This is a genomic window from Mastigocoleus sp. MO_188.B34 (assembly GCF_030065675.1).
Taxonomy (GTDB): Bacteria; Cyanobacteriota; Cyanobacteriia; order Cyanobacteriales; family Nostocaceae; genus Mastigocoleus.
In genome coordinates, this window is record NZ_JASJDK010000005.1 from 1 (window position 1) to 57,671 (window position 57,671).

Consider the following 57,671-nt stretch of genomic DNA (forward strand, 5'->3'; position numbering starts at 1 on the left):
CAGGTACTGAAGAACCATATTTACTATAATCTTTATTTTGAGATCTTCGAGTAAAATTAAACTACGTTCTGTATTTTCATTTTACTAATATATTGCCTCCAGTAATTTAACATATTCTGCCTATAAGATATTTCTGTTATATTTTGTTTGAGCTTATTTTGTTTTATTCGTTCAAACTTAAGTTTTAAAATAGCTTTACATTGTTTTGATGATATAACTGGTTTGAATCGTTGATAGCTCCCTAGAAAATCTACCAATTCTTGGCGTTGAACTTGATTGATATTGATTCTTTTAACATGACAACAGTTCTCAGGATTTTCTAAAGAGAAAAATAATAAATGATAATACCCAAAGTTAGATAATAGCTGAAGTATTTTTAAAAAATTATAGTTTTTTAAATCCAAAAAATGAGGAATATAGCCAAATAAATCTAATTTCGGAGCTTCAATTGCAGTCACCCATAATAGCATTGGATATAAATCTTTTTGAATAATAAATTCAACAGACTGAGATTGTTTAGTAAATCTATTAATATCTTTTTTGGGCAACATTGCCATAATAGCTGGAATTTCACATTCTTTAGTACTTAGAATATGTGGGAAAGAAATTTTTTCTATGGGTTGATTTGCAGGCCATTTTTCTCGTAATAAAGATTTTTCTGAGTGAAGCTTATCGTTTTCACCTGATAAACTGATTTGTCTATTATTTAGTAAAGTATTTACTTGATATTTAAAATCAAATTTAGAATAAGAGTGTAAATTCTCTATTTGGTGAATTACATCATCAATATTTTTTGGTCTTAAGTTAGTATCTTTATTAAGACATTTGACGATTAGTTCCTTTAATTGCTGAGGGATATCAAATTGGGGATTCACTCCTTGGAAAATATCTAGATTTTGGGAGTTATTAAATTCATAGCGACTCATGAAGTTATAATTTTTGATATCGAAAGGATACTTCCCAATAAGCACCTCATACATAGTTATCCCTAAACTATAAATATCAGAACGTACATCTAATGACTTCCTTTCTTCTATATCTTCTGGAGAGCAATAAGGTAAATTATGAATCAAAGATTCAGTCAATTCTAACTGAGAACGTTCTACTAAAAAATTTGCAATCCCAAAATCTAGGATTTTAACAACTTCACTTTTTTTTAGATCGTCAGTAATAAAAATATTTTCTGGCTTGATATTACGATGGATAATTGGATAAATTTTTCCTTGTAGAGTCACACCTTTATGAGCAGCTTGCAAACCCAAGCAAATTTGGTGAAATATATTCAGAAACTTGGGTAAATTCAAAGAACGAGAACAGATTAAAGACTTGAGGCTTTTACCCGGAAGATACTCCATTACATAAAAAGGATGTTTATCTTCCGTTTCGGTTAATCCATAACCTAAAATACGCACAATATGATTATTTCTGAGCCCTAGTTGGGTTGCGATAAAAATCTCTTGTACAAAACTTTGATATATTTGTCGGTTTGGTAAATTTAAAAATAAAATTTTGACTGCTACTGGAGTTCCACCTTTTGCTGTATCTTCTGCTAGATAAACCCTACTAACTTTTCCTTTACCAATTAAATCTCTAATTAAATAGCGATTATTTAATAGTTTTCCGATATTCCGATCTAATTCTGTTTTGTACTGAAGCTGATTATCATAGTTTTGGTGTAGCATATATCTTGATCTAAATTAGAAGTAGATGCTATTTATTGAAAATTCTTATTTAGAAATAGTATTTCCTCGTAATTAGTCATAAAATTTGAATAAAAGTCATAAAATTTGAATAAAAAATGGTGTTATTTTGACTAATGATTGTTTATTTAAAGCATAAAAACCACATTTAAATTACCTTTAAACATGGTTTAACATATTCTTTCAGGTGTTTGGATGAGAAATAACACTGAATCAACAACTAGAGTCAAATAATCCCTATATTCCAGTCGGTGGATACACTTAAATTTATTGAGATGATCAATATGAATCAATAGATCTATTAAAATTAACGACTCAATTCTGGGATAAAACGGCGTAGGAATTGCATTAAAGGTGAATCAACCTTAAACTTAAAAGCAAGTATTTGGGTACGCTGAAGAGGGTTGAAATTATTGTCACTCACAAGAATTAAAGACTGTTGTCCGTCTGGTAATTTTGGTCCCAAAGTTAAACCTTCAATATTATCGAGCGTCACATCAAGTTTTCTCAAATCAAGTAACATTTTTTTCTTAATTGGTTTGAGATTTTGGCGATTACTATTTAGTAAACTATCTACCTGGTGAATATTTTCTGCACTTTCTGTAGAAACTTCAAATAAAGCAATATAGAATCCTAAACCTGTAAAGGTTCTTTCTATACTTAAAAATTTGCCTTTATTATCCAGTGCTAATAAATCCGTTAAACCACTAGAATACCGACTAGAAATCTTGAAAAATGGGTTTACTGCTTCAGTCGGATAAATAAATTCTTTGTCTACTTCTTGCGTTGATAAATTGTAACTTAAAATTCGACATGGACTACTAACCTTAGGCTTTGCTTCTGAACCATCTTGAATTAAAGCGTTTTCAGTTGCAGTAAATAAATATTTGTGATCGGGTGTAATTGTAAGACTTTCAAAAGCTAAATTATTGCGAATACCTGTTTGAGATTTTTGCGCGGGTAAAAATTTATCAGGAATAGATAATTGATTTATTTCTTTCCCAGAATTTAAAGCAAACTTTTTGATAAAAGGATCTATGATTTTCTTTGCATTACCTTCTGAAGAGATAAAAAGAGTATTCTCATTTGCTAAAGCAATTGCTTCAGGGTCAACACTCCCTGGTGCAAAGGATTTGCTATTTTTGTCTAATAATTTAGTGACTGAAACTGGTTTAACACCATTATTTTCTAGCTTACCTTTACTCAAATCGATTTTCAAAGTATAAAAGCGAGCAGGTGATTTTTGGCTGCGATCATCAGAAACACTATAGTACAAACGTTTTGCATGGTCATAAGTGATTCCAGACAAACCACCCAATTGAGTATTTTGAAAAGAATAATCCGTGGGTAAAATGGCTTGTCCAATAAATTTTAAATCTCTAACTTCAAAAGTAGGATTTGAAAGGTTATTAAGTAGTAGACTAATAGTTAAAATTACAATAAAAAGAAACATTAGACCCGGTAAAGACAAAAATTTACGGATTATTAGCATATTTCGCTTATCAGATATCAGTGATTGCTTTTAATTTATACCGTATCTTTCCTTAAGCCTAGATTCTATTAGTAGCTTGAAGCACAAATTTAGTTTTAAAATAATAAGGTATAAGCTAATAAATATTCTAGTGATCTAATAGTGAATCAACTTTTCTAAGTATTCAATCACTAAGATCTGAGTAATGTCAAAATTGAAATATTACATTTCAACTATTAATAAATACTCCCAATTCAAACAATATATGGCAAATTATTTGATTTCACGCAAATGTTACTAGCAAAATAATCTGCTAAATCTAATGTTAAGGTTTAACTAGAGAATATTATTCCTGTTCTTTCTGAGTCGAAACAACACTCCAGGGATATTCTTTTTCTACAAATTCAACCAGCCAATTTTTGACACTGTGAGTAGCACGACAGTCATCTTCGTTATAAATCTGGATGATTTCTAATAAATTTCTATCGCCCGTTTTCAACCACTGGTCATACCAGTAAATACATTTAGCTCCACTAGCTTCACTATTACGCCATTTAAACCCTAACCATTTTGCAATAGCTTTTAAAGCGTAACTTTCTACTGGTAGGGTGACACTTTGAGTTAGTTGCTCGTAGATATCTACAAACCGACTTAATATAGGTTTTACTATAGTTTGGGGAGTGCGATAAAGCTTTCCAAGACTTTTGACAGTATCAAATTCATAAACACAAAAATGATATATTGGCGCTTCTGGATACTCCCACATCAAATCCAAAAACTGTCGCCAAATTAATTTCTCATCTTTGGGTCTTTCAGCTAAAAAAGAGTGAAATGTTTCGGTGTTATTTTCTTTATTAACTACTAAAACGCCTAAAAGATAATTTAAATTTAAATCTGGTTGGGCTTCAATGTCAAAATAAATTTCAACAGGAGCGCTACGAACAATATCTTCTGCAAAAATTTGTGATTTACGGGATAGTGATGAAGATTTAGGAATAATTTTCTTCGGAGAATTAGCTTTGTAAGAGTTATAAGGATTTATCTCAGTTTTATTATTGGGAATTTTTAGCCTTGGGATTTGAGGATTTGTTACATGAATTTTTGCTCGTAAAGTGAGTTGCGGCAATACAAAGGGGCGATTTTCAATAAATGATTGGGCTTGTAAAACGATTTTGGCAGCGATCGCCCGATCAAAACCTGGTAAATCTTCTAACACTTCAGGATTTGTAGCAGCCAGAGTTTCGGGACTGGTTATACCCAAATCTTGAAGTTGAGTGTAGCGAATTGGGGTTACTCCTGGTAGCAATGAAAGGTGTTTCTGAGATTTTGCATCCGCGTAACAATTCCCATACCAGTGACACAAACTACATTTCTGCCGAGAAATGAAAAGTTCTGGAGGATTTTGTAATTCCATTGTCTGGATGCATTCAACCAGCTTTTCATGCATCAAGGGTATCCACTTAGTTAATTCAACTTGATATGCAGCATCTTTACCACGTAACAATAATAAAGCTGTTGGTGGCGTAAGACCCTGTATTTGTGACAGGACATAGGCGTGGAATGCAGCCAGAATTTGATATTCTTGCTTGGGTCGTTTTCCTAATTCAATACTAGCCGGCATATAAACCCAATCGCCGAAATGAGAATTTCCGGGTTGTTTGACAAGTAAGTCTGGACAACTCAAGAGCAAATGCTTGTTATCATAGTTAACTTGCAATACTCCTTGATGAATACTTGCTACTCCCTGCCGCATTAATTCAACTGTTGCAGCTTTCCCAGCTTGAGTATCCCTACGGGGATAATCGGGTTGCTGAAAAATCCACTTTGCCAAAACCTTTTTTTTACGAAAATTTTTGTCCTGTTGCAATTTATGCAACAAGTCACTGACATTAGCCCTTTGATTGCGATCTTGATGTATATCTAGAAAAGGTCGGCGCTTGCAGCGTTGATATTGCAGCAGTAATTCGGCATTTATTAACATTCCTTTAAGTTAACAAAATTTTGTACGAGTTTGATTAACACAAATTACAGAACTTAATGTTGGAAAAAGTACACCTGTCAATACTTCTTATAACTTCAACAAGACATTAAATAGTAACCCGCAAGTAGCAGATATTCCAAAATAGCAAGTTATGAAAAATATGTATTATCCAAGACCGAACCAGCAGTTGTACAGCCATCGGCAACAATTTCCAGCATTAAACAATAAAACCTACTTTAATTATGGCGGTCAAGGTCCAATGCCTCAAATGGCAATTCAGGGAATTATCCAAGCTCAAACTAATATTCAGCATCTTGGTCCCTTTGGAACCAGAGTTAATGAGTGGATACAACAAGAAGTTGCAGCAACTGCAGCGACTATTGCATCTGAGTTAAATGTAGCCAAAGAAACGATTACCTTAACAGAAAATGTGACATCGGGCTGTAATATTGCCATGTGGGGGATTAATTGGCGCTCCGGGGATCGTTTACTGCTGTCAGACTGCGAACATCCTGGTATTATTGCCATAGCACAGGAAATATCCCGTAGATTTGATGTTCAGGTAAGTATTTGTCCATTGATGTCAACTCTTAATGAAGGAGACCCTGTAGAAGTAATTACCCAACACCTTCATCCTCGTACTCGCTTAGTTGTACTTAGCCATGTGCTGTGGAACACGGGACAAGTTTTACCCCTTGATAAAATTACTGATGTTTGTAGAAGTAATTCCCAAGAAACGCAAATTCTAGTAGATGCAGCTCAGTCTGTGGGAATGTTACCTCTAAACCTGGCTGAATTGGAAGTAGATTTTTACGCTTTTACTGGTCATAAGTGGTTATGCGGACCTGGGGGGGTAGGTGGTTTATACGTTAAACCAGAAATACGGGACAATTTAAGACCTACTTTTATTGGTTGGCGGGGTGTAATTACTGATAATCAATGTCAGCCAATAAGGTTGCAGCCAGATGGACGTCGTTATGAAATAGCAACATCCAATTATCCACTTTACGCTGGTTTAAAAGAGGCAATTCAAGTTCATCAAGAATGGGGAACATCTAAAGAAAGATACGAACAAATTTGTCGTAACAGCGAATATCTTTGGTATAAATTAACAGAGCTTGATAATGTGACATGTTTGCGAACTTCGCCACCTGAAAGCGGTTTAGTATCTTTTACTCTTGATACAAATCAACCACAAGCAAGTCAAAAATTGGTAAATTACCTGGAATCTCAAGGTTTCCTGACTAGAACCATTCTTGCTCCTGACTGCGTACGAGCTTGCGTGCACTACTTTACATTAGAATCAGAAATTGATTTATTAATTACGCAAATTCAAAAATTTCAAAGTATTTTGGGTTAATTGGAGGATTGGTGGTCTGGGAAGCACCCTCCCCCAATCCCAATCTCCAATCCCCAATCCCCAGCCCCCAATACCCAATATGAAAAGACCAATTTTATATATCGCAATGACCAATCATGGTTTTGGTCATGCAACGCGAACCGCAGCGATCGCCGCACAAATTCAAAAATTATGTCCCCAAGTATTATTGATTATGGTGACCACAGCACCGAGGTGGTTGCTTGAGTCTTATATCGGAGGAGATTTTATACATCGTCCCCGAGCCTACGATCTCGGTGTGGTACAAACCGACAGCTTGAAAATGGATAAAGCAACAACTCTGAGCAAGTTAAAGGCTATAAAGCAAGACCAAAATTCGATTATTGCTTCGGAAGTAAACTTTATCCGTCAAAATCAGGTGCAACTAATTTTGGCTGACATTCCTTTTTTAGCTGCTGAAATTGCTCGTGTAGCGGGAATACCTTGCTGGATGAATAGTAATTTTGGTTGGGATTTTATCTATCGGGAGTGGGGTGGAGAGTTCATTGAAATTGCGGATTGGATTGCAGGTTGTTATGCAAAATGCGATCACCTGTTCCGTTTCCCTTTCAATGAGCCTATGTCCGCATTCCCTAGCATCACAGATGTTGGTTTACCTGGAGGTTCGCCACATTTCAAAATCGATGAACTACGATCTAAGTGGGGAATCTGTTCGAGCGTTGATAAGACTATTTTAATGACCTTTGGAGGATTAGGCTTAGAAAAAATACCTTACCATAACCTCAAACGATATCCTGACTGGCAATTTATTACCTTTGACCGAGACGCACCCGATTTACCAAATCTATTAATAGTTAACGACCGCAAGTATCGTCCGGTAGATTTTATGCCTTTATGCTCTCGTGTCATTTCTAAACCCGGCTTTAGTACTTTTGCTGAAGCAACGAAGCTGGATATACCCATTATCTCTGTCACTCGTGAAGGATTTGCGGAGGCTAAATTTTTACATGCAGGCATAGAAAATCATAACTATCATAAATTGATAACGCCACAAACATTCTTTGAAGGTAATTGGGATTTTCTTTCCGAACCACTGAAACCACCAAAAAATCCCAGAACTATTGCTATTGACGGCAATGAAAAAATAGCTCAAGCTGTGGTAAATTACATTAGTTAACTATTTTCCAGGCACAAGTCAATTATTGTTAAATTCACAATAAAAATTTATGTTTAGTCCAAGTTTACATAGGATTAAACTTATGTTTAGTTAACTAAATGGATTATTTTCAAAGAAATTGATGAATGACTAAAATCGAATGAATAAACAGAAATCTTAATATAGTTTTAGTTTATTTTTCTTAAAGTTTTGATGTTTGATGTATTAATGATGTCAAAATCAAGAAAACAAAAAGTTCAAGTTATCCTTGACATCCTTATTTTGGAAGTGGCATTGTTGCGATGATTGCTCAGAATTAAACTCTATTAAAGAGATAATCAACAGTGGAGCAGCAAAGTGTAGACCCTCAGAAAACTACGATCCCCCCAGCGGCTATGGAAGCTATTCTTCAGCCACAAAGTCATAATGGGGTGGTTCCAATACCTGAAGAATCTAAAGAATCTCAAGTTCCAGAACCTGAAGAATCTCCCATACAAGACCCTGTTACAGTTCGATTAGCGGCTCGGGATGTACGAACAGTTTTGGATAAGCAGAAGGAAGAACGTCAAATATTGCTTACCCAAATGAATATTCTGTTTGTTACTAACACCGCTGTACTTACGGTATTGGCAATTTCTAGACTTTTAACTATTTTTACTATTTTTAACGCAATTGAGGTGTTGTTAGTTTTATTAAACTTTATTCTTTTGATTAATGCCCTATTACCGCGTAGATTCGTAATTACGCCTGTTCCAAATGATGATTTTCTTGAGCGTTATCTGCCACTATCAAATCAAGATTATGATTTACAGATGCTCGTTAACTTGGTAACGGCATATAATGCAAACAAGCAGACAATTGATGATATTTCTCAAACTTTGACTTATGCTGCTTATGTTACTTTAGGAGTTATTTTTGTCGCCGTACTACACTTGGGAACTGTTTACTTTATACCTGAGTTAAAAAGCCCATGAGTTCTGAGGAAGAAGATATGAAAACTTCTGAAAAACGCTTACCTTTACCTAAGCCAGACCCGGCAAATATTAAGGTACTAACGTCAAATCTACCAAAAAATCCAATTTTACCTTGGAATCAGTTTGATTCCCCTTGGCTTGATGGTGAGGAAAGCGAAGCAGATACATTAGAAGAGACAAAACTTGAAGAAGAAGCAGATGCATTAGAAGAAGCAGACAAAAAAGAAGATGACCCTGATGAATCAGTAATTACCGAAAATGTGCAGAGCAACTCATCATCAGGTAAACAGTCTAACCAGGACCTCAACGAAGAACAACCGCAAATCCAACCAGATACTGATAGTATATACCCGAATCCATCAGTAAATACCGATGAAGACAATAGCAAAAGAACTTAAAGTAATATAAAGTATAAGCATTAATGAGTAATAAATGCTTAAGTATAATACAGGCTCACCAACTTCAAGAAATGAGTTGCTAGGTGAATAAACTTTTACTTGCTCTCCTAAATGCAATCTAAAAGTTCAATAAAAGTTTACCTAATATACTATTTCATTTGATGAAGCTTCACGGGGAACTGAATATCTTTTGACAAGGAAGAACGAAGAATCCATTAGATTTGGCGAACTCAGTTTCCTAGGTAATGTCTTTTTTACAGTTTTAGTTTGCTCAAGCCTGTTTATACTTGTCTATTAAAATCTGTTTATGTCAGCGCTTTGCCCATTTTGAACCGGAAAACAAGATAATACTGTGATGTCATCTGCTAGCATATCATAAGTAAATTACATATTACAAAAAGCTCTTAAAAACCCTGTCGAAACAAGTCAAATATAAAATCATTTGAATTGTTTGAATTGTTTAAAAAGTTTAAACTGTTCAATTAGTTGGAATTTTGGATTTTAGTTTTTGTTCGCTGACTCTTAAATTCTGATTCCCAAGTGCCAACTTCTGTTTCTTATAAAGATGACTCACTACCAAAAGCTGCTTAGAATCAACACAAATGGAAAATCGTTGCGTAATATCACCTCGGAAATTGCAGCCATAGTTGCGGATTCAAAAGTAGATATCGGTCTTTGCACTTTATTTTTACGCCATACTTCAGCAAGTTTGATCGTTCAAGAGAATGCAGACCCAGACGTGCTGAAAGATTTAGCTGATTTCATGGCAAAAATCGTACCAGAATCTGCTTCCTATTTTCACGATACTGAAGGTCCAGATGATATGCCAGCCCACATTCGTACTGTTTTGACTCATACTTCAGAACACATTCCCATTAACCGAGGTCAACTGGTTTTAGGTACTTGGCAAGGTATTTACATCTGGGAGCACAGACAACAAAATCATTATCGAGAATTAGTCGTCCATATTTCAGATTAGTTTTTTTAGATTTATATAGTCACAAAATTTAACACTTCCTTGGCTAGAATTATTTAATTCTGAGTCATTAAAGAAGGGAGTGTTAAATATGTAGTTGTAAATTACCATTAACCTATTCAGGAAAGTTAAATTCTTGATTTAGTTATAATTCCCTTAAAATTTAGAGCCTCTTGAGTTAAAAATTCTTGAGTTTAATGTTGTAAAGCTGATTTTTGTCTCTGAAAAATTATAAAAATTTACAAATTATGAAAATCGTAGAGCTGATCGACTGGTTTGAAGCTTGGGCAAATCCTTCTTGGCAAGAGAGTTGGGATAATAGCGGTTGGCAAATTGAACCGGGAGTTTTACAAGAGGATGCAAAAGTTTTAATTTGTTTGACTCCCACCTTGGCGGTCATGAAAGAAGTTATTTCTCTTCGCAAACAAGGAATTGGCGTAAATTTAATTTTTGCCCATCACCCGTTAATTTTTAATCCGCTAAAATCTTTACGCAGTGATGATGGCTGTATCGGTGAAATGGCGCAACTAGCATTTGTCCATAAAGTAGGTATTTATACAGCACATACAAACTTCGACCAAGTACAAGATGGTACTGCCGATGTTTTAGCTCAAATTTTGGAACTTCAAGAAGTTACACCCATCGTTCCTACACAACTGGGTTTGGGGTATGGTCGTGTAGGAAATTTAATTTCTCCGACTACACTGCAGCAACTTTTAGGGGTTATTCAAAATCGGCTGTGTCCGCCAAATTTAATTTTTTCTCCACATGCTGACTTTCAGCAAAAAATTTCCAAAGTAGCAGTTTTAGGTGGTTCGGGGGCTAGCTTTATTGAAGCTGTTGCTAAAAGTGGTGCTCAAGCCTACCTTACTTCTGACTGTAAGTTTCATCAGTTTCAAGAAAGTCGCGATCGCGGTTTAATTCTCATTGATGCTGGACATTATGCGACTGAACGTCCCAGTTGCGATCGCTTAGCCCAAAAATTTGACTCATTAAATCTTAGCTGGGTCAAATTAAGCCAAAAAGATGAAGATTTTCGCCAATTCTTCCAAATCACTACTCCAGTCTAATTTACTCTAAAGCAATTAATATATATTTTAGATTTTCGGCTTACAAAAAATGTATTTCTAAGTATTATAATTGCAGTTTAAGTATTATATCAGACTGGCTTCCTGCTGTTTTATTGAATCTTTATTAGGAGTATTATTTATATCAAACTTAATGCTGAAAAATAACGCCATAAATTTGACAAGCTATTTTCCAAGATAAAAATCTAAATTTATTTCCTAGTAAATAGTGATTTATATCACTTCTTTTGTTGACCTATGTCAGTTTAAATAGGGCGAAAATCATTCACATTAAGTTAAGAGAAACCAACTGTAAAATATAATCACAGTCAAATGATTCGCGCACTTGTTGAATCTGCTTTTCAAACTGGATGTCTGAGCGTTGAGTCAGAAGGTCTTCTTCATCAAGTACTGGAGACCAGAAGCTATAGAACAGAGGACTTAGAAAAGATAAACTTACTCTGTAAGGCAGTGCACGAAGGTCGAATAAAACGCGAATCATCCTCAAAGTTGAGGATAGAGCTATCTCTTTATTGCTAAACTGACTTTATTAGTAATCTGAGTAAACTAATCTGTACTATTCCGTCAATATAGCTGATAGAGTAAAGAAAAACTCAATATACGCTTAAATTTTGGCCTTAGTATTAATGAATATCTTGCTCGAGCAGGTATTTTACTTAATCAGATCGCACTCGGGACAGAAAGCAACTTTGAACTTTTGTACTAGTTTTAATTCTGTTATTTGGGATTTAGCGTTAATTATTGGGCGACTTTCAACGCAGAATAAGCTAAGATCGGATACGTAGGGGTTGAATTCCAGCTAAGTCTCCTGTTTTTCTAGTTATGCCAATGATTAAACACAGGCAATTTCAACAACAGCAAACTTTAGCTAAACTTGAGTATAATTTAATTCATAGTGTCGCCAATGACTCTCCAGCCAATACGATCAAAATTACTAGAAAGTTTAAATTATGACATTACCCTCAAGTGTGTACTCCTTGAATCACCTCCAAGGGTAATAAATTTTAACTAGTGCCAAGAGCATATTTTTTGCCAATAAGTTAAGTCATACAATAAGATTGAAAAAACTTCTAAGTAAATCTTCTGGCTAATTTAAACGGCATAATTAAAAGTACGTTGTCCAGATATTAGGGGCTACGTTCTATCAGGTGTAAAGCCTAAATGTTTACAAATTTAACCACATATAAAAAAGGAAGCAGTACATGCTACACCGCAAGATTTATCAACTTTGTTGCGATGGGCGGGAGGTATGTGTTTTCTTACGGGATCAGCAACGCTGGATTGAACGCACCCGTATTATTGACATAGAGGGAGATTTAGTCACCCTACGCTATGAAACCGAAGAAGAAGACGAAATCTGTTCCTGGGAAGAGATGGTTCGTTTAGAAAGCATTGGTGCCATTAATCAAAAACTAGCTTCGGTACCACGCGGTAATGTTGAGCCACTTATGACAGAAGATTGTCCAGATGCAGAACGTATTCGCAATCGCCCAGAGTCCGATAGAGAATAAGCTATAAATTAAGCTGTAAATATTTGTTTAGTGCATGCACCAGACAAAAATTAGCTTAGATTTACAAAAATTAGCTTAGCTTTATAGTCAACTTTGGCTCACGAATTTATGCTTTTGTAAACTTAAGGCTCATAAGCTTAGGGCTCACCAACTTAAGTTCGTCGACTTAGATGTTCAATTTAAGTAGATAGAGTAAAGTTCGTAAAACCATTCAAGTCTAGTAGCCAAAAACTCAAAGCTTAGGATTCAGTAGTATTGCTATTAGAGCGTTCATAAGCCGGACAATAACCCTCCAAAGTTACTTTAAAGTTATACAAAGGGGAAGCGGGATTCCAGCACCGCTGTCCCCTTTGGTGCTTACAAGTCCCACAGCAATCTATATTAGGCCAAATAAATCGTTCGCTATTTTGGTTGATAAGTTCTTTTGGAGACAATCCCCGCAGAAGTAATTCTTCTCCTTGCCAGCGAGCTTCAATCAAGCCAGTATCAGCAAATTGACGCCACCGAGGATCTTTCGTAATCCCATTTGGAAGAGAAATTGTAATTGCTGATTCCCATTCCGATAGTTCTCCCTCATAATTGGTTTCCGGGGGAGCTGGTTGTAAAAATGTTTCACCTATCGGTAGTTCAACTAAAGTCCCTGGTCCAGGAGAATGCAAGTGATATCGATTTTGTAATTCTTCTAGACTCGTTAAATCTGCCAAATAAGCCGCAGAACCATGAACAAATATGACATGCTGTGGGCGTAAGTTATGTATTAGCTGGGTAGTTCCTGGACCATCACTGTGTTCGGCAAGTAGATAAGTTTCAAGATTAATTGCTTCTGGGTTTGAGTGGTTAATTTTTGTATCTATTTTTCCTGGTACTAGAACCAACCAAGAATCATTATCATTTTGATAATATTTATTAAGATTTGCGGTGGAGTCAGTCAGAACAATACAAGGAGATTTTGTCAACATCGGTAATTGTTCTGGTTGCAGGCGACGTACCCTTGGGCGCACTCGTTCATCCCAAAATAAAGGTTGGTGGCGGGCAAAATTTTGTACTGATGCAGGAAAATGAGGCAAAAGTTCTAAGTAAGCATCACAACCTGCTGCAACAGCTCCATCAACCCAAATATCGAGATCGCGCCCAGTAAAATGATGATGACTGCGTAAAAGCATCAATAATTCTTGACCCAAGCCTAAAGCTGGCGTCGGTAGTAAGACGCAATAATCATCTGCAATAGCACGATTAATTCTTTCGGCTAGTTGGTTTTCTTGATTGCGCCGATGTTGATGGCGTGATGTCCCGTAAGTACCTTCAATAATCAATACATCTAGATTTAGTCCCCGCAATTCTTCCAAACGCAAACCTTCTACCAAACGGGAATTGGATAAGAAAAAATCACCAGTATAAAGCAGCTTGTAAGTCCGATCTGGAGTTTTGTAAGTCAGTAAAATAACTGTAGCTCCAGGTAGGTGTCCCGCAGGGAATAACTCAACAATCAGATTTTCCTTGAGTTCTATTGGTGTCCGCAGTGGTAATGCTTGACAAAAATCTGGTATTTCCTCAGATTCGCTTTTCTCCCAATTGAGGGGTAGTAATTTACTCGTTACTTCACTTGCACAGATTGGTAATTGGGGAAAACGTTGATGTAGCGCTAATAAACCTCTAGCATGATCGGCATGTGCGTGACTAGCGATCACTACATCGACTGGTTGATTTGAGTTACTTTGGAGAGAAAACTGTGGTAAATCATTGACTAATGGTGAAATGTCTGTCAACCCACAGTCAAGCAGAATCCGATATCTACCCATGCGTATGAGCAGACAGACACCAGATTTATTCTGCTCGACACCATAGGGAAAAAATTCTAATTCACTACATGATTCCCCCATTCCTGGCTGAGAAGATGCTGATAGATGATCGCTCATGCTCTCTTAACCTCAAATTTTGTCGGAGTTGATCCGACAATTCGCCCCCATACCCAAAATTGGCAAAACTAAGCTCGCTGTTTGTCCTAGATGAACTATCGCGAACCAGAAAACTTTCTTAGCCAAAAAAATTTTCTTCAAAAAGTCAAGGGCTAAGGGCTTTTGCTTAGGAGCTGTTTTAACTTTGAAAGTTTCGATTGCAAGAAACCTCAACTTGTACTTCTTTCAGTGAGCAGAACCATTACCGTCGTAATTATCGGAGTCGTAAAATCCATTTTTTGTGCCGAAGAATAGACAGGAAACTGTAAAAATCACTGTTAAACCGACCAAAATTAGTTTTACGTCCATTTTTTGTTAACCTCTACTAAAGATTTTTCCATCTTAATAGAGCATGGGAGTCAAGTGAGAAAACCCACTTAAATTTTTTATTATACTTACGAATTTTATAAGCTAGTAAATCTTGTACAATCAGTCAGATTGTAGAACTTTTCGGAAAAGCTGTCTATCCAATCAAATCAGAATATTTCCTAAACTTATTAAAACCTAATGATTTTTATCAAAATTAGCTTGAATCTCAATATTTAGTAACTTAATAAAAAACTAAAATAATAAAAATTTATCATATATATTTCTTTTCCTAATAAAAATAAGGGTGAGTTATTTGTGAATTAAATTAAATTCAAATTCAGTAGCAAAATAATCTAATAGGAGTCAATTAGTTAACCCCATCCATAATTTCTACACTGTTGCGGTGGAAGAGGATCCACTTCAATGAGAAAAATTTGGTTGGGGAGGAATAAATACGAGGAAAGATACAAATTTGATTAACTTTTGTTACAAAATTTCTAAACTCAAATTAGCTGGATATTTGAAACGTTAAGTTTTAAAGCTTAAAGCTCATAAGTTTTAAATTTCAAAAACTTGTAACCCAAAAACTTTTAACCCAAAAACTTGTAACCCAAAAACTTTTGACTTAAAACTTGTAACTTAAAACTTGGATAACCTTATTTTCTGGTAAGCTAGCAGAATTTACAGTAATCTTGTCAATATTACTACGACGAACTTCAACACCATCCATAGTTGAAGTAAAATCATCTAACGGTAAAAGACTGCAAGCACTAGTATCCGCAGCTTGAGTTCGATAATGGGTAGGAATCACTAGTTTGGGTTGAATTGTTTCAATAGCTTGTTTCGCTTCAACCGGACTATATGCTTTTGGACCACCCCCCACAGGGACCAATAGTATATCCGCCCCAGTCATGAGGATTTTCTGTTCCGTTGTGATTGGAGCTGCAATTCCTCCAAGATGCAAAATTTTAACCCCTGCTTGCTCCCAAGCCCAAGCAATATTTTCGCTAAATCTTCTACCATCGCGTTGGCGATCGCTACTGAATCCTTGAAATTTAATCTTTTTAAACTGGTAAACCCCAGGTAAATACATCAACTTGGGATTGCCAGGTAAACCTTTTACTGCACCTTCATCACGTAGTTGGGAACTAATAATAACTAAATCTGCTCTTTTTTTGGGGGAACGATAACCAGCAGTACAACCTACCAGTTCGAAGGGGTTGGAAAGAATATTAATTCCACCACCAGAGAAGAAGAAACTGGTATGTCCTAACCAACGAATTGATAATGAACCGCGAGATTGGGCATCAGCTTGCAATTGAGAACCCAAGTTAGCAACCAAAGTCGTTACCAATCCCGCTCCAGCGTAGCCGATCAACTGTCGTCGTTTCATTAATTATTCTCTCGACTGTAATTGTTTCAGAAAGTTTTGCAACAATTGCTTTCCTGAAATAGTCAGGACACTCTCTGGATGAAATTGGACGCCTTCAATGTGAGGATAGTTCCGATGTCGGACTCCCATTATTGTTCCATCTTCCAACCAAGCTGTAATTTCTAATACTTCTGGACAAGTTTGCCGCTCAATAACCAAACTATGATACCTGGTAGCATTCATGGGGTTATCTAATTCTTGAAAAACTCCCACACCTGAGTGCTTAACAAATGAAGTTTTTCCGTGCATTAGTTCCTTGGCAGAGACAATCTTACCACCGAAAGCCTGACCAATACTTTGATGACCCAAACAAACTCCCAGAATCGGGATGCTAGGTCCTAGTTGCTCTATCAGATTTAAAGAAATACCTGCATCTTCCGGACGTCCTGGTCCAGGAGAAATAACTATTCCATCGGGATTCATTTCCCGAACTTGCTCAAGGGATATTTTATCGTTACGAAAAACTTTAATTTCCGATGCAACGGGGAAATCTACTGCTAACTCTCCCAAATACTGCACCAAATTATAAGTAAAACTATCGTAATTATCAATTACTATAATCAAAAACAATGACTCCTGATTTTTATTCCATATCAGATTTTGCCTGATTTTTGGTTGATTTAATCTCTATCAGTGTCATTTTGATATGAGTATATTTAATTTATTTAAATTCTATATGGGTAGAGAATCTCAATCTTGGCTTAATTCAAGTAAAAGTTATGCGCATATGTAATTATTAACTTTGTCAGTGGTGGAAGAATCAGAATTGATGCTACAAATATGGCAACAAAAGCTGAGATTAGTACTGCACCTGCTGCACAATCTTTAGCAATCTTGGCTAAATCGTGATAAGTTTGCTTGACCGTTAGATCTACCAAAGATTCAAGAGCAGTGTTCAAAAGCTCTAAAGTTAAAACTAGACCACTGGTAATACCAATAACTACCACTTCAATCGCTTCGAGCCGCAAAAAAATACTCAATCCAAGTGCAAGGACACAGACAGAGACATGAATACGAAAATTACGTTGTGTCTTGAATGCGTAACTAATACCAGCCCATGCATATCTAAAACTAGTAAATAAGTTACTAGCTACTTTCCATGAGTACTTCCTTTCTTGCGTCACAATCGGTTCTAAATGTTTTGGTGTTGCTGGTGAAGATACTTGCTGGGACATATATTATGAAATGTGGAAACTATAAGAAGTAATGAAATAAAAATGCATTTGTTCAAAACGTGCAAAGAGCACTTGTTCGCATTTTGCTTTTTAAGTAACCCTGATATAGTTTTCTACAAAAGTGGATCTAATTTTTCAGTAATTTTTTGCTAAATCTGATTTTGATTGTTAAATCATTATAAACTTGTAATATTAGTTTCTTAGGAATCAAGTAATTATACGTTAATAATAATATTCACTGTCCTCAGTAATATTACTTGTTGGTTTAGCATTTTTATCAAACTCTCTTCATCAGGATGATCCCAACCTAAAAGGTGAAGTAAACCATGAGAAGCCAACCATGCAAGCTCGGTTTGTAAGCTATGACCCTGCTGTTTTGCTTGCTTACTAGCTGTGACAACAGAAATAACAATATCTCCAAGATATAGAGGTATTTCGTCAGGTATTTGCACTGATTGGGGTATATCTGTATCCAAGCTTGCAAAAGCTAAAACATCTGTGGGTCTATCTAGTTGCCTATATTCATAATTTAGCTTCTGAATCTCTATATCATCTGTTAAGCGCAATCCAATTTCATAACTTGGAGCTTTAGATATATCTGGCTGTAAAACATCAAGCCAGGCACAAAACCAACTCTCCCAAGTTTTGCTGGAAATTCGGTTATTGCGATCGCCAACTTCGAAATCTGGAAGAGAAATTTGCTCGGAATAAAAATTGTCTTGTACGTAAATTTCAGCTTGCAAAGGTATAAATGTCCTTAACTGACTTAGACAACTGTAAGTGAAGTTAGCTAAACAGCTCCTTGCTTCTTTATCGAGTTAGATAAGCAAGACCAACTAAAACAGTCAATAATCCTATTGTAGTCAAGGCAAAGTGCTTTAAAGAGGTCAGACGCTTTTGCACCATGTTTCGCATTGCGAGTTTTACGTAAGAGGGTTGTTTTTCCTCGGAAGAAGAATTCTCCATAAATTTTATTAAATCCGAAAACCTTACTTCAATGTAACAGTTTGTTGAGTACTTTAATGTTCTTTTGGAAATAATTATCAATTCTGAAATTATCAATTCTGAGTTAAGAATTGTGGGACTTAGGGAATACAAAGTAATTTGAGAATTTGACTTCAAGAGATTTAGTCCCAGAAGTTTAATCCAATAATTTTGATTCAGCCACCTTGATTCACCCACCAAATTGAATCCCAAATCTCGTGCTTATTAGTTAGAGGTATTCTCTACAAGTTGATTTTCCTGTCTCAAATAAGCTTGGATAAACAAATCGAGTTCCCCATTCATGACATCATTAATAGCGGTTGTTTCCACCTCTGTACGCAAATCTTTAACCATTTGGTAAGGATGAAACACGTAGTTACGGATTTGGTTTCCCCAACTTGCTTCCACCATATCGCCACGAATTTCTGCGATTTCCTGAGCACGTTGCTCTTGAGCAATGACTAATAATTTAGCTTTGAGACGGGTAAGAGCTTTTTCTTTGTTTTGCAGTTGAGAACGCTCTTCTGTACAACGGACAGCGATCCCAGTGGGTATATGAACTACCCTGACAGCAGTTTCTACTTTGTTAACATTTTGTCCACCTTTACCACCAGATCTAGATGTGCTAATTTCCAAATCTTTTTCTGGAATTTCTAACTCAACAGAATCGTCTAATTGGGGCATGACTTCTACCCCTGCAAAACTAGTTTGTCGTTTACCATTAGCATTAAATGGCGAAATTCTTACCAGGCGGTGGGTTCCGGTTTCTGAACGTAAATAGCCATAAGCGTAACGTCCAGTAATTTCTAAAGTTGCTGATTTTATCCCAGCTTCATCCCCCTTAGATTCTTCTGTCAAAGTAACCTTATAACCGTAACTTTCAGCCCAACGGACGTACATGCGTAGTAACATTTCTGCCCAGTCTTGGGCATCAGTACCACCAGCTCCGGCTGTTATTGTAAGCACTGCTCCACTACTATCGTAAGTCCCAGAAAGTAATTGCAGTAATTCCCACTGGTCTAATTCGCGGTTGAGTTTACTAAGAGTAGATTCTGCTTCCTCAATTAATGCTCCATCGGCATCAAGCTCTAAAAGCTCTAACACCGCCTTACTATCTTCCAAACCTAATTCCCAGTCTTTGTATTGTTGAAGATTCGCTTTGAGGTCATTTAATTCTTGGAGTATTTTTTGGGCTTGACTTTGATTGTCCCAAAAATCAGGTTGTGCTGCGGTCTGTTCTAAATCTTGAATCTTGGCGGTTAATGCGGGAACGTCAAAGATACTCCTGGGTTTTACCCAGGCGACCAGACAACATTTCGACTTCGCGTTTAAGTTCCAGAGCGTCCATAGTGATTACTAAGTTGCTTATGCAAGAATATTATTGCTTTAATTCTATTAATTTAAAAATAAAAAAACTGCAAGCATACCCTTGCAGATTGTAATTATACAATTTAGGTTTATTTCAGATTAATTTTAAGCATTAGAAAATCTTAATTGTTTATGTTGGTTAATTTTTATTGCTGATTGCTTTTGGTGAGGATAAGATAAATTAAGTTTTGTACATTTTGAGGAATTGCAGCAAGGTATTATTGCTCAGTTGCACGATCAGAGAAGGATGTATTGGCAAATTTTAGAGGTTAGCTATTCACGGTTTGGCGTTTGCGTAAAGAACTAGCTCCAAATATTCCAAATACAGCCAAACCTAATATTGTTGTGGGCTCTGGTACGGACTGAGGATCGGGATCCAATGAAATTCGTTTTGTACTTAGTTCAGCATAATCAAAAGTTAAGTACGGCTCATCAGGAGCAATTATCTTAGTTCTCAGGAGCCCGTCATAACCATTCGCAGTCGCACTAAATACTTCATCAAAATCTAGTTCTACAAAGGCTGATTGAATCCAGCCATCTTGACCTTTGCTATTTTTTTGTTTTGTTAGCTGTCTCTCAAAGTAGCTCCCATCTGCTTTCCAAAATCCAACTTTGGCATCTTTCACATCGTAATCGCCAAAGAGGAGATTAAAGTAGACCGGGGAGTCTTTAACTACATTATTTTTATCTACGGAAAAGTCAAAATCAAATCCTGGAAGAGGAATCTGACTGGTTTTTTGATCTCCATTTGTATTCTGAAATCTATAATCTTTTTCAGAAAAACCTTTTTCAGAAAAATTAGCTTTTTTAATGAAACTAGTTGACAGAGAAATATCAGTAAATATGGAACCACTGCTTCCATTATCAATAAATCCTTTAGTTTGAATCGCAGTATTTAATTTTTCTGCCGCGCTACGATTATCAAAATCATCTCCCTTACCAGTTGCTAATTTTCCATCTTGATTAAGGTCTGGGATAAAATCTCCAACTCCCAATACGCCTTTTCCATCAACATTAGCAGCGTCACCGTTTGCTGCGGTGTAACCCGAACCGTTTCCATAACCCAAACCGTCACGATCGCCGATACGAATATAGTTAAAACCAGCTGCTTGTGCAGAAGAAGCAAAAGCTCCTAAAGTGGCTAGTATTGTAGCAGATACGAATAATACCTTATTCCAAACTTTCATGAAAAGGTTTCCCTGAGAATCGATGTTCTCAATTTATTCATTGGTTTTACCTTTCGACAAGGGGATCTAATTAAGTTTTTTCTTAAAAATAAATGTTACGGATAATTACATATTTGTAATTAAAATAAACGTGTTTAATGAAACACTTATCTTTTTAATTTATAAACAATAAATATAAATAATTTTCAATGTTTTTACGGAATTATAATTAAATACAGAAATGAAAATTTCATAAATACCAAAAGAATTTAAAGATTAAAAACCATAGAATCTAAAATCCTATAATCTAAAATCCTATAATCTAAAAATCGTGGTACTTACAAATGCAAGCACCACGATTAATGTATTAAGACCAGATCCAGTTTGAATATTTGATTGCAAACAATTGAGTTGTACCTACAAAATATTGGTCTGGGTATAGCTGGGGTTTATTTAATTAATGTTGCTTTATTTGGTTTTAGCGTTGTAATTTGACTAACTACTTCACTAGTCCCGGCTATTGATAGCAATCAGCAAACGCAAGATGAAGATAAATAGATTTATGTAGGTTAAGTACATCGATAATGCTGCACTTAAGTATCGATCATCGCTATAAGTACGTGGTAATACGAAGAAATCTACCACGGCCGCACCAGCAAACAGAAGTACACCAATACCGGAAATACTAATTTCTAACCAGCCAGGAGTATAAATGCCAAAAAGGCTCAAAACTAACTGAAGCCCCAAAACAATAACTAGAGCAATTATTCCCAGACTAACTGTTTTGGATAGGGCAATACCATCTTCCTCGGAAAGGTTAGAACCAATTTGACGAGCAAAAACAAAAGTTATACCACATCCAAAAGCAGCAAAGCCCACACCTGCGATTCCAACTCCTTGGGTTCTTAAAGCTAAAAATACAATACCGCTCAGAGTATAGCCCGACAACAAACTGTAAGCAGCAAGCAAAGGAAGAGCTACTGCATTATTAGCTTTTTCAGCAACATTGCGGGCGACAAAGAAGAGAATGATTTCTACAATGAACGCGCCAATAAAAGTTGGGAAGAACAACTCAGGGTTGTTTTGGATGATATTAATTCCACCGTAGGTTCCCAAGGCTGTTAGTAAAAGTCCACCACCTACGAAGGGTAGAGCGTTCGCAATGACATTTGGACCCACAAGAGCTTGTGTTTTGGCATTGCGGATAGCATCCCGAAAATTACTTGTATTACTCATATATCAAAAAATAAATCCAATCAAATTTTATCGTTTTTACCATTTTGGCGCACAGACAATACCTCCAACCATGGTGCTAATAAGCATGTTTACAGGTTTATTATTTAACAAAATTTATTTCAATAATGGAAAACAAAAACAATATTACGTATAAATACTGAGCTGTGGGGTGAGACTCTTAGCAATTTCAGTGAAAGGACGAATGGTCTGCAAAACCTTTCACAAGGAAAATAATTACAGCTTTAATACTGAGTTGCATGCTTAAAGTTAATTATCAAGTTGACTCACAAAGCATAAAACACTGAATTCTCTATTTGGATGCAACTAAGTATAAAAATTATTGATTAAAGTTCCTTTCCCGAGATGGAAGTTATTACAAGGGTATTCATATGGTAGCTACTCAGTCCTCTATGAGGTACGATAGTATGGAACTAATGCGTATGTACTATCAAAATCCTTCAATCAAACTACGCAATAAACTTGTACAACTACATACTGGTTTAGTACGGAAGATGGCTCATAAATTTAGCCATCAATGTAATGAACCTTATGAAGATTTAGAGCAAATCGGTTATTTTGGTTTGATTCGTGCAATTGAACGTTTCGACCCATCTCAAGGTTATGCTTTTAGTTCTTTTGCTGTACCTTATATTCGGGGTGAGATGCTTCATTTTCTTCGCGATCGCAGTACTTTATTAAAGATACCCAGACGATGGCAAGAACTCTACAATGAGGGGCAAAAAATTCGTAAAGAATTAGCAGCAGATTTGGGTAGACCTCCAAAAGATGCTGAAATTGCTAAACTATTGAAGGTTTCGTTACAAGAATGGCAAGAAACTAAGTTGGCTGCACAAAACAGGATGCCATTAAGTTTAGATGCAACAGTGGTTCATTATGTTGATTGTCAAGTGACTCTGGGTGAAGCACTCCCCTGTCAACGTAGTAGTTCTCACCAACAACTAGAAGAAGAAAGACAGCAGCTTCGAGGGGCGATCGATATGTTGGAAGAAAAACCCCGGATGGCAGTTGAATTAGTGTTTTTAAAAGAACTTTCTCGGAAGGATGCAGCTAAAACCATTGGAACTTCACCAATGACAGTAACGCGATATTTGCAAAAAGGCATTCAGGATTTAGTGTCTTTTATGCAGCCACAAACTGTTTCAGCAGGAACTTCTGCTTGAATATCTATTTGATTTACATTGTAGGCGCTCATTTCCGAAATCAACACCTTCCAAACGCTACAGCAATCTTCAGAAATATCTTTATCTATTTATTTACATTCGGTTTGGTGATGTGTAATGGGTAATTGCTGTATACCTTAACTGCTTATGCAGTGGGTGTTAATGAAACAAACAATTAACCATTAAATATTTACCAAGACTATTACTGGGACTTAATATCTGCTATTGCACCTTTAGTCATCGCAGCAATTGCTTTATCGGTTGCTTTTGGCAAATGGTAATATTTACCGCTTGCTGTTTGTGCTAATTCTTTAGCAAAACCTGTGGAGACAAATTTACTTTCAGTGTCAATTACTAGTAATTGAATCCCAGCAGCGCGTATCTTTGCCGCGATATCCAATAATTCGCCTTTTATATCTGGTTTTTGACCTGGCTCTTGGGGTTCTCCTAAAGAACGTGACAAGGAAATATTACCCCGCCCGTCGGTAATCGCTACAACTACAACTTGCCCGATATCGCCACTCATTCTGGCGTTTAAACCAACACGTACGGCTTGGGTTAAACCATGAGCTAAGGGCGAACCGCCACCACAGGGTAAAGTTTCCAAACGTGATCGCGCTAAAGCTATAGAACGAGTAGGTGGTAGTAAAACTTCAGCTTCTTCACCTCGGAAAGGAATCAATGCTACTTGGTCGCGGTTTTGATAGGCTTCTGTAAGTAGTTGCATGACCGCACCTTTTGCTGATTGCATGCGGTTTAATGCCATCGAACCGGAAGCATCAACAACAAATACTACCAATGCACCAGCTTTACGTACTAAGCGTTTAGAACGCATATCTGCTTGTTCGACAATTACTTTTCTTCCGGGATATCTAGCTCTTCGCGCTTTCTGGTAGGGAGCTGCGGCTCGTAATGTGGCATCTACAGCTATTCGGCGAACTTTACCCTGGGGTAACATCGGTTTGATATAACGCCCTCTGTCATCGGAAAAAATTTGGCTGCGAGTACCTGATTTTCCTTGTCTTTGGGACATTTGAGCGAAATACAATACGCTGGGGTCGAGAATTACACCCTCAGGATCAAATACAAATTCTTCAGGGATACTGGGTGGTTCCTGTTCTTGTTGTTCTTCGTTTTCTTGTTGCTCTTCGGGTTCTTCTGGTTCTTCTTCCGATTGATTTTGGTCTTCGGGTTCTTCTTGGTCCTGTGGTGGGGGAGGAGGTGGTGGGGGCTGTTGGTCCGGTGGTGTCTCCACCGTAGTTGCTCGAGGAACTATGACCAATTCTACTGCCCGTCGTAAATCTTCAGCATTAACTTGGTTGCGTCCTTCCAAAGCTGCAGCTGCTTTGGCGACACGTACAGCAAATAGCTCTGCACGATGTCCCTGGACATTACCACGAATAGCTTCATCAACAAGATAATTAATTTGGTCGCGGCTAATGATAACTTCTTTGAGCCATTCCCTTGCCAAAATAATTTGAGTTTTGAGGGTGTCAATGTCTTCGCTGTATTGTTGTAAGAATTCTTTGGGCGATCGGGAATAGTTAATTGCTTGTTCTACGGCTTGAACTCTTTGGTCTAAACCTAAGACACCATCAGCACTCAAGGTAATAGCTATTCTATCGAGTAAGTGTTCCCGTAGGGCTCCTTCTTCGGGGTTATAAGTAGCAATAAACAGTGATTTACAAGGATGCTGAAAACTAATTCCTTCCCGTTCGATTTGATTGCGCCCGGTTGATAAAACGGTTAGTAATTGATTGCTGATTTGATCGTCTAAAAGATTGATCTCATCTACATATAAAACTCCTCGGTTAGCTGTGGCGAGTAAACCGGGCTGAAAAACTGTTTGTCCTTGCTGAACTGATTTTTCTACATCTACAGATCCTAAAAGTCGATCTTCTGTAACTCCTAAGGGAATTTGGACAAAAGGTGATGGAATAATTTCAGTTTTTACCCCACTTGGGTTGTCATTAACTGTGTCTGGTGAGACACCATCCTGAGTAGTCGCCAAAGGAAACCCATCCTGATCTCCCCCGAAGGAGGAAGTGTTTTTTAATAGTTCATCGTCCCATTCTTCAGGGTGTTGGGGGTCGCAATTACTTATAGAGCCTGCAACAACTTCTATGGGCGGAAGAAGAGCGTGAATCGCCCGTGCCATAATCGATTTTGCTGTACCCCGACGACCTGCGATCGCAATCCCTCCCAAACCAGGATCTACTGCGGCTAAAAGCAAAGCTAACTTGATTGCTTCTTGACCGACTACGGCTGTCAGGGGAAAAGCGATATTTGAAGGGCTAACACTGGTGGCGGGCATAGTTTTCATCATTACCGATCTAGCTTTTTAGCATACCAAAACTTGCCACCATTGAGGCAATAATTAGATGTCGCAATTGTCTGCTGTTTTATCTTTAAGTGCGAGAATGCGGTATTGTAGTATTCCGCGCTTATGCTAACAGAACTCTACTTTTTTGTTTTATGTCGTCCAAATCTCTGGGATCAAATTTATATTTTCAATCAAATTTAATGAAAAATAATTACCAATATTTTTCATTATTTTCTAATATATTTTCATTACTTTCTAATATATAGTAATTCTACACCATTCATGAGAACCAATATTTTAGAATTTTAGAGATGCCTTCTTCTTAGCTTTTCCAGAGGGAAATATGTCGCGTCTCTGAAGGATTTACCGCTTCGCAAATCAAATATGATTGCTATAAATACTTCAAATCCTAATACTTCAAAGCGTAATATTTTAAAATCTAATATTTCAAATTCTAATATTTCAAAGCTTAATCTTTCAAATTTTTATAATTAGATACTCACTTGTCCGGGAGAGTCTTTTTTTTACAGAAAAGAAAATTAAGAAAAGTCATTACATATGACAACCTGAGCAACTAGCGGTTAGCGGAGCATACTGTATGTATTGCAAAAACACCGCTTTCATCGGGTGCTAACTACCACGCTATAATACGAGATTTTATTTCTCCCAATGCCTAATTTTAAAGGCTTACCGAAAGGGAAGCATCCCAAATATATAAATTAAATTTATCTGGTCTAAAGTTACTGAAATCTGTCAGTTGTAAATTTACTAGGTTCAATTTACTTGTAAATTTATGGTGATAATATTTTACTTCGCTTGCTCGTGCATGGTTGAATAATCCACCTTGCGCTAATTTCTTAGACAAAAAAATTTTTTTTTTGCAACAATTGGGATGCGCCCTGTCTCAAGTCTAATTAATTTCTCGTTCTTCTACTTTTTCTTTTTTCTTTCTTGATTAACAGAGACATCCGTATTCAAAAAAGCATGAAAATGCATCAAATTCTTAAGTTTAAAGATCGAACACTTCTACTTAATGCACTAACCCATCGCTCCTATCTTCACGAACATCCACAGTCTGGCGAGCATAACGAACGTTTGGAATTTCTTGGCGATGCGTTGTTAAATTTTTTAAGTGGTGAGTATCTTTATCAAAGATATCCAGAAAAAGGGGAAGATGAGTTAACCCGTAGACGTTCCGCGCTTGTAGACGAACAACAATTGGCAAATTTTGCTCTTGAAGTAGGTTTAAACTCAAAAATACGCTTGGGTAAAGGAGCAAAACGTGAGGGAGGTTCTCAAAATCCTAAGTTACTTAGTAGTACTTTTGAAGCTTTAATCGCAGCTTACTACCTTGATAAAAATTGTGATATCGAGGCTGTGCGTGCAGTTATTGAACCTTTATTTAATTCAGTCCCTGAAAAAACTTTTACATTACGCTCCAATGTGGATGCAAAAAATCGATTTCAAGAATGGGTACAAAAAAATATTACTCCCTCTCCCCCCAAATATGACACTATCCCTATTGGAGGTTCTTGTCATGCTCCAGAGTTTCTTGCCAAGGTGTTAGTGGGCGATCGAGTTTATGGTGAAGGTCGGGGACGCAGTAAAAGGGATGCAGAAAAAGCTGCGGCGGAAAATGCACTGGCAAAACTTAAATAAATTGGGGATTGGCGATTTGGGATTGGTAATGTATGGTGCTAGATGATGTAGTGTGTGTTATGGCGTACAACTATATATATTTTTCTAGAAAAAATTTAAGAGCGTCGTAACGCATTGCTGAATCATCATGGGTTGGTATATAAATTTATTCAAGTTATGCTTAAGTTGAACAGTAGTCTTGCAGTTAACTAGCGATAATTGATACTGGCAGCTACCTAATGTTCTTATTTCAGCACTTAGCAGCGTAATTGCTTCATCTATTATTAGTACTTAGACCTGAATTTGATATAAGGCAAAGGCTAGAGTAACTATTCCGCTTCAAGAACTTATGCACCAATCCCACCGACCTTCACCATAAAGTAATATCATTCGGTGCGTTACGGCTTGCGCCTAACACACCCTACACATTTGTTTTAAATCAAAAGCGAGAGCACCCCGATCGCACCCAACATAATTTGCCTTGCCTGATAAACTCTATGTAGGTTTACACTCGACCCTTAAGGACTTGGCAAAAAAATGGTATTACCTGCATCTAGCCGTTTACAATTCACTCCCGACTTAAATATTTGTCGTATCCTCAATGGAATGTGGCAGGTTTCTGGGGGACATGGACGCATCAACCCCAAACCTGCGATTCAATCGATGTTCAAATATATGGATGCAGGCTTTACTACTTGGGATTTGGCTGACCACTATGGTCCTGCGGAAGATTTTATCGGTGAGTTTCGTCGTCAGTTAATTAATAGTCGTGGCGAACAGGCTCTATCTCAACTGCAAGCTTTTACTAAATGGGTTCCTCGTCCCGGTAACATCACCAAAGAAATCGTTGATAAAAACATCAATATTTCCCTCAGAAGAATGGATGTAGCATCAATAGATCTAATGCAATTTCATTGGTGGGAGTATCGAGATAAAAACTATTTAGATGCTCTGAAATATATGGCGGATTTGCAATCTGAGGGCAAAATCAAACATTTAGCCTTAACTAATTTTGATACCGAGCACTTACAAGTTATCACTGATGCTGGGATCAAAATAGTTTCTAACCAAGTACAATTTTCCATTGTTGATCGCCGTCCCGAAGTCAACATGATTAAATATTGTCAAGAACATGACATTAAACTATTGACCTATGGGACTATTTGTGGCGGTTTATTATCAGAAAACTATATTGGTAAACCGGAACCAAAAAGTTGGGGACTAAATACCACCAGCTTGAGAAAATACAAAAATATGATAGATGCTTGGGGTGGTTGGAAACTATTTCAAGAATTACTGCTTACTCTTAAGGAAATTGCTGCAAAACATCAGGTTAGTATTCCCAATGTTGCAGCCCGTTATATTTTAGATAAGCCTGCTGTTGGCGGTGTAATAATCGGAGCAAGACTTAGTGTATCCGAGCATATAGAAGATAATTCCAAAATATTTAACCTTCAACTCGATTCGGAAGATTTGAATCGCATCGATGCAATATCCCGCAAATCACAGGATTTATATGAGCTGATTGGTGATTGTGGAGATGAGTATCGGCGTTGAGTGGACGATAGGAATTAGGATTCTAACGTAAGATTACCGTATGTATTGCGTGACAGGACACGTAATATAGGGAGCGGGAATTGGGAATTGAAACTTTATTTTCTATCTGTACAAGCACAGCAAGTATCAAGCTAGAGGCACAAAATCAATGTGCCCTCTTGGCTAAATAGTATTAGCCATAATTGTTAGAAAATTTTTTATTAGTTTTTTGTTTTCGTTTCCGATCCCCTATCCCCTATTTCAATATCAATCTCCCAATAGAGTTTCAATGGGAACGATCAAAATTTAGATCAATATTTAACTAGCACCAAATATGAGTGCTTTAATTGCAGCGATCCCAGCTTCAACAGCTTTATAGCCAAAGATGAAAATTGAACTGGTTAAAGTTGCACCCATCAAACAAATAACTAAACCAATTAGACTAATAAAGCCATCATCTTCAAGTAAGCCAAAGCCAACAAAAAAAATACCAATTGCTGGTAGCGTGTTAGTTAAAGGAATAGGAATACACATAGAAATTGACATCAAAGCAATAGCAACGCCAATAATCAATCTTCCTGGGATAGTGGTACAAACATAAGGTAGACGAGGACGAGTTATGGCTTCAATTCTTTGCAACCAAGGAGTTCCTGCTTTAATAAACTTTTGTACTGTTTCCAGCTTCATTCGATGATTTGCCATCTTCTTGGGTAGCCAAGGTTTTTTACGACCGATAATGAATTGGATAGCAAGTATAAATATTAAGACACCAAAGGGAGCAGCATAACCTGGCGCAGGTAAGGGTAAAGCTGAAGGTAAAGCCAAAACAACGAACAAAAACCCAAAAACGCTGTCACCTGCTATTTGGAGAATATCTTCCAATGTCACGTAGTCAGGTCGTTTTTCTTCAAAAAAAAAGTGATTTAGTTCTTTAGAAAGTTTTGCCATAGTATTAGTACCATAGTATTAAGTGCTATAAATTCAAGTTTTAATTCAAGGCTTTGAAAAAGACTTAAAATTTTTTAGTCCTAAAAATCTTACAATTACTACATATAAAAAAGTTAGTAGATCCACTACAAACTAAATACAGCACGAGCTTACACTATACCGAAGATTTTGTTGTTTTCATGTCAAGATATTGCAGAGTATTAAAATTATTTTGGGGTGCGGCTTTAGCTGCAGAGATGGAATATCGGGTTAATTTCCTTTTGGCTGTACTCAGTAGTTTAGGTAATCTTGCTGGCAGTATATTTGGTTTATTCTTGTTTTACCGCAAAGGATATAACTTTACTGGCTGGAATTGGGACTCAGCATTAATCGTTGTAGGGATTTTTACCTTACTGCAGGGATTTAGTGCAATCTTTTTAGCACCTAATCTTAACCGCATCGTTCGCCATGTTCAGGAAGGAACTCTTGATTTTATCTTATTGAAGCCAATCCGTTCTCAGTTTTGGTTATCTACTAACAATATTTCGGTTTGGGGAATACCAGATTTAGTTTTCGGTTTAATTATTATTGGGTATGCGGGTAGTCGTTTGGGATTGGGAATCGGTAACTATCTATTAGGTCTGATCCCAGTTGTTTTTGGTTTAGTTGTGCTTTATAGCTTGTGGTTTATTCTGGGAGCAACCAGCGTTTGGTTTGTCAAAATCTATAATGCAACTGAAGTCTTACGGGGATTGCTAGAAGCTGGACGTTATCCGATGGTTGCATACCCCGCAACTTTTAGATTGTTCTTCACCTTTGTTGTTCCAGTAGCATTTTTAACTACAGTTCCCGCTCAAACCATGTTGGGTCAAGGAGAAGTTACTTGGGTCATTGGTGCTGGAATACTGGCGTTACTGTTGTTTTTGATTTCTACTTGGTTTTGGCGCTTTGCTTTGCGTTTCTACACTAGTGCTTCAAGTTGATATGTCAGTCAGCAGTTAACAGTTAACAGTTTATGGCTAACGCCACGCCCTTGCGGGCTACAGTTAATGCCCTATAGCTGCCCTACCTGCGACTCCGCTAACAATTATCAGCTATTACCCATTACCAATTACCCATTACAAAGAAGAATACCTCAATGCATCCCTCTATTATGCAACGCCAAAAATATATATAACCGATCCCAAATCATTCCTATAATTAATTTTAGTTAGCTTCACTCTCATTTAAAAATTATAGATATAGTTCCTTCCCACAATACAAATACTCTTTCAATAACATCTTTTGTTAATGAAAATTGATTGATTTTGAACGTTCGGTGTTAATTATAAAGTTCTTCATGTACTTATAAAAATTGAACGTATTAATGTATCTATTAAACACTTTTTTAAAATTTATCTGGCTTTATACTGAGACGCAGAAGCAAGAATAACTCTACATCGGATATAACCCATGAGTCAAAGTTATCTGGAAATTGCCAAACAAGGAAAAAATGCTTCGTGGCGCTACTTCCTAGGAATATTGGTGATTTTCTTTTGTTGGATTTTTATTGGTACAATCGCTACATTAATATCCTTTAGGTTAGTTGTTGGAGACCTTTCAACATTACAAGAGTTTCTGAAAACTCGTTCGGCAATTAATTACATAATTCAAAATATTAATTTCATTTTCTTTGCAATTGGAATATTCTTAACTGTTAGGTTTCTACACGAACGTAAATTTCTCACATTAGTAAGTGCGGAAGCTAAGATCAATTTTCGGCGCTTATTGGTTGGGTTTGGAGCTTGGTTTTTGATTCTTGCTTCCATAACAGTTATCGGTTTTGTTGTAGAACCAGAAAACTTTGAATTTGCTTTTCAACCTTCTCAGTGGCTGATTCTATTACCTTTTGCATTAATACTCACTCCAATTCAAACTTCTACTGAAGAATTATTTTTTCGCGGCTATTTAATTCAAGGCTTAAGTTTAATTACTAAAAAACCATTGATAATTATGTTTATCAATGGCATTTTATTTATGCTTCCCCATTTACCAAACCCAGAAATCCAGAGGGGTCCAGTTTGGGTTGCTCTTTACTTTTTTGCTTTTGGGGTATTCTGTTCCTTTGTCACCCTCAAAGATAATTGCTTGGAATTGGCTTTAGGTATTCACGCAGCAAATAATCTTTTGCATATATTTATCACCACCAAGGATTCGGCTCTACCCGTACCAGCTATTTGGTTTGTAAAAGAAACAGCTAATCCTCAGTGGTTAATATTTTGGTTTTTAATCGAAAGTGCTTTATTTTACTTAATTGCTTTTGGTGTGACAAGAGAGAACACAAGTCTTAAAAATAGTTAGGAAGTACGATTTTAAATACTTGGCATAATATTTAATAAATGAAAATAAAGCAAATAGCATCGTAATAGACATAATATTTCCGGTAAACTTAATTTATAGGGACTTTGGAACAGGAGAAAAGAGTGGTGCTGACTCTTCGTGTAAATATTAACTAAATTATTACTATCCCATACTGACAGCAAACAATTGTCAGTTAACAGTTAACATCACAGAAAAATAACCTTCATTATCAACCCCAATACCTATTTAATAATGTCCACTGTTAGCTATTTCTGCATGGTGGAACATCATAAACTGTCAACTGGTAACCAGTATCTGTTAGCAGATGCTTTCATCTTGATGGATATTTGATGAAGCGTATAAGCGTTAACTGTTAATTCTTTGCATTCACGATAGCACATTGCATGATACCTAGTAACAGTTAACTGTTAACTGGTAACTGTTAACTGGTAACTGAAAAAGAGGGGCTTAACTGCGAAATCCAAGAAAACTGCAAGTAAGGATTCCTAATTCCTATGACTACAACACAGAATAACGAACTTCCAGTTTGGGTACAAGATAGAGATAAGGCGATCGCACATAGTACAAATGACCAATGGCGAGATGGAAAAATTCCAGACTATACAGAATCCAAGATTGGACTCGCAGCAGAAAGCACTTGTAATCATGTGGAAGGCTCCCTAGAAGCGATCGTCCAAAATTTGGTACGAACCTTTGAGATGGAAGTTTCCTTTAAAACTAATCCCGAACAATGGTTATCGGTGGTTAGGGAACGTTTTCGAATGAGTAGTAATGGCAGTAAGGAATATACTGCTGACGATGTTGTCAAGGGCGGAACTTACAATTTATTTATTGGCGATACCGATGCATATAAGGCTTCTGAAGAAACTTTTGAATCTTCTGGAAGACTTTTTCGTACCGCATTTCCTAAAGGTTTCCTATGGGAAGTATTAGAAGTTTACTCTGGACCGCCCAATATTGCATTTAAATGGCGACATTGGGGAACATTTATTGGGTCATATAAAGACTATAGTCCTACAGGAGAAACTATAGAGATAATTGGTATGAGCGTTGCACGGGTAACTGAAGACCTTAAAATCTCGGCGGTGGAACATTATTTCGATAACACCCAGTTTTTCGCCAAGCTAACATCTCTTGGGGATGGAGGAAATGAGAAACAAACAGAGAATTCTTTATGGGGTTTTTTCCGGAAGCTTTGGAGAAGAAGTGAAGAACCAACTGTCAGGGTACAAGAAAATTTCACGCAACAAACAGAAGTAAGTGCTTGCCCCTTTCATTTTCGATGGTAGTGTTTTAAGTTAAGAGATCCGCCAAGACATGACCAAAATTACAATTATGAGATAGTCATGTCTTGGTACTCGTACACAAATTAAGGGTGACAATGCAAATATATTATTACGTCTTGGCTTCCCAACACTTTTTGTTAGAAGAAGAGCCATTAGAAGAAGTTCTTCGGGAGCGTACCCGCTACTATCACGAGCAGGAAAAAGAGATTGATTTTTGGTTGGTAAAACAACCAGCTTTTCTCGAAGCACCTCAAATGGAAGCAATCAAAGCTAAATGTCCTCAACCAGCTGTAGCAATTGTTTCGACAGATTCTCAGTTTATTACTTGGTTGAAACTACGACTGGAGTATGTAATTACAGGTGAATTCCAAGCTCCCTCTTCCGAAATTCCCGATCCGATAGCATCTCTTGCTAGTGTGTCCTAATACTAGTGTGTCCTAATAAAAGTAAGCCGCCCCCAAGGCGGTTCTTTAACTCTAATATCTGTTGTTTAGTACTTATTGCTATAGATGCAACAGAAATTTTTAAAAATTGTATTTTATTAGTGTTAAACGTGGTGTTTTAGGAGAGAAGATTAAGATGCGTTTGACTGTATCCCCAAAATGGCAAACTATACCGATAGCTTTAGCAGTATCACTATGCAGTGGTACTGTCGGTTTTGTCAATATGACAACTACCCTTGCGACGGAAAAAATTCCCGTATGTCGGGGTCCCAGAGCTGGTGAATATCTTTTACTTGTGAGCAGTCCCACAAAAGATAACCGCACTCAGTTACGTCAAGTTTTACCCCCACAACTCAAGTTAAATGTTTGTAAATACCTCAGTGGAACCGTAACGCGAATTGGGGGATTTACTAGGATTGATGATGCTAATCGCTGGGCAAGGTATATCCGTGATTCAGCTGGCTTAAATGCAACAATTACAACTAGACCAGGAAATAGGATAGCTCGCACAGCAACGAAGAAGGTAAGTTATAAACCTCGACAGTTAGGGGAAGGTTTTGCTGTATTGGTAGATTACCGAAACCGTCCCCAAATCGCATCCAGTGTCAGAAAGTTAATTAAAAGTGATGTCGGTTTCGTTTCCTACGGACAGCGTCCTTACCTATTAGCAGCTTATACTAACGAGCAGAAGGAAGCATACTCAACTCTACAAAAACTTAGCGATAAAGGTTACTTTGCTATTATTGCCGATAGCAGAAAAGTGATGTTGTTACGTCCTGCAGTAAGACTGCCGTAATTGAGTTAAGATTTACTGAGCTTATATATAAATCCAAACAAAATTTAAGCGGAGCAAAACAAGGGTGCTCCGCTCGTAGTTTAAGGACTAATATAAGCAAATCTCGCCAACCAGGAAATAGTAATACCCAAAGCCGAACCAGCTATCACCTGGAAAGGTGTATGTCCTAATAGTTCTTTCAGGCGATCGCCTGCAATGTCTGGGTGTTCCTGAAATAACTCATCTATCATTTGATTTAGAATGCGTGCTTGCTTTCCAGCTGCTTGACGAACTCCAGCAGCATCGTACATGACGATAATGGCAAATACTGTTGCGAGTGCAAAATCCGGCGTAGCCCAACCAAGTGACTGTCCTACACCGGTAGCGAGAGCAGTTACTAAAGCCGAATGGGCGCTAGGCATACCCCCGGTATTCACTAAAACACTTGCACTAACTTTGCCATTTCTAATTAGCTCGATTAACAGCTTCAATATTTGAGCAGTCACACAAGCTAACAAAGCAACCAGCAGCACACGGTTGTCTAGGATGTCGCCTATGTCTTGCATGGTATTTTGGTTAGGTTTGTTTATATTAGCAGCGGTTGTGTGTATTAGAAAGTATTTTATGTAACCTCAAGTCCCAAAATTCCGCGTTCGACTAGTGCTTGCGAGCAGTTATGTAATTAGCTACTCCAATTAAAGGATTAGCTTTTTCTCCGTAGGATTCTAATTCTTCACAGGCTTCTTGGATCAGCTTTTGAGCTTTCAGACGAGATTCTTCTAATCCCCATATACTAGGATAAGTAACTTTTTGCGCAGCAATATCTTTGCCTGCAGTTTTACCTAATTCTTCTTGGGTGGCAGTAATATCAAGAATGTCATCAACAATTTGAAATGCCAGCCCAATATTTTTAGCATAGCGAGATAAACGCTGTAAATCTACGGGTGATGCATCGGCTAAAATAGCACCAGAGACTACGCAGGCTTCGAGAAGAGCGGCGGTTTTATGATTGTGAATAAAATTTAGTGTATCGATGGAAACGTCTGATTTACCTTCTGATTCTAAATCTACAATTTGTCCGCCTACCAAGCCTGCAGCACCTACCGCCCTTCCTAGATGAGTAATTACCCGTAAAACTCGATCTGCTGCCACATTCTTAGTTTGGGAAGCAATATACTCAAAGGCATAGGTTAATAAAGCGTCTCCAGCTAAAATGGCAACATCTTCACCGTAAACCTTGTGATTAGTGAGTTTACCGCGACGATAATCATCATTATCCATCGCCGGTAAATCATCATGAATCAAAGACATTGTATGAATCATTTCTAAAGCACAAGCGGTGGGAATCGCCATTTCAATGTTTCCACCTGTCATTTCACAGGTTGCTAAACAAAGAATGGGACGCAGGCGTTTACCTCCAGCTAACAGCGAATAGCGCATAGCTTCATAAATTTTTTCTGGGTAAACCACTGGAATTGATTTTTCCAAGGCTTCTTCACAAAGCTGTTTGCGTTGTTTTAGATATATCGATAAATCAAATTCTGTTTTCGAGTCAATTCTTCGAAGGTTATCCGCTGCTACCATTCTGACATTCCTTGGTTTTTGGTCATTTACGTCACAATTTTATAGGTGTTTGGAGCTGTAAATTCAGTTATCAGTTGTTAGTTTATGGCTAACGCCACGCCCTTACGGGCTAAAGTTATCAGTTATTTGATTATTATTAACAGTTAACTGTTAACTGTTAACTGTTCACTGTATGGCTAGCGCCACGCTCCGCTAACACTGTTCACTGTCAACTGTCCTAGAATAGCTAGAAACTGTGTTTTGCAATAACATTGCCACAGTCATTGGTCCAACACCTCCAGGGACGGGGGTGATATAAGAAGCTACTCCTTGAATAGACTGAAAGTCAACATCTCCTACTAACCGACTTTTGCCGTTAGTATCAGTGACGCGGTTTATCCCCACATCTACCACAACTGCGTCCCTATTAACCATTTCTGCATTAATTAGTTGGGGACGTCCTACTGCAGCAATGAGGATATCGGCTTCTTTAGTAATAGCTTTGAGGTCTTTAGTGTGAGAATGTGCTATGGTCACTGTTGCATTTGCTTCTAGCAGCATTAATGCTAGTGGCTTTCCCACTAAAATACTGCGCCCAACTACTATCGCTTTTTTCCCCGTGACAGGAATAGAATATTCATCTAAAAGACGCATGACTCCCGCAGGAGTACAACTACGTAAACCTGGTTCTCCTCGCACAAGTTTCCCTAAATTTACAGGATGTAGCCCATCAGCATCTTTTTCGGGCATAATTTGGTGTAACAGCGCTACCGAATCTAAATGCTTGGGTAATGGTAGCTGTACTAGAATGCCATCTACCCGCTGATCTTGATTGAGTTCTTGGATAACAGTTTCTAATTCTGCTTGAGTTGTTTCTTTAGGAAAATGTCTATTAAAAGAAGCAATCCCAACTTTTGCGCAAGCTTTTTCTTTGTTACGGACGTAAGCTGCAGAAGCAGGATTATCCCCTACCATTAATACTGCTAAGCCAGGAGGACGACCAATTTTGGGTTGTAATTGAGAAATTTCAGTAATAAGCTCTTGGTGAATCTTAGCGGCTAATGCTTTACCATCAAGCAATTTCGCTGTTTGTGTTTCCATGTTCGGTTTCCATTGTCTTGTCGAGGTTTGACTTTCAGTAAATAGGTTTTATGCAAATCATGGGACTAAAATAAGTAGATCAGCATTTGTGGCGTTGTTATAACCTGCATGCAACAGTTTACGCTTCAATAACGTTTGCTAACAGGTGTTGCAACATTTATTTTCCGATGGCTCAGAATAATCTTATGTGTATTGAAGTTATGGTGTAAGTTTCAACCGAAAAATTATTCTATATCATGATTCCGAGCCTAAGAGGATGTGTGACAAGTATGTTTTGTGACCAAAAATCATTATGGAGATCCCCCCAACCCCATTAAAAAGGGGGCAAAAGTCCCCCAACACATTGGAAGCACTGCGTGAACCAGAGATTTAGGGTAATTTAGGATATTTCGGGTAAATAATATGGTTTTCCAAACATACTCTAATATTTTATGGCTTGTGCCAAAAGTCAATTTCACAAAATCAATTTCACAAAATCAATTTCACAAAATCAATTTCACAAAAATAGTAATTTATAGTTTCGGTATTCCCAGGTAGCTTATTGATTATATTTGTTGAAATTAGCCAAAAAATAGCTTGAAATTACAAATATTTGGTATGACAAATATTTCATTGAAATAAAAATCTTCTATATTTTGATATTTCTGAGTCTGAATTTTCTTCATTTCAGATTTTTTCTGGTAATAATGGTAACTAAAAAGTCCAGTTGATTTAGTAACAAAAAAGTACTAGGGGACAATTTTCCTGTTCTTGGGGATGTTATGCGAAAAAATACAAAACATTACTATATTTTATCCGTATATGGTTGGTTATTAATTTGCTATATTTCGGTTGGATTGTTTAGTTGCAGCAATATAAATTTTACTGATATCACAGGTATTGGAGCAGATATTACACCAATTAAAGAGCTTACACCACAGGCTGACCAAACTACGGTTTATGTACGAGGTAAAGTTACAAAACAAGTGCCGTTACTTAAAAATGAACGTTTATATCAAATGGAAGATTCTACAGGTAAAGTTTGGATTTTGACTCATAAAACTAACTGGAAAGTTGGTCAAGAAGTTCAAACAAAAGGTAAAATTAAATACAAAAAGATTCCAATTGCAGACAAGGATTTTAGCGATATTTATCTGGAGGTGGAGTGATTGGGGATTGGGGATTGGGGATTAGTTACTCCTTACTTTTTACTTCTTACTCCTTACTTTTTACTCTTGACTCATCCATGAACAAACAACCGGTACAAGTTGCGATCGCTATTCTTTATCAGGAAGATAAATTTTTAATGCAGCTGCGGGATAATATCCCGACTATTCTATATCCGGGATACTGGGCGCTATTTGGTGGACATATCGAAGCTGGAGAAACGCCGGAAGTGGCTGTGCGACGAGAAGTGATTGAAGAAATTGCTTACGAAGCACCAAGTTTTACTAAATTTGGTAATTATGAAGATGAAAAAGTTCTTCGTAATGTCTTCTACGCACCATTGACAGTAGAGTTAAATCAGTTGGAACTGAATGAAGGGTGGGATATGGGTTTGTTAACTGCAGCAGATATTTCTCAAGGAAGCTGTTATTCCGCGAATGCTGGGGAAGTTCGACCTCTAGGTCCAGTACATCAGCAAATAATGTTGGATTTTATGGAAAAAGTTAAAGTATGAAGTATTTCGTGTGAAATTCTTTAATCTGAAATTCTTTAGTTCGAAATATTTAAATTTTGATATTATCCGTAGTGATTATAAATTGTAAATTATAAATAATTAGTTAGTTGATAACTATTATTAATTGAATGCCATGCAGTCAAGCAGTAAATTGCCACGATGGTTAACTTTAGGATTGGCGATTCCTATAGTGATTCTCAATGGTTGGGTATTACTTCAATTTGTTCGTTACTTTCAACCTTTGGTAAGTATTTTTATCGCTGCTAGCGTGCTGGCTTTTGTGTTAGATTATCCAATTCGGTTTTTACAGGGACGTGGGGTTCAAAGAACTTTTGCGACTATTGTTGTGTTAGTGGTGAGTCTAGTAATCTTAGCTGCGATCGCAACTACCTTAGTTCCCAGAATTGTCGAACAACTTAACGAGTTAGCCAATATTCTACCTGTTTGGATTGATTCCGGAAATAAACAATTACAAGCCTTCCAAGATTGGGCTTCGACCCAACAATTTCAGGCAAATTTTAGTCAATTAGCTACAACAATTTTAGATAAATTATCAAGTCAATTGCAAAATTTCAGTGGTAAACTGTTCGGTTTTGCCGTTGACACTATTGGCAGTATTGTCAATATTTTACTTACTATAGTACTAACGTTTTATTTAATTTTAAATGGAGAACGGGTTTGGGATGGAATTTTCCTTTGGTTCCCGGCGTATGTAGGAAAAGAAGTAAGGGAGTCCTTACGTGAGGATTTTCAAAATTACTTTATTGGACAGGTAACTTTAGCAACTTTATTGGGAGTGTTGATTACATTGGTTTTTCTCGCCCTTAAAGTTCCTCTAAGTTTGTTGTTTGGTTTAGTAATTGGTTTTTATGCTTTATTCCCTTTTGGTACAGGTATAGGGATTATTATAGTTAGCTTATTAGTGGCATTAAATGACTTTGGTTTGGGTCTAGAAGTTTTAGCGATCGCTGTGGGAATTGACCAATTTAATTATAATTTTATTGCTCCTAGAATTCTAAGTAAATTTACTGGTTTGAATCCTGTTTGGGTAGTAATTTCTTTGTGGGTTGGTGCGAAATTATTGGGAGTTTTAGGGTTATTAATTGCAATACCGTTAGCTAGTTTTATCAAGAGTATTGCTGACAGTTTGCGTGAAGGAAGATTTTTAGAATTAGAGAATATTGATGCAGAAACCGTTGATGTTGGGGCTAAAGCCGTTTGATGAGTAACAAGTAACAAGTAATGAGTAATGAGAAGTCGTAGAGACGCGCCATGGCGCGTCTCTACAGGAGTCAGGAATTAAGAGTTTAAAAAATTACCCATTACCAATTCCCCAAGGACTTGATAAATTATCCTTGGGGATTTTATTTTGCGGAATTTAAATATAAATTATGTATTTATTATCTGCAAATAAAAATCTCTGTTATCAAAACCTAAATATGGCACAAATGATTCCGGATCGGCTTCCTACCCGCGCTTCTGCTGGTGAAAAGAAGTTATTTTCAGTGCTACAAAAACTAGGAGACGATTGCATCGTTTACTATGAACCCATAGTTGAGGATCGCTATCCTGATTTTATTGTTATCTCTCCAGATATGGGATTATTGGTTATTGAGGTCAAGGGCTGGTATCCCAGGGATATTCGTGCGGGCGATCTTAATTCTATTTGCGTCAAGGAAGCTCACGGAGAAGTTTACCGCAATCATCCTGTGAGACAAGCACGAGATTACATGTATTCCTTGATGGATAAGTGTAGGGAGCATTATCACGGTAAACGTTTACTGCAAAAGGAAGGAAAACATCAAAACAAGTTTATTTTTCCCTTCGGACATTTTGCTGTTCTTTCTAATATTACTCAAAGTCAATTACAACAGCATGATATTGGCGACTTAACTGAAGTTTTTCCGCCAAACAAAGTTGTTCCTCGCGATGTTCTTGAGTCTTGGATGGATGATTCCTTTGGTTGTGAGGATCTGTGTGAGGTAATTAAAACATTTTTTAACCCCTATTGGGATTTTCCCAGATTAAATCAAAATCAAATTAATGCAATTAGGGCAATTATCCACCCAGAGATTATAATATCTTCGGTAGGAAAAAATTCGGCTTCACCTCAAAAACAGGATAAAAAGTCAGCCCTAAAAGCATCAAATCCAGAAACATCAAAAGAATTTGAACCTGTAGACTTAAAAGTCCTTGACTTGCGTCAAGAGGATAATGCTCGAAAAATCGGTGAAGGACATCGAATTATATATGGTGTAGCAGGTTCCGGTAAAACTATCTTGTTGATTGCAAAAGCACGCTTACTAAGTCACCAACGACCAGATGCGCAAATTCTTTTACTTTGCTATAACGTCACTCTTGCAACTTATTTACGTGAAATACTGCGCGAATGTCCAAATGTAAATGTTCGTCATTTTGACGGATGGAGTAAGGCTAATGGTTGTACGCGTCACAGAGAAGAATCTAACGAAAAACTTGGCGTTCGCTTCTTGAGTACATTGGAAAATGGTTGTCCTGATACCCGTTACTACGATGCTGTACTAATTGATGAAGCCCAAGATTTTGCAGTTTCTTGGTTTAAATGCGTCCTTGAAGCAATGCAAGAACCAAATGATGGGGATTTGGTAATTGTTGGTGATGGTAGTCAAGGTTTATATGGATCTACCAAAATTAGCTGGAAAAAAATTGGAATTAACGCTCGGGGTAGAACTATTTCAGCTAAATTTGACCTAGATAAAAATTATCGTAATAGTCGCGAGATTGTTGAACTTGCTGCGGTTTTCGCCGGAAATTCAGAGAATAAGGAACAAACTGAAGATTCTATACTTTCCTTATTCGTCGATCCAGCCAAGTGTCAGCGTCCTACTGGTATTAGACCCGTACTAGTAACATCAGAGGATCGCCGTTCTGAATCAACCAAGGTCATGGGTATTGTCAAAGCTTTATTAGATGGTAAATGGTTCGGCAAATCAATTAAACCACTAAAGCCAGAAGAAATTGCCATTTTATACCCAATGGCTCCTCAGAAAGAAAGGGCGATTCTGAAAGATTTAATACAAGGTTTAGGTCAACTTGCTCCGGTTGTTTGGCTGAATAAAGATTCCTTTGCTAGGACTTTAGTTGCTGAACCAGGTATTAAAATTCAGACCGTGCATTCAGCTAAGGGTTTGCAATACCGTGCTGTAATTCTAATGTGGGCAGACCAATTACCGCGACCATTTGAAAATATCAATGAAGCTGAAGAACGATGTCTAATGTATGTTGGTGTGACTCGTCCGGAAGATTATTTGGTTATTAGTGCTTCTGGTTTTTCTCCCTTTATTCGAGAAATAAAAGAGTCAGGAAAGGCTGATTTGATTCGCGAGCGAGTGTTGAGTTTCAGATGAGACTTTCATGTCATTTTAATTAATATCCCCATAAGTAAAAACTAGGGGGTATTTAATTACTTTTTACCACTTACTCTACTGGTTTTTCCTAAGCAAAGTAGAATTGGCAATTTTCTAAACATGATTTTTCCATGACAATAAAATTGAGGAAAATCAACTTTTAAATGCCTTTTTTACGGAATTTGAATTATGAATCATGTATTTAATCTCTGCAAAATAAAAATCTCTGATAAAGGCTTCTCTCATGCAAACAACCTTAAATGAACTGGATTCCCACCAAGAAATAAATGCTAGTAAAATAGGCAATGGACACCGGATCATATATGGTATTGCTGGTTCGGGGAAAACTGTTTTACTAATTGCTAGAGCGCGTTTGCTGAGCAAACAAAAGCCCAATATAAAAATTCTCGTGCTTTGCTATAACGTTGTTTTAGCAACTTATTTACGCAAAAATCTTCGCGACTGTCTAAATGTGACTGTACGACATTTTGACAGTTGGAGCAAAGCTAATGGTTATGAGCTTAAGCGCGAAAAAAATGAGTCTAACGAAGACCTTGGTGCTCGTTTCTTAGACAAGCTGAGAAATGGTTGTTATGATACCCGTCGTTATGATGCTGTCTTGATTGACGAAGCTCAAGATTTTGATGTTTCCTGGTTTAAGTGTGTCCTTGAAGCCATGAAGGACCCCAAGCATGGGGATTTAGTAATTGTTGCTGATGGTAGTCAGGGCTTGTATAAGTCTCGTAAAATCAGTTGGAAACAAATAGGAATTAAAGCCCAGGGTAGGACTATTTCCAAAAACTTTGGTTTGAATAAGAATTATCGTAATAGCGGTCCAATAGTCGAGCTTGCAGCCATATTTGCCAGAAATTCAGAAGCTGAGCAACAAACAGAAGACTCTATACGCGCTTTATTTGTAGATCCATCAAAGTGTCAGCGTCCCCATGGTATGAAACCTGTATTAGTTGAATCATACAATCGGGAAGCTGAATGTACTAAGGTGATGAATATCGCGATAAATTTGCTTCAAGGTAACTGGTTTGGGAAATCAATCCCATCACTAAAACCAGAGGAAATTGCTATTTTATATCCAATGGCTTCTTCAAGAGAAAAAGTCAATCTGAAAGGTTTAATACAAGGCTTAGGTAAATTTGCTCCTGTTGTTTGGTTGAATGAATCTCCAGCATCTAGAGAGTTAGTCACTAAGCCAGGTATTAAAATTCAGACTGTACATTCTGCTAAGGGTTTGCAATATCGTGCTGTAATTTTAATGTGGGCAGATCTATTACCACGACCTTTTTCAGATACCAATGAAGCTGAAGAACGATGCGTAATGTATGTTGGTATGACTCGTCCGGAGGATTATCTAGTTATTAGTTCTTCTGATTTTTCTCCGTTTATTCAAGAAATTAAGGTATCGGGAAAAGCTCATTTGATTTAGCGATACAAACTGCAAAAATCTACTTTGGCGATCGCCTATTTTCTCGGCTAAGGTAATCAGTATTTTTGTTCCCTAGAAACACAGAATTTGCCATAACGCACCGACGTAACATGGTGCGTTAGACCTATTAAATTTATCATTACAGTCAGCTATAGTAATGGACATAACACACCTTACTGTAGTGGTTTGAACACAGGTCGCTGCAACCCTAGGAGTTCAAAATTTATGTTATTAATAAAACCCTCTTTACTCCTGACTCCTGAATCCTGTCTCCTAACTCCCAACTCTTAAATTCAAGTTACAAAAAATAAATAAACCTTGAGCAATTTTGGATCGTTACTCACATCGGGTTATCATCTTATCTTGTCCGCTTGCCATCGATCGCACATAACCCATGACCGCCTCTAAGTCAACCTCCAAACCCCTCGAATGTAAAAATTCCAATGAGCCGCCGATCTCCAATTATAAGGATGTGGATCGGAGTAAGCTCACTCAGATGTTTCAGCATTATGTGGATGTCAAAGCAGCTCATCCCCACGCGGTGTTATTGTATCGGGTGGGAGATTTTTTTGAGTGTTATTTTGATGATGCTGTCACCCTAGCTCAGGAATTAGAACTGGTTCTGACTAGCAAGTCAGTGGGAGATGTGGGCAGAATTGCAATGAGTGGTGTACCTCACCATGCTTGGGAACGTCATGCAACTTTGTTGGTAGAAAAAGGTTATGCGGTCGTAATTTGCGATCAAGTGCAAGATGCTTCGGAGGTATCCCCCGGTAAGTTAGTGCGTCGGGAAATAACACGCATTCTTACCCCCGGTACTTTGCTCGAAGATGGAATGTTGACTTCTAGTCGCAACAATTATTTAGCAGCGGTTGTAATTGCTGGGAAACATTGGGGTTTGGCTTATGCAGATATCTCTACAGGGGAATTTCTCACCACCCAGGGAAGCGATTTAGAACATCTAACTCAGGAATTAATGCGCTTACAACCGAGTGAAGTCTTATTTCCCACCAATGCGCCAAACTTAGGAATGTTATTACGTCCCGGTGAAAAGTCGGACGACTTACCGGAATGTTTACCCCCTTCATTTTGTTATTCGCTGCGATCGCAAATTCCTTTTAGTCAGGGGGAAGCTAGAGCAAGGTTATTAAATAAATTTAAATTGCGTTCCTTAGAAGGAGTTGGTTGCGAACACCTAACTTTAGCCGTGCGGGCTGCAGGAGGGTTATTAGAGTATTTAGAGGAAACCCAAAAACACGATTCTGTTCCCCTCCAACCATTGCGCACCTATACCCTGAATGATTTTTTGATTGTCGATCATCAAACCCGACGGAATTTGGAAATTACCCAAACCATTCGCGATGGTTCCTTTGCTGGTTCTTTATTATGGGCGATGGATCGAACCAGTACGGCGATGGGAAGTCGAGCTTTGCGTCGGTGGTTGTTACAACCATTATTGAAAGTTAAGGGTATCCAAGCGCGACAAGATACCGTCAGGGAATTACTAGAAGATACCACTCTACGTCAAGATTTGCGTTTGTTGCTCAAGCAAATTTACGATTTGGAAAGATTGACTGGAAGAATCGGTTCCGGGACTGCAAATGCAAGGGATTTATCGGCTTTGGCTGATTCTTTGGCTCGGTTACCACAAATTGCTAACTTGGTTTCTCAGACGAAATCGCCATTTTTGCAAGCTTTACAAGATGTACCGCCAATCTTAAAAGAATTAGGAGAAAAGATACAGGCTCATATCGTAGAATCACCACCAATGCACATCAAAGAAGGTGGTTTAATTCGATCTGGAATCAATCCGCTTTTGGATGAAAGGCGGGGTATGGTGGAAGAAGACCAAAAATGGATTGCTAATTTGGAGGTGGAACAGCGGGAAAAAACTGGAATCGCTAAACTCAAAGTCGGTTTTAATAAGACCTTTGGTTATTACATTAGCGTTTCTCGACTCTATGCTGACCAGGTTCCCAGTGATTATATTCGCAAACAAACCCTAACCAATGAAGAACGATACATTACACCAGAATTAAAGGAACGGGAAGCTCGCATCCTCACAGCACAGGACGACTTAAATAAGATAGAGTACGAAGTTTTTGTTGCTTTGCGGGATGAAGTCGCCAGCCACGCCGAAACAATTCGCAACATTTCCCGAGCGGTAGCAGCTGCAGATGTACTCTGTGGTTTAGCGGAATTGGCGGTTTACCAGGGTTACTGTTGTCCGGAAATGTTGGAAGGGCGAGAAATTTCCATTGTGGATGGACGACACCCGGTAGTAGAGCAATCCTTACCTGCTGGTTTTTTTGTTCCCAATTCTACTAATTTGGGAAGGAAAATGAAGCGGGAGGTAGAAAACGAAAATAATGCTCCCGACTTGATAATTTTGACCGGACCCAACGCCAGTGGTAAAAGTTGTTATTTAAGACAGGTCGGATTAATCCAGTTAATGGCGCAGATTGGGAGTTTTATCCCGGCTAAATCTGCGAGATTGGGGATTTGCGATCGCATTTTTACCCGTGTTGGAGCGGTAGACGATCTAGCGACAGGTCAATCTACCTTTATGGTGGAGATGAACGAAACTGCAAACATTCTCAACCATGCTACTTCCAGATCTTTAGTATTATTAGATGAAATTGGTCGGGGAACGGCGACCTTCGACGGGCTTTCCATTGCTTGGGCTGTGGCAGAATATATTGCAATGGATATTTGTGCGCGGACGATTTTTGCTACCCATTACCACGAGTTAAATCAATTAGCGTCGATTTTACCTAATGTGGCAAATTATCAGGTTACCGTGAAAGAAATGCCGGATAGCATCATCTTTTTACACCAAGTTCAACCGGGAGGGGCTGATAAATCCTATGGAATTGAAGCGGGTAGGTTAGCTGGTTTACCAGCAACGGTAATTCAACGGGCTAAGCAGGTGATGGGACAAATTGAGGAGCACAGTAAAATTGCTATGGGTTTGCAGAGTTTGGATTGAGCGCTACGCGCAAGTCAAAAGTCAAAAGTCAAAAGTCAAAAGTGCACTAATCATAGGTTTGGGCGTTCATCAATGTCCTAACCTAATTACGTAGTGCTATAAGTGATGCTTTCTTTATTTTGTCTGTGGGACTTATCCATGTCATTGCGACGTAAGAGTCATGCTTTGTTTATTTTGGTTTTTAGGACTCATATCATGTCATTGCGACGTAAGGAAGCAATCCCAAAAACTTAACTTTTAACGAGTGCGTAGGTATTAAATGTAAAGCATGGTAGAAGAACTAGGCGATCGCTCCTCCCCAGACAGCTTATCCCATCTCCGCTGTTTATAACTTGTAGGACAATATAGAAGAGAAATGTCTCACCTACAGCATTAAGAAAAATCGAGGGAAAAACCATGCAATCGGCTTTACGTGTGACAACCAAAGTTTTACCAGGAAACAAAATCGAAATTCAAGTTCCAGAAGCTCAAATCGGCGATAACGTTGATGTATTTGTGATTTTACCGGAGAAAGCTGAAACTAAAAAGCGTTCAGTGCTGGAAATTATAGAAGAAAGTCGCAAGAGACATCCTTCTCGAACTGCTGAGGAAATAGATAGACAACTGCAAGAAGAACGTTCGTCATGGGACAGCTAATACTTCCATCCTCCAGCGCAATTTATGTAGATACTTCCGTGGTTATTTATACTATAGAAGGTAATCCCGACTATTATTCTTTGCTGGAACCACTGTGGTCTAAATTTTATGCGGGAGAAATTCAAATCATTAGCAGCGATCTAACGTTAATGGAGGTTTTGGTCGTTCCATTGCGTAATGGTAATAATGTTTTAGTCGCAGACTACGAAGAACTGTTATTATCATCTCAAGTCCAGCTAATTCCTATTAATCAATCAATATTGCGACAAGCTGCAAATCTCCGCGCAACAACTAGCTTGAAAACACCAGATGCGATTCATGCTGCAACAGCTTTATCGGCTAGTTGCGATCAATTTATTACCAACGATAAAGGTTTTCGTAATGCTCCCGGTTTACTTGTTGTTATCCTCAGTGAAATATTAGCATCTTAAATCTGGATAATGTGCCAAATTACCAGGTGAAATTATAGTCTGTGATCGAATAAAACATCACCACCAAACCCATGTCTGTTCCTTTAACCCACCTCACTGTTGACGAATACCTCGAAGCCGAAGAATCCAGTGAAATTCGTTATGAATATCTTGGGGGTCAAGTCTTCGCTATGTCTGGTGGTAGCAAAGAGCATAATTTGATTACCCTCAATATTGCTAGTAGATTGCGTTCCCATGTACGGGGTGGTTCCTGCAGCGTTTTTATGTCTGACATGAAAGTAAAGCTTGAACTAGCAAATAAAGGCAAAAGCATATTTTACTATCCAGATGTCGTAGTCAGTTGCGACTCCGAAGACCAAGATCGCTTTTTCTTAAATTATCCCTGTTTAATAATAGAAGTACTATCACCCAGCACAGAAACCACAGACAGACGAGAAAAACTTGTTAATTATCGAACTTTAAAAACCTTACAAGAGTATGTGTTAGTTTCCCAAGATGAGGTCAAAGTAGAAGTTTATCGTAAAGATGCTCAGGGAAACTGGTCATTAATCATTTTAGGCAAGGATGATGAGTTGCATTTAGATTCTATTGGAGCAACTTTAACGATGTCAGAAATTTATGAAGATGTTATCAAAGTTTAAGGTGAAGTAAATAAGCAATTACGTCAACAGATAGCTTACGTATTATCAACATGATGACAGTATAAACAAATAAAAATAACATAGAGTCTAATCTGGTTTTTCAGGGTAACTCCTCAAAACACGAAACAGCATAGTTTTTCCACAGCATTGTTGAGAATACCCTTAAAATCACTTTGTCCACATGCTACGAAAAATCAGATAGTCTAATATGTTATTTGCTGTATGACGTGATGAGTATTTAGTTACATCGCTGTCAAAAAAATTGGTATTAAAGCAGCCAGAAGCTGAATAATTAATCTACGAACTTCACCACAATTAAGATTATTAAAATAATTAAATATGAATGTTATAACAAAGTTCTTTAAGTTCTTTAATCGTTTTATCAAAAGGTTCAAGATGTCTCCAAAAAATATATCACCCAATAATCACATTAAAGAATACTTAGACTATTATTGCGATTTATCCTATTCTCCTAAATTGGCTGTCTTGCTTAAAGGAAAATGGGGTTGCGGTAAAACATGGTTTATAAATCAGTATCGTGAGAGACTAAACTCACAGAATAAGAAATCTTTATATGTTAGCTTGTATGGAGTAAATAATTATTCAGAAATAGAAGATTCTCTTTTTCAGCAATTGCACCCTATACTTGCATCAAAACAGATGGTAATAGCAGGAAAAGTTTTCAAAGGATTATTGAAAGGTGTATTAAAGATTGACTTAAACAATGATGGTGAAAATGATGGAACATGGTCTGTTTCTATTCCAAATATAGAAATTCCCAAAAAATTTGAAGATTCTAATTATAGTCTTTTAATATTTGATGATTTAGAACGTTGTAATATAGATATTAAAAATATTTTGGGATATATTAATAGTTTTGTTGAATCTCCAGAACTAAAAGTAGTTTTAATTGCAAATGAAGAGGAAATAACTGATGACACAATGTACGGTAAAAGTAAGGAAAAACTAATTGGGAAGACTTTTGAAATTATTCCTGATTTTATAGGAACATTAGAGGACATTTTAAAGCAAGTACATAATCAAGATGTCAGAAAATTTATATCAGGCAATCAGGATTTAATTGAAGCATTTTATAAACAAGCAGAGTGTAAAAATCTAAGAATATTGAATCAAATAATTTTAGACTTTGAGAGGATTTTTGAAAAGTTACCACAAAAAGCACAGAATAAAGAGGAATTACTAAAAGATATCTTAGAAGTACTGATAATTTTTTCTATTGAAATTTCTTATGGAACACTCCAATCAAAAGATATCAGTCAAATACCAGAAAAGTTATCAAAGGAATTAGCACATGCAAGCCTTAAAGGAATGGAACTGATTGATTGTAAAGACAAAGAAAATAATGCGAAAGAAGAAAAGTCTTTTCTACAGATATTTCAAAAATATACCAAGATTTATGATTCCATATTTCTAAATGGGCTTTGCCCTGATTTTTCATGGTGGGAACAGTTTTTTGATAAAGGTGTTATTGATGAGGAATCTCTAGAAAAATTAATGCCAAATAGCAAATATTTTCAAGATGAGAATACACCTATTTGGATAAAGTTATGGCATTATAAGATGCATACTGATAATGAATTTGAGGGAATACTTAGGGAAGTAGATTCAAAATATATAAATAGATATTATAAAGATATCGGAATAATTAAACATATTACCGGGTTATTTTTACTATTTTCTGATGCAGGGATATATCAAAAAGATAAGGCAGATATTCTTAATGAGGCAAAAAGATATATTGATTATTTAAAGAGTAAGAATGAGCTAGATACAAAATATAGTGATAATTCACTCGGCAGTTATATGGGACTTGGTTTTCAAGCCAAAGATTTTCAAGAATTTGAAGATTTTGATAAATATATTAAAGACTCTCAGGAAAAATTAAGGCTTCAAAATATGCCTAATGAGGCACAAAAAATACTAGATATTATGAATAGTGATATTAGTAAATTTAGATCAATGATATGTATCGGTTATTCAACTAACTCATATAAATCAGAAGATAAATATTATGATATTCCTATTTTGAAATATTTAAAACCAAAAGATTTTTTTTCAGCAGTTTTAACATTATCAAATGAGAATATATATTATGTTTTTTCTTCACTCACAGATAGATATAAATATACAGATATTCAGAACCGAAGATTAGTTGATGAATTGAATTTTCTCAAACAAGTTCAAAATTTATTAAAACAAAAAGTCCTTCAAAGAGAAGGAAGAATTAGTGGATACTTATTAAGTCAGTCAAACGAAATCCATCTACAAACAACTATTAGTCATCTTGAAAATATAAAACAATCTCCGCAGCAAAATAGTACACCAACTAATTATGCTAAATCCCCCGATCCCAATACATCTTCAACTATTGTTGGACAGATCGAACCTTAATCGAGGATAAAAATTAGATTTCCTATTTGCATCTCACCAAAAACCCGTAGAGACGCGACATGTCGCGTCTCTACAAAATATCAAAATGAAAGCTAGTAACTCACCAAACCTAAACTCCTCATTCCTCTAAGTCGCACAACTTAAATCCTTCACCTTTTGGGTAAACCGACTATTCTCCCGATAATCCACCGGACAATCAATCACAGCAGGAACATCCTGTGCTAAAGCTTCCTTAATAATCGGAACCAAATCGGTAGCAGATTCAACTCGATAGCCCTTCAAACCCATGCTTTCCGCTAACTTGACAAAATCTGGGTTGTTAAAATGGACAAAAGACGAATGACCTTCACCAAACTGATTTTCCTGTTTCCATTCGATTAAACCGTAACCACCATCATTGAAAATTAGGGTGACAAAAGGTGTACCAACTCGTTTCGCAGTTTCTAATTCCTGACAGTTCATCATAAAACCACCATCTCCTGTCGCAGCTATCACCTTGCGATCCGGGTGAACTAGTTTTGCTGCTAAAGCTCCAGGAATTGCAATCCCCATGGCTGCAAAACCATTGGAAATCAAGCAAGTGTTGGGACTATGACAATGATAGTGACGAGCAATCCACATTTTATGAGCACCAACATCAGAGATGACAATATCATCCGGTCCCATGACCTGACGCAGGTCATAAATTAACTTTTGGGGTTTAATAGGGAACTCATCATCTTTACCATATTCTTCGTAGTCGGCGCGGATATTAGCCCTTAACTTGATTGCGTAAGGCTGCTCTTTATCATCGCGATTGGCTAATTTAAGAATTTCATAGAGAGAATCGGAAATATCCCCAACTAATTCGACCCGGGGAATATAACTACTATCAACTTCTGCTGGGTTAGCAGCAATATGAATTATGGGAATATCGCCGTTAGGATTCCATTTTTTAGGAGAAAATTCGATTAAATCGTAACCAATAGCAATTACTAGATCGGTATGGTCAAAACCACAGGTAATAAAATCTTTTTGTTGTAATCCCACAGACCACAATGCTAAAGGATGAGTGTAAGGAATTATCCCTTTACCCATAAAAGTATTAGCAACGGGGATATTCATCTGAGTTGCAAACTGAGTCACCGCATCGCTAGCTTGGGCGCGAATTGCACCATTTCCCACTAAAATAATTGGATTTGTGGCTTGGGAAATCGCCGCAGCAGCAGCCCGAATCGTAGTAAAGGGCGCAAAAGTTTTTTTAATATCGTCTTTCCATAAAGGTTTACCTTCAACCGGCATTGCGGCAATATTTTCTGGTAGATCTATATGAACAGCACCTGGTTTTTCACTTTGCGATCGCTTAAATGCTTTCCGCACAACCTCAGGGGTAATACTGGGACGAACAATTTGTTTGTTCCATTTTGTTACCGGAGCAAACATTGCCACCAAATCTAAATATTGATGGGATTCGATATGCATTCTATCGGTTCCCACTTGACCAGTAATTGCTACCAATGGCGCACCATCAAGGTTAGCATCAGCGACCCCAGTCATTAAGTTTGTCGCCCCAGGTCCAAGAGTAGAAAGACATACCCCGGCTTTTCCTGTCAGACGTCCGTAGACATCAGCCATAAATGCAGCACCCTGCTCGTGACGGGTAGTAATAAATTGAATGGAAGAACCTTTTAAAGCTTCCAAAACATGTAAGTTTTCTTCTCCGGGGAGTCCAAAAACATATTCCACCCCTTCATTTTCCAGACACTTTATCAATAATTCTGCAGTATTCATTGCTATTTTCTTATCTTGTTTGCTTCCAAAGGTATTTGTTTCCAAAAGCCGTTCTACCCTGGGAAAACGAGTTCCCAGGGTTTAAGGATGAAAGTATAGCTAACATCAAGTCTAATTAATGAATTACTTGCTACTGCCTTCTACTAAAGGGGGTAAATCAATTACCAATTACCCGTTACCTATTACCAGTATTAACAGTATAACAAGCACCCAAACAGACTGGATATAAACTTTACTTCACCCACACAGTTTTAACATTGACAAATTCATGTATGCCTTGGATACTGAGTTCTCTTCCATACCCAGAACGCTTTATCCCACCAAAAGGTAATCTGGGGTCGGATTTTACTAACCCATTAATAAACACCGCACCAGCTTCAACTTCTTTTATCAAGCGTTTTTGTTCTTCTGGATCTGCTGTCCAAGCACTAGCACCCAGACCAAAAGGTGTAGCATTTGCTAGTTCAATTGCCGCATCAATATCTGGAACCCGGAATAATAATGCTACGGGTCCAAAGAATTCTTCCTGGGCGATTGGATTATCTAAAGGAATATCTTTAACTATTGTTGGGGGATAGAAATTCCCAGAACCTTTAGAACCTCCAGAACCTTCAGATAAAGGTTTACCTCCAATTAAAACTTTTGCTCCAGCATCTCTACAAGCTTGAACTTGTTTATCTAATTCATCAAGAATACCAGGTGTGGCTAGGGGTCCAATATCAGTATCTGCTTCCATTGGATCACCAACTTTGAGGGCTTGGAATTTTTCCAATAATAATTTTTCAAATTTATCAGCAATACTTTCGGCAACTATAAAGCGTTTAGCTGCGATACAAGATTGACCGTTATTCAACATTCGGGCTGTAATACCCGTGGAAACTGCTGCTTCTATATCCGCACTTTCCAAAACTATAAATGGATCGCTACCCCCCAGTTCCAAAACAACTTTTTTAATTTGTTTTCCAGCAGCAGCAGCTAAAGATGCACCTGCAGGTTCGCTACCCGTCAATGTAGCAGCTTTTACTCGATCGTCAGCAATAATATCCGCGACTTGAGACGCACCGATTAACAAAGTTTGAAATACCCCTTCAGGAAATCCAGCTTTTTGAAAAACCTCTTCAATTGCTAAAGCACATTGGGGAACATTGGAAGCATGCTTCAATAAAGCAACATTTCCCGCCATTAATGCGGGTGCAGCAAAGCGGAAAACCTGCCAAAATGGGAAATTCCAAGGCATTACCGCCAAAATTACACCCAATGGCTGATAGGAAACAAAACTCTGACTTCCATCCGTTTCCACATGGACGTCAGCAAGAAATTCAGGTGCATGTTCGGCATAAAAGTTACATACCCAAGCACATTTTTTGACTTCAGCAAGAGCACTTTTGTATGTTTTGCCCATTTCCAAAGTCATGATAGAAGCAAAAGCTTCTTGATTTTTCTCTAAGATTTCAGCACAACCTCGAATTAATTCTGCTCTTTGGGCAAAACTAGTTTTCCGGTGTTTGGCAAAAGCCTGTTGTGCTAAATCTAGCTTTGTAGCGATTTCTGTTGGTTTTAGTGGCTCAAAACTTTTGTGCAACTTTCCAGTTGCCGGATTAATTGTTGAGATAGCCATTAGCTGACCTCCCTTTCGATTTTTTAGTGTGGCATTCCAGTTTGACAAATTTACTCTGTATAAACCACTAACCAGATTGTAGTCTCGGAATTCCTATTTTTTTATAAATGTTAAAAATTCAAAACTTAAAAATTTAAATTCTCATTTGTCTTAAATACAGCTTTCCCTCAATTTAATAGCAATTTAAGCAAATAATTATATGCAGATAATTACAGTTATTGATGAGTTGATAGCAACTAATTAGACTAATTTAAATGGCATAATTACTTAGACAATTACTTCTGTTTTGGCAAAATAATTATTTATTTCATAATTCTTGATGAAAATATTTATTGTTAATTGATTGATTTTAAACAGCTGCGAATAAAAGGAAATAATTCAGTGAAAATATTACTAATTCAGGGAATTTTTGGGAATTGTCCTAATTACTTCAAAGTATAAAAGTAAGAAAATATAAATTTAATATCTCAATAGTATGCTCTGATTTCTTAGCTCAATTTTAGACAATGTTTATAAAAAACAGTCAATGAATTAACTTTAATTGCTAATTTTTTTAATTAATTTTGATTGAACCATTTATGTGGTTTGAATGAGACAATTTGTGTGCTACAGTGTTTCCATCTGTTTTATGAAAACGTTTTAAATAGATTGGTAAATACTCACTTTCAAGCAATTGTCACTGAATTTTGACAGGGTTAAAACAGATAAAAAATCGACAAAAATTATGATAAATTAGAGTTTTAATTTAAATATTGCGTCATACATTTAATGAATTTAAATCCTCCGTTAGTAAAGTAATCCCACTACAAATATACCTCTATCGATTTTTGTACCTAAATCGGAGTTTAGTACAGCAATAGTTAATGCTTGTTCTTAAAGAAACTAAGTAAACTTTCTTTGCTTTTGCCCGTTTTCTTTACCTATTATCTTAGCTATTAACCATCTTCTAGCTTTATCCATATGAGAAAATTTCAATTCAGAGATATACAGCACTTTGCAAATAGATGAGGTACATTTCCTTTGCTCCCTGCTCCTCTAAATTATTAAAGATATGAGGTGTACCTCACTTAAATGAGATAGGTTGTACGCGTATCCTCAATTTCCAAAGCGTCTATCTATATCATTAGCGACAGAATCACTTTGACTGTAGTTTACTTTTAAAGAATTACCATCCTCAGATAGATTATAAGCTAAAGGTTGAGTATGGGAAATTTTTGTTTTTCCTTCACGCAACAATTTTTGTAATGGATACTCTGCAATTGAATTTTTCAGCGCAGTTATCCGCTGGGAAACTGTCAAATTTCCAGCATCAACATCATCCTTATTACTTTGAGCTAAGATCGTCATTGCTCTTAAGCATCCTTCCGCTTCAAAACCTGCACGAACTGTAGCCAAATAAGCACTTTTGTCCAACTCTAATTCTCGACTTCGGGTTTCATCAATCCAACTTTGCTCTAGCTCTTGAGTTTTCCTTACAACAATTTCATCTATTCGTTTCTGCTTTTTTCGACTTATACGCCTTCTGTGTCTACGACTACCAATTACAGAACCGGCAAAGTCACCAATAAAACCAGGAAGTAAATGGTCTGTGATCACACTCCCAACAACATTCATCGCATTGTGTTTGAGTGTATTATTTTTTTTTCCCAATACTTCTTCTTTTGCTTCTTCTTTGATTTTTGCAATCAGTTCTTGCTTTTGGGTTTCATCAAGAGTCCTATAGTTGTGAGTGCGTCGAGCAATTTCTCGACTGACAATACAAGCTACCCCAGAAGAATCCCCATTCAAAAGTCTCAGAGCACGACGTTCAATCTCAATAGAATTCAGATTGTTGCTAACAGGAGAATTCTTCAATCTGGGAACAACTGTTACCACCCAAGAGCGATCATCAAATTGATTTGCACGAGAAACTCGATCCACAATCCGGTAAAGAGCATAAAAGTCAGAATCAAGTTCTTTTTTCGCTTGTTGGTATAAAACTATTTGCGGTGCTGAAGATTCAGCTTCCGATTCGCTTTCAGGAATTCCCTCAGTTTGTGCTAATACGACATTGGGAAATAAAAGCAGGTAAAGAGAAACGAGACTAAAAAACTTTGTTTTAAAAAAATACATTTTTATCACCTGCTATATATATAAATTACAAATGGAATTCAATATTAACAGTGCAATTACTGATTCAAAATGTTATTTTCTGGGAATTTTTAAAAATTATTCTCAAATGATTTTCAGAAATAGCCAATCTTTGTGACTGTTTATTGTTATAAATTTTCAGATTATTTTTTTATGTTTATTTTTTTATATTGTAGAGACGTAGCATTGCTACGTCTCCAGAGGTTTCGCAGATTAACTAAACCATCAGACTAATGCGCTTGACAAATCACTAACAGGTTTCGCACCACGACTAAACTACGTGGTGGAAAGTTATGAATCTAAATCTTACAGGAAAGATAGTGACAATTTGGTGACGTTCAGACTTTCGTGACTTTTAGAATTTTACGACTTTTAGACTTTCATGACTTTTAAAACTTCGCGACTTTTAGATTGCGGAATTTCGAGCGTCAATAATATTACCAGCAGCGACACACACACCTGCAATCAGAAACGCGATCGCACTCACCACAGCAGCAAACTCAGGAGCGATCGCTTTAGGATCTGGGAATGTAGAACCAAAAATACTCATAGCTAAACCAGCTCCACCAAAATACATCCCAACACCTAATCCACCCCGATGAGGTGGAACCATTTCTAAAGCAAAGGGAAGAGTACCATTCAAAATAAAAATAAATGCTCCAACCAAAAGAGCAAGAACTATAAATTGTGCCCCAATAAAAGGCATCAAAAACATTAACACAACAGTAACACCGCTACCACCAAGCATTGCTTTACGATTTCCAATTTTTGTCGCTACAGCACCTGCGGGTAAAGCTGCGATCGCGATCGCAATCCCAAAGATAGCTAATTGTAATTCCACATTATCAAGGCTCAACTGAACTTTGAGAAATTTCCCCACAGCATCTAGTAGCAAGCGATAACCCCAAGCAAAACTAGCACCCAAAGTAAAAATTAAACCCAAAGCGGGAAAGGAAACAGGTAATGGTGCGACCGCACGATGTCGATCTACTGGTTGGTCTGATATGCTATCCGGTGGATGGACGAATCTTAAAATTGCAGCAGAAGCTAACAAAACAAAGGAAGCAGTAGTAAAAGTAGCTATTGGACCCAAACCAAGAATAAAATCATAAGCAGTCAATCGAAAAGCACCAATAATTCCAATAATCAAAGTTAAGACACTTACAGCCATTGGTAAACTTTTTGGCAATGCATATCTTCCCAA

At 37.2% G+C, this 57,671-nt stretch carries 48 protein-coding genes (1 of these 48 running past the window's edge); 26 read left to right on the top strand and 22 right to left on the bottom strand.

Annotated features, from left to right (window positions below; translation table 11 throughout):
- Window positions 1-56: 56 nt before the first annotated feature.
- From QNJ50_RS01860 to QNJ50_RS01870, 3 genes are all read right to left on the bottom strand, one after another.
- Window positions 57-1,682, bottom strand: coding sequence for a serine/threonine-protein kinase (locus tag QNJ50_RS01860; RefSeq protein WP_300631414.1), 1,626 nt, complete (start codon window positions 1,680-1,682; stop codon window positions 57-59).
- Between the two features lie 325 nt (window positions 1,683-2,007).
- Window positions 2,008-3,192, bottom strand: coding sequence for an esterase-like activity of phytase family protein (locus QNJ50_RS01865; RefSeq protein WP_300631416.1), 1,185 nt, complete (start codon window positions 3,190-3,192; stop codon window positions 2,008-2,010).
- Window positions 3,193-3,517: 325 nt separating this feature from the next.
- The gene (locus tag QNJ50_RS01870; RefSeq protein WP_300631418.1) at window positions 3,518-5,152 is read right to left on the bottom strand and encodes a TM0106 family RecB-like putative nuclease; all 1,635 of its coding nucleotides are present in this window, start codon (window positions 5,150-5,152) and stop codon (window positions 3,518-3,520) included.
- Between the two features lie 151 nt (window positions 5,153-5,303).
- On the opposite strand from QNJ50_RS01870, the gene QNJ50_RS01875 reads away from it, so the two are divergent.
- The 8 genes from QNJ50_RS01875 (at window position 5,304) to QNJ50_RS01910 (ending at window position 12,594) form a co-directional block, all read left to right on the top strand.
- Window positions 5,304-6,512: an aminotransferase class V-fold PLP-dependent enzyme gene (locus QNJ50_RS01875; RefSeq protein WP_300631419.1), complete on the top strand. Its 1,209-nt coding sequence runs from the start codon at window positions 5,304-5,306 to the stop codon at window positions 6,510-6,512.
- A 79-nt stretch (window positions 6,513-6,591) separates the two neighbouring features.
- Entirely contained in the window at window positions 6,592-7,668 is a 1,077-nt protein-coding gene (locus tag QNJ50_RS01880; protein WP_300631420.1) for a glycosyl transferase, read from the top strand.
- Window positions 7,669-7,991: 323 nt separating this feature from the next.
- The gene (locus QNJ50_RS01885; RefSeq protein WP_300631422.1) at window positions 7,992-8,621 is read left to right on the top strand and encodes a hypothetical protein; all 630 of its coding nucleotides are present in this window, start codon (window positions 7,992-7,994) and stop codon (window positions 8,619-8,621) included.
- Entirely contained in the window at window positions 8,618-9,019 is a 402-nt protein-coding gene (locus tag QNJ50_RS01890) for a hypothetical protein (RefSeq protein ID WP_300631423.1), read from the top strand. The genes QNJ50_RS01885 and QNJ50_RS01890 overlap by 4 nt, the downstream gene beginning before the upstream one ends.
- A 565-nt stretch (window positions 9,020-9,584) precedes the next feature.
- Window positions 9,585-9,998, top strand: coding sequence for a secondary thiamine-phosphate synthase enzyme YjbQ (locus QNJ50_RS01895; protein WP_300631425.1), 414 nt, complete (start codon window positions 9,585-9,587; stop codon window positions 9,996-9,998).
- A 245-nt stretch (window positions 9,999-10,243) separates the two neighbouring features.
- On the top strand, window positions 10,244-11,065 hold the full coding sequence (locus tag QNJ50_RS01900) for a Nif3-like dinuclear metal center hexameric protein (protein WP_300631428.1): 822 nt from the start codon (window positions 10,244-10,246) through the stop codon (window positions 11,063-11,065).
- 330 nt (window positions 11,066-11,395) lie between these two features.
- Window positions 11,396-11,602 (top strand): hypothetical protein, encoded by a 207-nt coding sequence (locus QNJ50_RS01905; RefSeq protein ID WP_072207730.1) that lies wholly within the window; start codon window positions 11,396-11,398, stop codon window positions 11,600-11,602.
- Between the two features lie 683 nt (window positions 11,603-12,285).
- Complete coding sequence (locus tag QNJ50_RS01910) at window positions 12,286-12,594, top strand: DUF6679 family protein (RefSeq protein WP_300631429.1); 309 nt, start codon at window positions 12,286-12,288, stop codon at window positions 12,592-12,594.
- 239 nt (window positions 12,595-12,833) lie between these two features.
- Here the strand turns inward: QNJ50_RS01910 and QNJ50_RS01915 are convergent, their stop codons facing one another.
- The 10 genes from QNJ50_RS01915 to QNJ50_RS01960 all read right to left on the bottom strand — a co-directional run bounded on the left by QNJ50_RS01915 (window position 12,834) and on the right by QNJ50_RS01960 (window position 22,219).
- Complete coding sequence (locus QNJ50_RS01915; protein WP_300631431.1) at window positions 12,834-14,510, bottom strand: MBL fold metallo-hydrolase; 1,677 nt, start codon at window positions 14,508-14,510, stop codon at window positions 12,834-12,836.
- Window positions 14,511-14,735: 225 nt separating this feature from the next.
- Window positions 14,736-14,858: a hypothetical protein gene (locus QNJ50_RS01920; RefSeq protein ID WP_300631433.1), complete on the bottom strand. Its 123-nt coding sequence runs from the start codon at window positions 14,856-14,858 to the stop codon at window positions 14,736-14,738.
- 625 nt (window positions 14,859-15,483) lie between these two features.
- On the bottom strand, window positions 15,484-16,251 hold the full coding sequence (locus tag QNJ50_RS01925) for an MBL fold metallo-hydrolase (RefSeq protein WP_300631435.1): 768 nt from the start codon (window positions 16,249-16,251) through the stop codon (window positions 15,484-15,486).
- A 3-nt stretch (window positions 16,252-16,254) separates the two neighbouring features.
- Window positions 16,255-16,854: an aminodeoxychorismate/anthranilate synthase component II gene (locus QNJ50_RS01930; protein ID WP_300631436.1), complete on the bottom strand. Its 600-nt coding sequence runs from the start codon at window positions 16,852-16,854 to the stop codon at window positions 16,255-16,257.
- A gap of 137 nt (window positions 16,855-16,991) precedes the next feature.
- A complete protein-coding gene (locus QNJ50_RS01935; protein WP_300631438.1) occupies window positions 16,992-17,465 on the bottom strand; it encodes a diacylglycerol kinase family protein in 474 nt (157 codons plus the stop codon).
- A gap of 215 nt (window positions 17,466-17,680) precedes the next feature.
- Window positions 17,681-18,208, bottom strand: a complete 528-nt coding sequence (gene ybeY, locus QNJ50_RS01940) for an rRNA maturation RNase YbeY (RefSeq protein ID WP_300631440.1) — start codon at window positions 18,206-18,208, stop codon at window positions 17,681-17,683.
- 67 nt (window positions 18,209-18,275) lie between these two features.
- Entirely contained in the window at window positions 18,276-18,431 is a 156-nt protein-coding gene (locus QNJ50_RS01945) for a DUF3285 domain-containing protein (RefSeq protein WP_300631443.1), read from the bottom strand.
- 243 nt (window positions 18,432-18,674) lie between these two features.
- Window positions 18,675-19,797 (bottom strand): peptide chain release factor 2 gene (gene prfB / locus QNJ50_RS01950; protein ID WP_300631445.1). Its coding sequence is split into 2 segments (ribosomal slippage): window positions 18,675-19,724 and window positions 19,726-19,797, totalling 1,122 coding nucleotides; the frame shifts between segments, so codons are not numbered across the junction.
- Between the two features lie 289 nt (window positions 19,798-20,086).
- Window positions 20,087-21,004, bottom strand: coding sequence for a PEP-CTERM sorting domain-containing protein (locus QNJ50_RS01955; protein WP_300631447.1), 918 nt, complete (start codon window positions 21,002-21,004; stop codon window positions 20,087-20,089).
- A gap of 486 nt (window positions 21,005-21,490) precedes the next feature.
- A complete protein-coding gene (locus tag QNJ50_RS01960) occupies window positions 21,491-22,219 on the bottom strand; it encodes a Bax inhibitor-1 family protein (RefSeq protein WP_300631448.1) in 729 nt (242 codons plus the stop codon).
- A 389-nt stretch (window positions 22,220-22,608) separates the two neighbouring features.
- Here QNJ50_RS01960 and QNJ50_RS01965 point away from each other — a divergent pair, with 389 nt between their 5' ends.
- Complete coding sequence (locus tag QNJ50_RS01965) at window positions 22,609-23,400, top strand: RNA polymerase sigma factor SigF (protein ID WP_027840189.1); 792 nt, start codon at window positions 22,609-22,611, stop codon at window positions 23,398-23,400.
- A gap of 202 nt (window positions 23,401-23,602) precedes the next feature.
- Here the strand turns inward: QNJ50_RS01965 and bchD are convergent, their stop codons facing one another.
- Window positions 23,603-25,714, bottom strand: coding sequence for a magnesium chelatase ATPase subunit D (bchD, locus tag QNJ50_RS01970; RefSeq protein WP_300631452.1), 2,112 nt, complete (start codon window positions 25,712-25,714; stop codon window positions 23,603-23,605).
- A 999-nt stretch (window positions 25,715-26,713) separates the two neighbouring features.
- Here bchD and rnc point away from each other — a divergent pair.
- Complete coding sequence (rnc, locus tag QNJ50_RS01975; protein WP_300631454.1) at window positions 26,714-27,382, top strand: ribonuclease III; 669 nt, start codon at window positions 26,714-26,716, stop codon at window positions 27,380-27,382.
- A gap of 516 nt (window positions 27,383-27,898) precedes the next feature.
- Window positions 27,899-28,918 carry an aldo/keto reductase gene (locus QNJ50_RS01980; RefSeq protein WP_300631456.1) on the top strand — a complete coding sequence of 340 codons (1,020 nt, stop codon included), beginning with the start codon at window positions 27,899-27,901 and terminating at the stop codon, window positions 28,916-28,918.
- A 297-nt stretch (window positions 28,919-29,215) separates the two neighbouring features.
- On the opposite strand, the gene QNJ50_RS01985 is transcribed toward QNJ50_RS01980, so the two are convergent.
- Complete coding sequence (locus QNJ50_RS01985; RefSeq protein ID WP_300631457.1) at window positions 29,216-29,845, bottom strand: exopolysaccharide biosynthesis protein; 630 nt, start codon at window positions 29,843-29,845, stop codon at window positions 29,216-29,218.
- Between the two features lie 179 nt (window positions 29,846-30,024).
- On the opposite strand from QNJ50_RS01985, the gene QNJ50_RS01990 reads away from it, so the two are divergent.
- The 5 genes from QNJ50_RS01990 to QNJ50_RS02010 all read left to right on the top strand — a co-directional run bounded on the left by QNJ50_RS01990 (window position 30,025) and on the right by QNJ50_RS02010 (window position 34,710).
- Complete coding sequence (locus QNJ50_RS01990; RefSeq protein WP_300631459.1) at window positions 30,025-30,807, top strand: ABC transporter permease; 783 nt, start codon at window positions 30,025-30,027, stop codon at window positions 30,805-30,807.
- A 469-nt stretch (window positions 30,808-31,276) separates the two neighbouring features.
- Window positions 31,277-32,164 carry a type II CAAX endopeptidase family protein gene (locus QNJ50_RS01995; RefSeq protein ID WP_300631461.1) on the top strand — a complete coding sequence of 296 codons (888 nt, stop codon included), beginning with the start codon at window positions 31,277-31,279 and terminating at the stop codon, window positions 32,162-32,164.
- 515 nt (window positions 32,165-32,679) lie between these two features.
- Window positions 32,680-33,474: a SnoaL-like polyketide cyclase gene (locus tag QNJ50_RS02000; RefSeq protein ID WP_300631463.1), complete on the top strand. Its 795-nt coding sequence runs from the start codon at window positions 32,680-32,682 to the stop codon at window positions 33,472-33,474.
- Between the two features lie 92 nt (window positions 33,475-33,566).
- Window positions 33,567-33,896, top strand: coding sequence for an MgPME-cyclase complex family protein (locus tag QNJ50_RS02005; RefSeq protein ID WP_300631465.1), 330 nt, complete (start codon window positions 33,567-33,569; stop codon window positions 33,894-33,896).
- Between the two features lie 154 nt (window positions 33,897-34,050).
- Complete coding sequence (locus QNJ50_RS02010; RefSeq protein ID WP_300631467.1) at window positions 34,051-34,710, top strand: hypothetical protein; 660 nt, start codon at window positions 34,051-34,053, stop codon at window positions 34,708-34,710.
- Window positions 34,711-34,790: 80 nt separating this feature from the next.
- On the opposite strand, the gene QNJ50_RS02015 is transcribed toward QNJ50_RS02010, so the two are convergent.
- From QNJ50_RS02015 to folD, 3 genes are all read right to left on the bottom strand, one after another.
- A complete protein-coding gene (locus QNJ50_RS02015; protein WP_300631469.1) occupies window positions 34,791-35,255 on the bottom strand; it encodes a divergent PAP2 family protein in 465 nt (154 codons plus the stop codon).
- Between the two features lie 91 nt (window positions 35,256-35,346).
- Window positions 35,347-36,273, bottom strand: a complete 927-nt coding sequence (gene crtE, locus QNJ50_RS02020) for a geranylgeranyl diphosphate synthase CrtE (RefSeq protein WP_300631471.1) — start codon at window positions 36,271-36,273, stop codon at window positions 35,347-35,349.
- A gap of 192 nt (window positions 36,274-36,465) precedes the next feature.
- Entirely contained in the window at window positions 36,466-37,353 is an 888-nt protein-coding gene (gene folD, locus QNJ50_RS02025; protein ID WP_300631473.1) for a bifunctional methylenetetrahydrofolate dehydrogenase/methenyltetrahydrofolate cyclohydrolase FolD, read from the bottom strand.
- A 761-nt stretch (window positions 37,354-38,114) separates the two neighbouring features.
- Between folD and QNJ50_RS02030 the strand changes: the two genes are divergently transcribed.
- From QNJ50_RS02030 to QNJ50_RS02075, 10 genes are all read left to right on the top strand, one after another.
- Window positions 38,115-38,501: a hypothetical protein gene (locus QNJ50_RS02030; RefSeq protein WP_300631475.1), complete on the top strand. Its 387-nt coding sequence runs from the start codon at window positions 38,115-38,117 to the stop codon at window positions 38,499-38,501.
- A 77-nt stretch (window positions 38,502-38,578) separates the two neighbouring features.
- Window positions 38,579-39,013: an NUDIX hydrolase gene (locus QNJ50_RS02035; protein ID WP_300631477.1), complete on the top strand. Its 435-nt coding sequence runs from the start codon at window positions 38,579-38,581 to the stop codon at window positions 39,011-39,013.
- 133 nt (window positions 39,014-39,146) lie between these two features.
- On the top strand, window positions 39,147-40,235 hold the full coding sequence (locus tag QNJ50_RS02040; RefSeq protein ID WP_300631479.1) for an AI-2E family transporter: 1,089 nt from the start codon (window positions 39,147-39,149) through the stop codon (window positions 40,233-40,235).
- 217 nt (window positions 40,236-40,452) lie between these two features.
- Complete coding sequence (locus QNJ50_RS02045) at window positions 40,453-42,399, top strand: nuclease-related domain-containing DEAD/DEAH box helicase (protein ID WP_300631481.1); 1,947 nt, start codon at window positions 40,453-40,455, stop codon at window positions 42,397-42,399.
- A 244-nt stretch (window positions 42,400-42,643) separates the two neighbouring features.
- Window positions 42,644-43,840 carry a 3'-5' exonuclease gene (locus QNJ50_RS02050; RefSeq protein WP_300631483.1) on the top strand — a complete coding sequence of 399 codons (1,197 nt, stop codon included), beginning with the start codon at window positions 42,644-42,646 and terminating at the stop codon, window positions 43,838-43,840.
- Between the two features lie 394 nt (window positions 43,841-44,234).
- Window positions 44,235-46,829 (top strand): DNA mismatch repair protein MutS, encoded by a 2,595-nt coding sequence (gene mutS, locus QNJ50_RS02055; RefSeq protein ID WP_300631485.1) that lies wholly within the window; start codon window positions 44,235-44,237, stop codon window positions 46,827-46,829.
- Window positions 46,830-47,225: 396 nt separating this feature from the next.
- Entirely contained in the window at window positions 47,226-47,465 is a 240-nt protein-coding gene (locus tag QNJ50_RS02060) for a hypothetical protein (RefSeq protein WP_300631487.1), read from the top strand.
- Window positions 47,453-47,896, top strand: coding sequence for a type II toxin-antitoxin system VapC family toxin (locus QNJ50_RS02065; protein ID WP_300631489.1), 444 nt, complete (start codon window positions 47,453-47,455; stop codon window positions 47,894-47,896). The genes QNJ50_RS02060 and QNJ50_RS02065 overlap by 13 nt, the downstream gene beginning before the upstream one ends.
- A 71-nt stretch (window positions 47,897-47,967) precedes the next feature.
- A complete protein-coding gene (locus QNJ50_RS02070) occupies window positions 47,968-48,537 on the top strand; it encodes a Uma2 family endonuclease (protein WP_300631491.1) in 570 nt (189 codons plus the stop codon).
- A 396-nt stretch (window positions 48,538-48,933) separates the two neighbouring features.
- Window positions 48,934-50,949, top strand: a complete 2,016-nt coding sequence (locus QNJ50_RS02075; RefSeq protein WP_300631493.1) for a P-loop NTPase fold protein — start codon at window positions 48,934-48,936, stop codon at window positions 50,947-50,949.
- A gap of 126 nt (window positions 50,950-51,075) precedes the next feature.
- On the opposite strand, the gene QNJ50_RS02080 is transcribed toward QNJ50_RS02075, so the two are convergent.
- From QNJ50_RS02080 to QNJ50_RS02095, 4 genes are all read right to left on the bottom strand, one after another.
- Window positions 51,076-52,719 carry an acetolactate synthase large subunit gene (locus tag QNJ50_RS02080; protein ID WP_300631576.1) on the bottom strand — a complete coding sequence of 548 codons (1,644 nt, stop codon included), beginning with the start codon at window positions 52,717-52,719 and terminating at the stop codon, window positions 51,076-51,078.
- Between the two features lie 232 nt (window positions 52,720-52,951).
- Window positions 52,952-54,337, bottom strand: a complete 1,386-nt coding sequence (locus QNJ50_RS02085; RefSeq protein WP_300631495.1) for an NAD-dependent succinate-semialdehyde dehydrogenase — start codon at window positions 54,335-54,337, stop codon at window positions 52,952-52,954.
- 1,095 nt (window positions 54,338-55,432) lie between these two features.
- Entirely contained in the window at window positions 55,433-56,449 is a 1,017-nt protein-coding gene (locus QNJ50_RS02090; protein WP_300631497.1) for a peptidase M48, read from the bottom strand.
- Window positions 56,450-56,873: 424 nt separating this feature from the next.
- Window positions 56,874-57,671, bottom strand: the 3' portion of a protein-coding gene (locus QNJ50_RS02095; RefSeq protein ID WP_300631499.1) for an MFS transporter. Its footprint extends 429 nt past the window's final position; the window shows 798 of its 1,227 coding nt (coding positions 430-1,227); its start codon lies off the right edge, out of view — the gene reads right to left on this strand; it ends in the stop codon at window positions 56,874-56,876.

Excerpts from the sequence above, each read along its gene's own strand:
- QNJ50_RS01860 (WP_300631414.1), bottom strand. The coding sequence starts at position 1,682 with ATGCTACACCAAAACTATGATAATCAGCTTCAGTACAAAACAGAATTA.
- QNJ50_RS01865 (WP_300631416.1), bottom strand. The coding sequence starts at position 3,192 with ATGCTAATAATCCGTAAATTTTTGTCTTTACCGGGTCTAATGTTTCTT.
- QNJ50_RS01870 (WP_300631418.1), bottom strand. The coding sequence starts at position 5,152 with ATGTTAATAAATGCCGAATTACTGCTGCAATATCAACGCTGCAAGCGC.
- QNJ50_RS01875 (WP_300631419.1), top strand. The coding sequence starts at position 5,304 with ATGAAAAATATGTATTATCCAAGACCGAACCAGCAGTTGTACAGCCAT.
- QNJ50_RS01880 (WP_300631420.1), top strand. The coding sequence starts at position 6,592 with ATGAAAAGACCAATTTTATATATCGCAATGACCAATCATGGTTTTGGT.
- QNJ50_RS01890 (WP_300631423.1), top strand. The coding sequence starts at position 8,618 with ATGAGTTCTGAGGAAGAAGATATGAAAACTTCTGAAAAACGCTTACCT.
- QNJ50_RS01895 (WP_300631425.1), top strand. The coding sequence starts at position 9,585 with ATGACTCACTACCAAAAGCTGCTTAGAATCAACACAAATGGAAAATCG.
- QNJ50_RS01900 (WP_300631428.1), top strand. The coding sequence starts at position 10,244 with ATGAAAATCGTAGAGCTGATCGACTGGTTTGAAGCTTGGGCAAATCCT.
- QNJ50_RS01905 (WP_072207730.1), top strand. The coding sequence starts at position 11,396 with ATGATTCGCGCACTTGTTGAATCTGCTTTTCAAACTGGATGTCTGAGC.
- QNJ50_RS01910 (WP_300631429.1), top strand. The coding sequence starts at position 12,286 with ATGCTACACCGCAAGATTTATCAACTTTGTTGCGATGGGCGGGAGGTA.
- QNJ50_RS01915 (WP_300631431.1), bottom strand. The coding sequence starts at position 14,510 with ATGAGCGATCATCTATCAGCATCTTCTCAGCCAGGAATGGGGGAATCA.
- QNJ50_RS01920 (WP_300631433.1), bottom strand. The coding sequence starts at position 14,858 with ATGGACGTAAAACTAATTTTGGTCGGTTTAACAGTGATTTTTACAGTT.
- QNJ50_RS01925 (WP_300631435.1), bottom strand. The coding sequence starts at position 16,251 with ATGAAACGACGACAGTTGATCGGCTACGCTGGAGCGGGATTGGTAACG.
- QNJ50_RS01935 (WP_300631438.1), bottom strand. The coding sequence starts at position 17,465 with ATGTCCCAGCAAGTATCTTCACCAGCAACACCAAAACATTTAGAACCG.
- QNJ50_RS01945 (WP_300631443.1), bottom strand. The coding sequence starts at position 18,431 with ATGGAGAATTCTTCTTCCGAGGAAAAACAACCCTCTTACGTAAAACTC.
- QNJ50_RS01955 (WP_300631447.1), bottom strand. The coding sequence starts at position 21,004 with ATGAAAGTTTGGAATAAGGTATTATTCGTATCTGCTACAATACTAGCC.
- QNJ50_RS01960 (WP_300631448.1), bottom strand. The coding sequence starts at position 22,219 with ATGAGTAATACAAGTAATTTTCGGGATGCTATCCGCAATGCCAAAACA.
- QNJ50_RS01965 (WP_027840189.1), top strand. The coding sequence starts at position 22,609 with ATGGTAGCTACTCAGTCCTCTATGAGGTACGATAGTATGGAACTAATG.
- bchD (WP_300631452.1), bottom strand. The coding sequence starts at position 25,714 with ATGCCCGCCACCAGTGTTAGCCCTTCAAATATCGCTTTTCCCCTGACA.
- rnc (WP_300631454.1), top strand. The coding sequence starts at position 26,714 with ATGCATCAAATTCTTAAGTTTAAAGATCGAACACTTCTACTTAATGCA.
- QNJ50_RS01980 (WP_300631456.1), top strand. The coding sequence starts at position 27,899 with ATGGTATTACCTGCATCTAGCCGTTTACAATTCACTCCCGACTTAAAT.
- QNJ50_RS01985 (WP_300631457.1), bottom strand. The coding sequence starts at position 29,845 with ATGGCAAAACTTTCTAAAGAACTAAATCACTTTTTTTTTGAAGAAAAA.
- QNJ50_RS01990 (WP_300631459.1), top strand. The coding sequence starts at position 30,025 with ATGTCAAGATATTGCAGAGTATTAAAATTATTTTGGGGTGCGGCTTTA.
- QNJ50_RS01995 (WP_300631461.1), top strand. The coding sequence starts at position 31,277 with ATGAGTCAAAGTTATCTGGAAATTGCCAAACAAGGAAAAAATGCTTCG.
- QNJ50_RS02000 (WP_300631463.1), top strand. The coding sequence starts at position 32,680 with ATGACTACAACACAGAATAACGAACTTCCAGTTTGGGTACAAGATAGA.
- QNJ50_RS02005 (WP_300631465.1), top strand. The coding sequence starts at position 33,567 with ATGCAAATATATTATTACGTCTTGGCTTCCCAACACTTTTTGTTAGAA.
- QNJ50_RS02010 (WP_300631467.1), top strand. The coding sequence starts at position 34,051 with ATGCGTTTGACTGTATCCCCAAAATGGCAAACTATACCGATAGCTTTA.
- QNJ50_RS02015 (WP_300631469.1), bottom strand. The coding sequence starts at position 35,255 with ATGCAAGACATAGGCGACATCCTAGACAACCGTGTGCTGCTGGTTGCT.
- crtE (WP_300631471.1), bottom strand. The coding sequence starts at position 36,273 with ATGGTAGCAGCGGATAACCTTCGAAGAATTGACTCGAAAACAGAATTT.
- folD (WP_300631473.1), bottom strand. The coding sequence starts at position 37,353 with ATGGAAACACAAACAGCGAAATTGCTTGATGGTAAAGCATTAGCCGCT.
- QNJ50_RS02030 (WP_300631475.1), top strand. The coding sequence starts at position 38,115 with ATGCGAAAAAATACAAAACATTACTATATTTTATCCGTATATGGTTGG.
- QNJ50_RS02035 (WP_300631477.1), top strand. The coding sequence starts at position 38,579 with ATGAACAAACAACCGGTACAAGTTGCGATCGCTATTCTTTATCAGGAA.
- QNJ50_RS02040 (WP_300631479.1), top strand. The coding sequence starts at position 39,147 with ATGCAGTCAAGCAGTAAATTGCCACGATGGTTAACTTTAGGATTGGCG.
- QNJ50_RS02045 (WP_300631481.1), top strand. The coding sequence starts at position 40,453 with ATGGCACAAATGATTCCGGATCGGCTTCCTACCCGCGCTTCTGCTGGT.
- QNJ50_RS02050 (WP_300631483.1), top strand. The coding sequence starts at position 42,644 with ATGCAAACAACCTTAAATGAACTGGATTCCCACCAAGAAATAAATGCT.
- mutS (WP_300631485.1), top strand. The coding sequence starts at position 44,235 with ATGACCGCCTCTAAGTCAACCTCCAAACCCCTCGAATGTAAAAATTCC.
- QNJ50_RS02060 (WP_300631487.1), top strand. The coding sequence starts at position 47,226 with ATGCAATCGGCTTTACGTGTGACAACCAAAGTTTTACCAGGAAACAAA.
- QNJ50_RS02065 (WP_300631489.1), top strand. The coding sequence starts at position 47,453 with ATGGGACAGCTAATACTTCCATCCTCCAGCGCAATTTATGTAGATACT.
- QNJ50_RS02070 (WP_300631491.1), top strand. The coding sequence starts at position 47,968 with ATGTCTGTTCCTTTAACCCACCTCACTGTTGACGAATACCTCGAAGCC.
- QNJ50_RS02075 (WP_300631493.1), top strand. The coding sequence starts at position 48,934 with ATGTCTCCAAAAAATATATCACCCAATAATCACATTAAAGAATACTTA.
- QNJ50_RS02080 (WP_300631576.1), bottom strand. The coding sequence starts at position 52,719 with ATGAATACTGCAGAATTATTGATAAAGTGTCTGGAAAATGAAGGGGTG.
- QNJ50_RS02085 (WP_300631495.1), bottom strand. The coding sequence starts at position 54,337 with ATGGCTATCTCAACAATTAATCCGGCAACTGGAAAGTTGCACAAAAGT.
- QNJ50_RS02090 (WP_300631497.1), bottom strand. The coding sequence starts at position 56,449 with ATGTATTTTTTTAAAACAAAGTTTTTTAGTCTCGTTTCTCTTTACCTG.